Source organism: Burkholderia sp. YIM B11467, assembly GCF_052952715.1.
On record NZ_JBQVSQ010000016.1, the window covers coordinates 1 to 55,047 of the forward strand.

The following is a 55,047-nucleotide window of genomic DNA, read 5'->3' on the forward strand; positions in this document are numbered from 1 at the left end:
AGCCCCTCGGCCAGATGCTCTTGGACAATTTGTCGTCGAAGCTCATCGCTGTACTTCGTCATGAAAAACACCCCAAAGGTCGGATCAAAATCCAACTTTTGGGGTGCAGTTCACGATGCGGGGCTTTTTCATGCGCGTCGCGTGACGCGTGACGACGTGCGACGACGCTTACGCGTTGCCGGCCGTCACGTCGATGCGTCGCGGGCGCGTTTCCTCGCGGCGCGGAATCGTCAGCGTCAGCACGCCGTCGCGCAGGTTCGCGTCGATCCGCGACGTGTCGAGGTCGGGGCTCAGCACGAACGTGCGCACGTAGCGCAGCGCGCGGACTTCGGCGTGCCGCACGCGCAGGTCGGCGGACGTATCGATACGCGTGTCGGCTTCGATCGTCAGCGTGTTGTCGTGCACCTTCACGTCGAGGTTCTCGCGCGGCACGCCGGGCAGGTCGGCCCGCAGCGTCACGCCGAGCTGGTTCTCGACGATGTCGACGGCAGGCGTGATCGCGGGCCGGCGCGCGGCTTCGGCGGCGGCAGGGTGGACGGTGCTCGTGTGGCGCTCGGCCAGGGTCGGGTTCGTGTTCATGTCGGTATCCTGAATATTACTGAACAGTAATGGCACGCGGCTTCGATGCCTCGCGGCGGCCCACGCGAATCAGCAGGCAGCCGTTTTCGTAGCGGGCGCTGACTTGATCGGGATTCGCGTCCCGCGGCAGCTCGACGACGCGTCGGAACGTGCCGTGAAAGCGCTCCTGCGCATACGTACGCACATCGTCGCCTTCGCTGCGCGGCGCGGGCTTGCGCTCGCCGCTGATCGTCAGCAGGTCCTTGTCGATCGACACGTCGAAGTCGGTCGCGGCCATGCCGGGCGCGAACGCGACGATCTCGATCGCGTCGTCGGTGGCGCCGACGTCGAGCGCGGGAAATGAACCCGGCCGCACCGCGCGGATGCCGGACGGGCGCTCGCCGAACAGGTTCGCCACCTGCCGCTGCACGCGGGCGAATTCGTCGAACAGGTCGTTGCCGAAATGAATACCGCTCATGTTGGTCCTCCGGAACAGGAAACGCGGGAGACGTGACGACGCGACGCCTGCGGCGGGCGCGACGGGGTGCTCCACTGGGTCGAAACGGGGGCAGTGCGTTGCATGGAGCACTGCCCGGCAACGGGTAATTAGTGGCCACTGCCGCGCATTTCAAGAGGGAAATTGCAACTTGCGTCAACGCGTGCTCGCGCGATTCGATGCGACAATCGCCGCGCACTATCCGCAGACCAACGACACGGGACAACCATGGACATTCAACGCATCGCGATCGTCGGCGCCGGCGTGATCGGCGCGAGCTGGGCGGCTTTCTACCTGACGAAGGGCTTCGACGTCGTCGCGACCGATCCGGCGCCGCAAGCCGACGCGCGATTGCACGAGGCGCTTGCCGCGTTTCTCGGCGAGCGCGCCGGCGAGCTTGCCGCGCGGCTGACGTTCGACGCCGATCTCGTGCGCGCGCTCGACGGCGTCGATTTCGTGCAGGAGAGCGGCCCCGAACGGCTCGACCTGAAGCGTGCGCTGTACCGGCAGATGGACGACGTGCTGCCCGCGCACGTGCCGATCGCATCGAGCTCGTCGGGCCTGAAGATGTCCGACATCCAGAGCGCGTGCGCGAAGCATCCGGAACGCTGCCTGATCGCGCATCCGTTCAATCCGCCGCACCTGATTCCGCTCGTCGAGCTGGTCGGCGGCGACGCGACCGGCAAGGACGTGATCGCGCGCGTGAAGGACTTCTACGACGCGCTCGGCAAGCAGACGATCGTCCTCAACAAGGAGATGACCGGCCACGTCGCGAACCGGCTCGCGGCCGCGTTGTTCCGTGAGGTGTATCACCTCGTCGGCGAAGGTGTCGTGAGCGTGGCCGATGCGGACAAGGCGGTCGCGTGGGGCCCCGGCCTGCGCTGGGGGCTGATGGGGCAGTGCCTGACCTATCACCTCGGCGGCGGCGCGGGCGGGATCGCGCACTTTCTCGAACACCTGTCGGGGCCGATCACGAGCTGGTGGGACGACCTCGGCACGCCTTCGTTCGATCCGGACGTCGATCGCAAGCTGAACGACGAACTGCGCGCGATCCAGGGCGAGCATTCGATGCAGGAACTGGCGGCCGAGCGCGACCGGCTGCTCGTCGAGCTGATCGACGCGCGGCGCCGCAGCTTTCTGCCCTGATCGCGATGCTGCGCCGTGTGTCGGCGGGGCCGCGACCCGTTACTGCTGTGCCGCCGTTTGCGGGGCCTGCGGCGTCTGCGCGAGCCATGCGGGGCTCGCGGCCTGCACGAGTTCGCGGTTGCGCGCGCGTGTCGCGGCGCTCGGCGGATAGTTGCCGTCGTTCGTCGGCAGTTCGCCGTCGAGATAGGCCTGCTTCAACTGGGCGATGACTTCCGCGCGCGTCAGGCCCTGCTCGGGCGCCGCGGCGTCGGTCTGGGCAAAGGCGGGGGACAGCAGGGCGGCTGCGGCGGTCGCGACGGCGAATCGCAAGACGTTCATGGTGCGCTCCGATCAAGGGGACGGGACACCGGATGCGCGCGGCAACATGCCGTGCGTTCCGATGGGCCCCATTGTCGCGAGCGGGTGCTGCGCGGACGATGACGCGTTCCGGGCAAAGCTGCCAGTTGCGGGCGCGGCGCCCGCAACTGCGCGCGCCGCGCCCGGTGCGGTTACAACTCCGCCGCCGCCGTGATCAGCGTGGCTTCGAGCGCGAGCGTCGAGCGCGACGCGGCCGCCGGCCGGTCGATCACATATTCGAGTTCGCCGAGTTCGGGCAGCCCCGCGTCGAGCCGTGCGAGGCCGGCCGGAATCACGTAGCCGGCGAACGCGCTGACGCCGAGCCCCGCGCTCGCGGCCGCGCGCAGTACCGCGACGCTGCTGCTCACGACCGCGATCCGGTACGGCCGTCCGATGGCCTCGAGCGATTCGAGCACGCGGCGGCGCGACACGCTCGGTTCCGGATGCATCGCGAGCGGCAGCACGGTCTCGTGGCCGGTGATCCGCGAATCGGGGCCCGTGCACCAGTACAGCGGCTCGCTGCGGATCACGCGGCCGCGCCGGCTGCCCGCGATGCGCTTCGCGAACACGAGATCGTGCCGCCCCTCGTCGAGCGCGTCGAACAGGTCGCCCGACAGCCCGGTCGAGATCGCGAGCTCGACATCCGGATTGCGCTGCACGAAGCTCGCGAGCGCGGCCGTCAGGTGCGCCGACGCGAAATCCTCCGACATCGCGAGCCGCACCTTGCCCGACAGCGGCGGCCCGCACACCGACGTGACGGCTTCGTCCATCAGTTCGAGAATGCGCACCGCGTAGCGGAACAGCGCGTCGCCGTGCTGCGACAGGTGCACGTTGCGTGTGTCGCGCTCGAACAGCGGCCGGTCGAGCAGCTCCTCGAGCCGGCGGATGTGCTGGCTGACGGTCGACTGCGACAGGTTCACGCGTTCGGACGCGGCGGTGAAACTGCCGGACTGGGCGACGGCGACGAAGCTGCGCAGCAGCTCGGGCGGTAACGGACGCATTGCTAAATCCACTGAATCGGTTTCGACAACTTCATAAATGGCCGGATATTGCGGGGCTAGTATCGGATCACGCCCCGGTGCGGCCCGCGCAACGGGACGAACCGGACGCGCAACCCGCGTCGTGCCCCGGGGCTGTATCGGTCAGTCTACGGCATCCGGCGTCCGGCCCGAAACCGCATCATCCCATCGACCGCCCGAGAACGCGCCCGCACGACGGGCCGCCGGGCCGCGGCGCACCGCCGCAGGAGACAGTCCGCGCACGGGATCGACGTGCGGGCCTGCCTCCCGCACGCGTCAGGCGCCCGTCACGAAGAGACTGGAGACGACTCATGATCATCTACGGAACCGCGCTGCTGGCGTTCTGCCACCTGGCCGGACTGTTCCTCGGCGACCTGCTGGGCACCGCGATCGGCGTGAAGACCAACGTCGGCGGCGTCGGCATCGCGATGCTGCTGCTGATCTGCCTGCGGCTGTGGCTGCACCGGCGCGGCTGGCTGCCGAAGGAAACCGAGGCCGGCGTCGGTTTCTGGGGTGCGATGTACATCCCGGTCGTCGTCGCGATGGCCGCGAACCAGAACGTCGTCGCCGCGCTGAAGGGCGGCCCCGTCGCGCTGCTGGCCGCCGTCGGCGCGGTCGCGATCTGCGCATGCTGCATCGCGGTACTCGTGCGCACCGGGCGCGACGACACGGCCTTCGCGGGCGTGCCGCAATTCGAAGAACAGTAACGGAGGCCGCCATGCTGCAGATGCTCGAAAAAGTCGTCGCCCATAACGGGCTCGTCGCGTCGTTCGCATTGGTCGGCCTGATCATGTGGCTGTCGTCGATTGCGTCGCGCAAGCTCACGTTCGGCCGCGTGCACGGCTCCGCGATCGCGATCGTGATCGGTCTCGCGCTCGCGTATGTCGGCGGGGCGTTCACCGGCGGCGAGAAGGGGATCGCCGACGTGCCGCTGTTCGCGGGCGTCGGCCTGATGGGCGGTGCGATGCTGCGCGATTTCGCGATCGTCGCGACCGCGTTCGAAGTGCAACCGACCGAAGCGCGCAAGGCCGGGCTCGTCGGCGTCGTATCGCTGCTGCTCGGCACCGTGCTGCCGTTCATCGTCGGCGCGTGCATCGCGCGCGCGTTCGGTTATACCGACGCGGTCAGCATGACGACGATCGGCGCGGGCGCCGTCACCTACATCGTCGGGCCCGTCACGGGCGCGGCGATCGGGGCGAGTTCCGACGTGATCGCGCTCAGCATCGCGACGGGGCTGGTGAAGGCGATCATCGTGATGGTCGGCACGCCGGTCGCGGCGAATTTCATGGGCCTGAAGACGCCGCGTTCCGCGATGATCTTCGGCGGCCTCGCGGGCACCGTCAGCGGCGTGAGCGCGGGGCTCGCCGCGACCGACCGCCGGCTCGTCCCGTACGGCGCGCTGGTCGCGACGTTCCATACGGGCGTCGGCTGCCTGCTCGGCCCGTCGGTGCTGTTCTTCACGACGCGCGCGCTGGTCGGCGCGTAGGCCCTCGCGACGCGGCCCGCGCGAGGCGAATCGCGTGCGGGCCGCATCCATCGCGGCGTCCTCTGAGTCGCATTCGTCAACATCATCAATCGGCGGCGGCGCCAGGCTTAGAATGCCGCTGAACCATCGAAGCGGAGAACTGTTCATGACGGGATGGAATCACGCGCGGCAGGCGCGCGATGCACGCCTCGCGGCCGGCGCGGCTTACGCGCAGGGCAAGCGGGTCGATGCGCGCGACACCGTGGCGTTGCTCGAAGCGGTGCTGCGGCCCGGCGACCGCGTCTGCCTCGAAGGCGACAACCAGAAGCAGGCCGACCTGCTCGCGACGGCGCTCGCCGACGTCGACAGCACGAAGGTCCACGACCTGCACATGGTGCAGTCGGGCGTCGTGCTGCCCGAGCATCTCGACGTGTTCGAGCGCGGCATCGCGAAACGTCTCGATTTCGCCTATTCGGGCCCGCAGTCGCAGCGGATCGCGAAGCTGCTGTTCGGCGGCAAGATCGCGCTCGGCGCGGTGCACACCTATCTCGAGCTGTTCGCGCGCTACTTCATCGATCTCACGCCGCACGTCGCGCTGATCGCCGCGGTCAGCGCCGATCGCGACGGCAACCTGTACACCGGCCCGAACACCGAGGACACGCCGACCGTCGTCGAGGCCACCGCGTTCAAGGACGGCATCGTGATCGCGCAGGTCGACCGCATCGTCGACAAGGTGCCGCGCGTCGACATCCCCGGCGACCGCGTGCATTTCGTCGTCGAGGCCGGCCGGCCGTTCTACGTCGAGCCGCTGTTCACGCGCGATCCGGCCGCGATCACCGAAACGCAGATCCTCACCGCGATGCTCGCGATCAAGGGCATCTACGAGCCGTACGGCATCAAGCGTCTGAACCACGGGATCGGCTTCAACACGGCCGCGATCGAGCTGCTGCTGCCGACCTACGGCGAGAAGCTCGGGCTGAAGGGCAAGGTCTGCACGCACTGGGCGCTCAATCCGCACCCGACGCTGATTCCCGCGATCGAGTCGGGGTGGGTCGAGCAGGTCCATTGCTTCGGCTCCGAAGTCGGGATGGACGAATACATCCGCGCGCGTTCCGACGTCTGGTTCACGGGCCCCGACGGGTCGCTGCGCTCGAACCGCGCGTTCTGCCAGACGGCTGGCCTCTACGCGTGCGACATGTTCATCGGCTCGACGCTGCAGATCGACCTGTCGGGCCATTCGTCGACGGTCACGGCCGAGCGGATCGCCGGCTTCGGCGGCGCGCCGAACATGGGCAGCGACGCGCGTGGCCGGCGCCATCCGAGCGAGCCGTGGCTGAAGGCCGGCGCGGAAGCCGACCCCGACACGCCGGCGCCGCTCAGGCGCGGCCGCAAGCTCGTCGTGCAGATCGGCGAGACCTTCGGCGACAAGAACGTGCCGATGTTCGTCGAGAAGCTCGACGCGCTGAAGCTCGCCGACAAGCTGCAGCTCGACCTCGCGCCGATCATGGTCTACGGCGACGACGTCACGCACATCGTCACCGAGGAAGGGATCGCGAACCTGCTGATGTGCCGCGACAAGGACGAGCGCGAGCATGCGATCCGCGGCGTCGCCGGTTATACGGACATCGGACGCGGCCGCGACCGGAAGATGGTCGAGCGGCTGCGCGAGCGCGGCGTGATCCGCCGCCCGGAGGATCTCGGCATCGATCCGCTCGACGCCGACCGCCGCTGGCTCGCCGCGCGTTCGATCAAGGATCTCGTGCACTGGTCGGGCGGGCTTTATGCGCCGCCGGCCCGGTTCCGCAACTGGTGAGGAAGAGGGCATGGAACAGTTGAACTATCGCTTCACCGCGCGCGAGCGCGCGAAGGGCGAACTGGCCGCGGCGCTCGTCGGCGTGGTCGCATCCGGCAATCTCGAAGTGCTCGTCGAGCGCGTGTTGCCGGGCAACGAATGCGAGATCGACATCCGCACCGCGGCCGTCGGCTTCGGCGCGGTGTGGCAGGCCGTGGTGTCGGATTTCGTCGAGCGGCGCACGCCGGGCGGCCTGAAGCTGTCGATCAACGACGGCGGCGCGCGGCCCGACATGGTGTCGCTGCGGCTCGCGCAAGCCGTGCGCGCGATCGAGGGGGACGCATGACGACCGACGTGATCCACGACGCTCCCGCGTTCGTCGCGAATGGCGCGAGCTGGTACGAAGCGTCGGCGCGGCAGCGCATCGACGGGCTGCTCGATGCGGGCAGCTTCAGCGAATTCCTCGGGCCGGCCGAGCGCGTGACGAGCCCGCACTTGCCGCTGTTCGACCTGCCGCAGCAGTTCGACGACGGGATGGTGGTCGGCCACGGCCGGCTCGACGGCAAGCCGGTGTTCGTCGCCGCGCAGGAAGGCCGCTTCATGGGCGGCGCGTTCGGCGAAGTGCACGGCGCGAAGCTCACCGGGCTCCTGCGCGCCGCGCGCGAGCTCGGCAAGCCGGTGCTGATCCTGTTCGATACGGGCGGTGTGAGGTTGCAGGAAGCGAACGCGGGCGAGCTCGCGATTGCCGAGATCATGCGCGCGCTCGTCGACGCGCGTGCGGCCGGCGTGCCGGTGATCGGGCTGATCGGCGGGCGCGCGGGTTGTTATGGCGGCGGCGGGTTGCTCGCCGCGTGCTGTTCGGCGCTCGCGGTGTCGGAGCAGGGGCGCATCAGCGTGTCGGGCCCCGAGGTGATCGAGACCAATCGCGGGGTCGAGGAATTCGATGCGAAGGACCGTGCGCTGATCTGGCGCACGATGGGCGGCAAGCACCGCCGGCTGATCGGCGGCGCGGATCGTTACGTGGCCGATACGCCGGACGCGTTCCGCGCGGCGGCGCTCGACTTGATCGGCTGCGCGCCGACCTTCGATGCGGCGATGCTGCGTGCGGAACAGGCACGCCTCGAAGCGCGCGTCGAACGGTTCGGCGCGTGCAAGGATGCGCTCGACGTGTGGCGCACGCTCGGTGCGAGCACGCCGGAAGCGATTCCGGGCATGCCGGACGACACGTTCGCGACGCTCGCGGATCAATTGCAGGAGAGCCCGCATGACGCTCGATGAAGTACTGAACTCGCTGTTTCCCAACGGCCATTCGATCGCGCGCACCGGCGGCCTGCTGACCGGCCACGCGGAACTGGCCGGCACGCGCGTGGACGTGATCGGCGTCGCCGACCGGTTGCCGTTCGGCATCGACGAGGCGCTGGTGTTGGCGTCGCGCGTGCTCGACACGATCGCGCGCGGCGGCGCTACGCCGATCGTCGTGCTCGTCGACAGCGACAGCCAGCGGATGAGCAAGCGCGACGAACTGCTCGGCCTGAACGAAGGGCTGTCGCATCTCGCGAAATGCCTGATGCACGCGGATCTCGCCGGGCACCGGACGATCGGCGTACTGTACGGCCACACGGCCGCCGGCGCGTTCATCGCGACCGCGCTCGCGACGCGCACGCTGCTCGCGCTGCCGGGCGCCGAGCCGGAAGTGATGGACCTGCCGTCGATGTCGCGCGTGACCAAGCTGTCGATCGACGTGCTGAAGGAGATGTCGCAGTCGACGCCGGTGTTCGCGCCGGGGCTCGACAACCTCGTGAAGATGGGCGCCGTCGATGCCGTACTCGATCCGGCCCGCGCGCTCGACGCGCAGGTCGGCGAATGGCTCGTCAAGCCGCTCGATCGCATCGACCGGCGCGCGGCGCGCGGCCGGCCGGTCGCGGCCGACGTCGCGGGCCGCGTCGAGGCACTCGCGCGTGACGCACGCTGAGCTGCCGCTGCGCCGCCACACGCTCGTCACGCTGACGGCGGCGGGGTGGGGCGCGGCATGCGCGCGGGACCCCGCGCTCGCGGCCGATCCGCTCGTGCGCGCGTGGGCCGCGCACGGTTGGCCGCTCATCGTGCGCCGCGCGTCGCCCGACGAGGCCGATGCCGGCCGCGTGCCGCTCGGCCTGCCGCTGCCGCCTTCGACGGGCAAACGGCGCATTGCGCTGAACGTCGCTGCCGACGCGCTCGCGACGGTTGGCCCGCTGCCGACGTTGGGCGACGTGCTCGCGGCCGCGCCCGACGCATGGCACGCATCGTTGCGCGAACTCGATGCGCTCGGCGCGCGCTGCGGCGTCCAGGGTCGCGTGTTCGGCAGCCTCGCGTGGCAAGTGCTGACGGGCGAGCCGTACCTCGGCCCGTCGTCCGATCTCGACATCGTGTTTCCGCTGCCGGATGCCGCGTCGCTTGCGCCGTTGCTCGACGGCCTCGCGGAGATCGACGCGCGCGCGCCGATGCGCATCGACGGCGAATTGCTGCGCGCCGACGGCGCGGGCGTCAACTGGCGCGAACTGCATGCGCGGTTGCCTGAGGTCGCGGCCAAGACCGCGATCGCTGTCGAGCTGATGCCGGCCGACGCCTTCACCGGAGGCGCGCGATGAGCGCATGGGCTGCCTGCCGCGTGCCGGCGCCGTCCGACGCCGAGTGCATCGCCGGGCTGGCCGAGCGCAGCCTCGTGCTCGAGATCGAGACCTATCCGAAGCCGGGGCTCGTCAGTCACGTTGACACCGGCAGTCATTCGGACATGGATGCCGCGACGTTCGCGCACAGCGCCGCCGTGCTGCGGCCGTACTTCGCGGAGTTGGCCGACGCCGGCGCACACGACGTGGACATGGCCGTGCTGCGCAAGATCGGCCTGCGTGCCGAGCACGCGATGCTCGCCGCGACCGGCGGCGTCAATACGCATCGTGGCGCGATCTTCGGGCTCGGGCTGCTGTGCGCGGCCGCTGGCCGGCGCGCGATGCTCGATGCCACCGCAAGCGGGATGACGCTGGGCGCGTTGGTTTCCCGCCGCTGGGGCGCCGATATCCTCGGCGGTCCGCGTTTGCCGGACAGTCACGGCGAGCGCGCGACACGCCGCTACGGCGTTGGCGGGGCACGCCGCGAGGCGGCCGATGGCTTCACGACCGTGTATGCGGTCGGGCTGCCCGCGTTGCGCCGCGCACAGCGCGACCTGCCGGACGACCCGGAAGCCGCACGCGTCGATGCGTGCTTCGCGCTGATCGCCGCGCTCGACGACACGAACGTGCTGCACCGTGGCGGGCAGGCCGGCCTCGATTTCGCGCGGGCGACCGCACGCGCGTTCGTCGCCCGCGGCGGCGTGCGTGCGCGCGACTGGCGACTGCGTGCGGCCGCCGCGCATCGTGCGTTCGTTGCGCGCCGGCTGAGCCCGGGCGGCGCGGCCGACCTGCTTGCGATGAGCGTGTTCGTCGATGCGCTCGAAGCCGACGGGGAGGCGTGATGACGCTGGCCATCCTCTGTTCGGGGCAAGGCGCGCAGCGCGCCGACATGTTCGACCTGACCGGTACGGCGCCGCAGGCCGACGCGTTGTTCGCGCATGCTGGCCGGCTTCTCGGCGACGATCCGCGCGTATGGGTCCGGCAGGCCGGACCGGACGCGTTGCACGAAAACCGCGCCGCGCAGATCCTCTGCACGGTCCAGGCGCTCGCGGCCACCGCGCTGCTCGACGCAGTGTGGCCGCGCCGGCGCTGCGTCGCGGGCTACAGCGTCGGCGAGGTCGTATCGTGGAGCGTCGCGGGGATGATCGATCCGCTCGACGCGCTCGACCTGGCCGATGCACGCGCGCGCGCGATGGATGCCGCGAGCAGCGGCGACGAGCGGATGGCGTTCGTGCGCGGCCTGACGCGCGCGCAGCTTGCGCGGTTGTGCGACGGCCGCGACGCGGCGATCGCGATCGCAAACCCCGGCGACGCGTTCGTGGTCGCGGGGCGGCAGGCCGACGTCGATGCGGTGGCCGACGATGCGGCGCGCGACGGCGCGTTGCGCGTCGCGCCCGTCTGCGTGCAGATCGCGTCGCACACGCGCCTGCTCGCAGCGGCGGTCCCGGTGTTTCGTGCGTCGCTCGCCGCGACGGGCGTGCGCCGGCCGCTGCCTGGCACGCGGCTGTTTTCAGGCATCGACGGCGCGTCGGTGCTCGACGCTGACGCGGGCCTCGACAAGCTCGCGCGGCAGATCGCGGAGCCGGTCGAGTGGGCGGCGTGTCTTGCCGCCTGCGTGGAGGCCGGGGCGACCGCGTTTCTCGAACTCGGTCCCGGGCGCGCGCTGGCCGAGATGGCCGGTGGCGCGTATCCGGCGCTGCCGGCGCGCAGCCTCGCGGATTTTCGTTCCGTCGACGGTGTGACGAGCTGGCTTTCGCGCGTCGCGGCAGGCTGATCGACGGCCGGAACGACCGTCGCCGGGCGCGCATTTCCCACAGTGTGTTGCGCCGGCGCAGCAGCGCCGCAGCCGGCGCTTGCCACGCCGATTGGCGTCGCTACAATGGCGCCCGCCATGAGACCAGCCGCCTTCCTTCTCGTCGCGCTTTGCTGCGCGGCGAGCGCCCACGCCAGCCAGATTCCGTCCGACGCCGCATCGGTCGGCACGTACTTTTCGTATGACAACGCGGCGGCCGACGCGACCGTCGACCTGATCGAACAGGCGCAGCGCCGCGTGCTGCTGGCTGGTTATACGCACGTGCCGCCCGCGGTCGCGAGCGCACTGCGGGCGGCGCGCTCGCGCGGGATCGAGGTACGGGTCGTGCTGGTGCGCTCGGCGAGCGCGGGCAAGTACAGCGGAGCCGGTTATCTGAAATCCGCCGGCGTCGACGTGGCGATCGATTCCCGGCACGGCGATCCCGCGCCGCGCTTCGTGATCGTCGACGACAGCGTCGCGCTGACGACGCTGTCCGACGGCGCGGCCGCGCATGCGGAGACAGTGAACGTGTTCCAGCGCGCGCCCGAGCTTGCGCAATCCTATGCGCAGTCGTTCTGGCGGCTGTACCGGCAGGCCAGCGGCCTCTGATCCATTCGTTCGGCGTTGCTCACGCCGGTGTGACCCCGCTTGCATCGGCGCCGCCGATGAACCATGCTCGTTGGCAGGCGCCGGCGCGGGTTGCGCGCATCCGGCGCAACGGCAGGGAGCCGATCGTGACCGAGTGTTTTGCCGATCGCGCCGATGCCGGCCGCCAGCTGGCCGGTGCGTTGCGCGACTACGCCGGGCGTGGCAATGTCGTCGTGCTCGCGCTGCCGCGCGGCGGCGTGCCCGTCGCGTATCCGGTTGCCTGCGCGCTGGGCGCGCCGCTCGACGTGCTGGTCGTGCGCAAGCTCGGCGTGCCGTACGATCCCGAGCTGGCGATGGGCGCGATCGCAACCGGCGGCGCGATTCATCTGCAGCGTTCGGTGATCCGTTCGATGGGCGTGACCGACGCGCAGCTCGCCGACGTGATCGCGCGCGAGACGGTCGAGCTGCATCGCCGCGAAGCGCTGTATCGCGGCGATGCGCCGCCGCTACCGGTCGACGGGCGCATCGCGATCGTCGTCGACGACGGCATCGCGACCGGCGCGTCGATGCGCGTCGCGCTGCAGGCGCTGCGCGAGCGTCACCCCGCGCGCATCGTGGCGGCGGCGCCGGTCGCGCCGGCGGGCGTCCGGCATGCATTCGACGACCTGGCCGACGCATTCGTCACCGTGTTGCAGCCGCTGCCGTTCTTCGGGATCAGCCAATTCTATGCGCGCTTCGAGCAGACGAGCGACGACGAAGTGCGCACGTTGCTCGACGCGGCCCGTCCGTGACGGGGCGTCACGTCTGCGGGAACAGGCCCTAGTCCAGCGCGAACACGCGCTGCAGCGCCGGATGGACCTTGCCGCGCCAGAGTGGCCCCGTAAACAGCCCGTAGTGATCGCAATCGTCGATGTCGACGCGGTAGCGCTCGTCGGCTGCGAGGCCACTGCACATGTCGAGCGCCGCATGCGTCTGGCCGGCGCCCGTGACCCCGTCGCATGCGCCTTCGACGGTCAGCAGCGCGATGCCGCGCAGCGCGGCCGGCTCGACGCGCCGGCCGCCCACGTCCCAGGTGCCGTTCGCGAGGCTCATGCGCTGGAACACGATGTCGACCGTGTCGAGGAAATATTCGGCCGGCATGTCCAGCAGCGCCGTGTATTCGCGCAGCGCGCGCCGTGCACCGGCGAGCCCGGCCATGTCGAAGCGCGACGCGGCCAGCGCGTAGGCCTCGATCAGCGACAGGAAGTGCTGCGGGTACATGAGCGCGATCTCGCCCTGCTGGAGATAGGTCGGGAACACGTGGCGGCCATGCCCCGCGAAGCCGGGTGGCACGATGTCGATCAGGTGGCGGCGGCACCAGTCGAGCGAATGGTCGGCCGCGGCGGTGCCGAGCGCGCTCGGATTCAGGCGCGCGTCCAGCGGGCCGCCGATCAGCGTGACGCTCGCGGGCGGCGCGAGGCCGCGGGCGGCGCGCAGCGCGAGCGCGCCGAGCGCGGGCACGGTCGCCTGGCACACGGCGACGACGTGCAGCGGCCGATCGTCGAGCGCGAGCCCGTCGACGAAGCCGTCGAGCGTCGCGACATAGTCGTCGAGCCCGAAACGGCCCGACGAGAGCGGCACGTCGCGTGCATTGCGCCAGTCGGTCACGCAGACGTCGCCGTCGGCGAGCAGCGTCTCGACGGTTTCCCGCATCATCACGGCCGCGTGCCCGGCGAGCGGCGCGCACAGCAGCACCGTGCGTCGCGCATCGGCGCGCGTGAAGCGCCGCAGGTCGCAGAACGGCGTGCGCGCGACGACCCGCTCGGCGGCGGCGGCTCGCCCGATGTCGAAGCGCGCCGGCTCGCCCGGCGGCCCGAGCAGCGGCTCGAACAGGTCGTCGTAGCACGACGACGCGGCGTGCGGCAGCGTTGCCGACGGCCACGCGTCGAACGCGTGCCGCGTCGCCGCGCGCCAGGCACGCATCCATTCCCGTTGCTGCTCGACGAGGGCATACCACATGGCGAACCTTGGGGCGGAAGGGGCGTGAATCTGCATTATGGTCACTGTGGCCGCGCAGCGTGAGCCCGGTGTGCGGTCGGCCGACGCGCATCAAGCGCGCGAGCGCACGAGTGCGCTAGGCGATGCCGCGCGACGCTGCTACAGTCGTCGGTCCCATTCCCTGAAGCGGAGCGTTTGCGATGAAGCTGATCGGCATGCTGGATTCCCCGTTCGTGCGCCGTGTCGCCATTTCGGCGAAGCTGCTCGACCTGCCGTTCGAACACGAGTCGATCTCGGTGTTCCGTCATTTCGAGCAGTTCAGGGCGGTCACCCCGGTCGTCAAGGCGCCGACGCTCGTGACCGGCGATGGCGCGACGCTGATCGATTCGTCGCTGATCGTCGACTATCTCGATCACTTGGTGGCGCCCGAGCGGCGCCTGCTGCCCGCCGCCGCCGATGCGCGGCTGCGTGCGCTCGTGCCGATCGGATTCGCGCTGGCGGCGGCCGAGAAGACCGTGCAGGTCGTCTACGAGCAGGCGCTGCGCCCGGCCGACAAGCAGTACGCACCGTGGCTCGAGCGCGTGCTGAGCCAGCTCGAGGGCGCGTACGGCGAGCTGGAGCCGCTCGTCGCGGCCGCGAACGGCTGGTTCGGCGGCGCGCGCCTGCTGCAGTCCGACGTGACGGTCGCGGTGGCCTGGCGCTTCACGCAGTTCATGGCGGCCGATTACCCGGCGCTCGCGCGGATCGATCCGGCCCGCTATCCGGCGCTCGCCGCGCACTCGGCACGTGCGGAAGCGCTGCCGGCTTTCGTCGAAACGCCGCTCGCCTAGGCCTGCCGGCGGGGCGAATCGCCGCCCCGCGCCGTTGCTTGCGGCCCGCTCAGCCCCGTCCAGCAAGCCGCCACCGATTGTTCTCGGTGGCTGACAAGTGACTTCGCATTCGTGCGGTTTATCCGGACGCGGCCGGTCCCTAGAATCCACTCCATCGAATCACGCATTGCCTGATGGAGCCGATGATGAAAGCCTTGATCGAATCGAGCCTGTACCACCCGTCCGTCCTGTTGCCGCTTGCCGCGCTGACGCAGTTGATGGTCGAGCGCGATTTCAATCTCGGCCAGGTCGGGCTGATCGTCGCGGCACGCGGCGCGCAGGCGGCCGTGTCGCGTTCGCGCGCGCTGATCTTCTGCCGCCACTGCGAAGCGCAGGCGTGAGATTGTTCGTGCTGAATGGATGAAAAAAAGCCCGGCCGGCGCAAGCCGGTCGGGCGGATCGGGTTCGATCGGGCCCCGGCTTCGGCCGGGGCTTTTTCATGGGCGACGCTCAGGCGCGTGCGGTCGTCACCGCGCCATAGATCTGCGCGTCGTCGTCCTCGCGCAGCTGGCGCACGAGCTGGTGCGCTTCGCGGCGCGATGCGACGGCCGGCGGCGAGCCCTTGAGCGGCTGGCGCGCGGTTTCGGCGAGCGCGACGACCGAAACGATGCCGATCACGGCGGCGCCCATCATGTAGTACGCGGGCATCATCAGGTTGTGCGTCACGTCGACCAGCCACGCGGTCACCAGCGGCGTCGTGCCGCCGAACAGCGACACCGACACGTTGAAGCCGATCGCGAGCGCGCCGTAGCGGATCTCGGTCGGGAACAGCGCCGGCAGCGCCGACGGCATCACGCCGGTGAAGCACGACAGCAGCACGCCGAGGATCAGCAGGCCGCCGAACACCGACGCCGTGGTGCCCGCATGGATCAGCATCATCGACGGGATCGACAGCGCGAGCAGCCCGACGCAGCCGGCCAGCATCACGGGCTTGCGGCCGACCTTGTCGGACAGGCGGCCGGCGTAGAGCGTCATCGGCATCATCAGCACCATCACGATCAGCACGAGCACGAGGCTGTGCGATTCGTCGAAGTGCAGCGTCGACGACATGAAGCTCGGCAGGTACGACAGCACCATGTAGTCGGTCACGTTGAAGATCAGCACGAGGCCGACGCACAGCAGCAGCGCACGCCAGTTGCGCATCAGCGTTTCGCGGAAGCGCGCCTTCGGCACGGCCTTGTCCTGCGCTTCGCGCTCTTCGGCCTGGCGCTTGAACGCGGGCGTTTCCTCGAGCTTCATCCGGATGTAGAGACCGATCAGGCCGAGCGGGCCGGCGATCAGGAACGGCACGCGCCAGCCCCACGACAGCAGCGCTTCCTGCGACAGCGACGCGGTGAGCAGCGCGACAACGCCAGCACCCATCACATAACCGATCAGCGTGCCGAACTCGAGGAAGCTGCCCATGAAGCCGCGGCGCTTGTCGGTCGAGAATTCGGCGATGAAGGTGGCCGCGCCGCCGTATTCGCCGCCGGTCGAGAAGCCCTGCACGAGGCGGGCGACGAGCAGCAGCACGGGCGCCATGATGCCGATCGACGCGTAGCTGGGGATCAGGCCGATCGCGAAGGTGCCGACGGCCATCATGATCATCGTCGCGGCGAGCACGCGCTGGCGGCCGATGCGGTCGCCGAGCGGGCCGAACACCATGCCGCCGAGCGGGCGCACGAGGAACGCGGCCGCGAACGTGCCGAAGGTCGCGAGCAGCTGCGCGGACGGGCTGCTGGACGGGAAGAACACCTTGCCGAGCGTGACGGCGATGTAGCTGTAGACGCCGAAGTCGAACCATTCCATCGCGTTGCCGATGGCCATCGCGCTGACGGCGCGCTTGAGCAGGCTCTGGTCGACGACGGTAATGTCGTCCGCGGCGAGCGGGGCCTCGCCGGACGACGAAGCGGAGGAAGAAGCAGCGGTCGGGCTGACGTGTGTTGCGGTCAAGGTCATGCACTCCTTTGACAGCGCCGGAACGGGCGGGCCGTCCGACACGGTTTGCCGGCGAGCGCGGTGTCGCATGCGGCGCGTCGGGGCAGACCATTAAGCACTTACTGCGTAAAAGGCGGTAAAGGGCCGAAAGGGGCTGCTTCGACGCGGGCCCGACGGGCCGACGCGACAGTGCGCTCATGAAGAATGGGCCGCGTGATGCAGGCGGCAGATGCCGGTGCGGACCGAGGGTCCGGCGTTCCGGCAAGCGCCCCGGAAGGGGCCATGAAACGAGAAAAGCGGGCCTGTCGGGCGGGCTTTCCTGTGGGTGCAATTCCGCTCGAAGGGCCGGCCCGCAACGCGCGGACGGACTTCTTGCGAAATCGAATAGACAGAGATTGAATGTTGAAACAGGTGACATGATAGCACGATGACGGATGATCGCGCAAATTGCCGGGAGACGCCCGTCTGGCGGGGGATCCGGCGGGGCCTGCTCGGGTATGATCGGCGGCGCGCGGCGGGGCCGTGCAGCCCCCGGTGACGGGGCCGAATTCACGAGGAACCGGATGACCGAACTGATGAGGATCGCGGCGCTGTTCGCCGCCACCGCGCTGGCCGAAATCGTCGGCTGCTACCTGCCTTGGCTCGTGCTGAAGGACGGCCGGCCGGTCTGGCTGCTGGTACCGGCCGCGCTGTCGCTCGCGCTGTTTGCGTGGCTGCTGACACTGCACCCGAGCGCGGCAGGGCGCACCTATGCCGCGTACGGCGGTGTCTATATCGCGGTTGCGCTGATCTGGCTGCGGGTGGTCGACGGTGTGGCGCTGACCCGCTGGGATGTGGCCGGCGCGGTGCTCGCGCTGGGCGGGATGGCGGTCATCGCGCTGCAGCCGCGCGCGTGAGCGCAGCCGCAGCGCGAGCCGCGTGCGTCAGGCCGTTTCTGCGGCGTCCGCGTCCGCGGACTTGCGCCACACGCACGCGCCCTTGACCGACTTGTCGAGCTCGTCGAGCTGCGCCTGGTGCGCGGCGAGTTCGTCGTCGCTCGCGGCGACCACGGGCAGGTCGAGCGCGGCGAGCGACACGCGCTGGCCGTTCGCCGTGCCGCCGTCGGCGCCTGCGTCGTCGAGCATGTCGATCACGAGGCTGTCCTGGCCGCGCGTCATCGCGAGATACACCTCTGCCAGCAACTCCGAGTCGAGCAGTGCGCCGTGCAGCGTACGGTGCGCGTTGCTGATGCCGAAACGATCGCACAGCGCGTCGAGCGAGTTGCGCTTGCCCGGGAACATCTGCTTGGCCTGCACGAGCGTGTCGATCACGCCGCCGCAATGTTCGGTGAACGACGGCAGGTCGAGCCGCGCGAATTCGGCGTCGAGGAAGCCCAGGTCGAACGGCGCGTTGTGGATGATCAGCTCCGCGTCCTTCACGAAGTCGCGGATCTGGTTGGCGACTTCCGCGAATTTCGGCTTGTCGCTGAGGAATTCGGTCGTGAGGCCGTGCACCGCCAGTGCGCCCGGATCGCTGTCGCGCTCGGGGTTCACGTAGAAGTGCAGGTTGTTGCCGGTGAGCCGCCGGTTCAGCAGCTCGACGCAGCCGATTTCGATGAGGCGGTCGCCCGTGCGGGCGTTCAGGCCGGTGGTTTCGGTATCGAGAATGATCTGGCGCATGTCGGGAAAAACGAAGGAAACAGGGAAACGGCCGGTGTTCAGGCCGTCAGCGATTCGACGCCGCGATTCGCGAGCGCGTCCGCGCGCTCGTTTTCGGGATGGCCCGCGTGGCCCTTGACCCAGCGCCACTCGACCTCGTGCTGCGCGACCAGCGCGTCGAGCCGCTTCCACAGGTCGGCGTTCTTCACCGGCGTCTTCGCCGCGGTGACCCAGCCTTTTTTCTTCCAGCCGTGGATCCACTCGCTGATGCCTTTCTGCACGTATTGCGAGTCGGTATGCACGATCACCTGGCACGGCCGCTTCAGTGCCTCGAGCGCCGAGATCACGCCCATCAGCTCCATCCGGTTGTTGGTCGTGTTGGGCTCGCCGCCGAACAGCTCCTTCTCGCGGTCGCCGTAGCGCATCAGCGCGCCCCAGCCGCCCGGGCCGGGATTGCCCTTGCAGGCGCCGTCGGTATAGATGTCGATGGTATCGGTTGTCATGAATGTTCTTGATGGGTAGTCGGGGAGGCCGCCGGCGTCAGGCCCGGCGCAAGCACGGGCTTCTTCATCTTGATCTGGCCGACGAGGCGCATGCCGCGCACGCGCTTGACGGCCGTCACCATGTAGACGGCGCCGAAGATCGGCCACCAGCGGTCGCCCGCGGCTTCCATGAAGCCGTAGCGGGCCAGCCACTTGTCGGTGACGAGCGGCGGGCGGTAGCAGCCGAAGCGGCCGCGTTCGAGGTCGAAGCCGAGCAGCTTGATCCAGTCCTTGAGCCGGATGAACGCGATCTGGTCGCGCGTGGCCGGCACGAACGGGCGGTTCGCCATGCGCCCGAACGATTGCCGCATGCCCCACAGGCTGAGCGAATTGAAGCCGGTGATCACGAGCTGGCCTTCCGGCATCAGCACGCGTTCGGCCTCGCGCAGCAGGCGGTGCGGGTCGGACGTGAATTCCAGCGTGTGCGGCATCACGATCAGGTCGACGCTCTGCGACTCGAACGGCAGGTCGAGCAGGTCGCACCAGGTCGTGCTGCGATCGGCGGGCGCGTGCTCCGGCGAGTGCGCTTCGCGCGCCCACGGGTACTGGTACGGCGCGCTCGCGCCGCTGGCCGGATCGAGCACGAGGCCGCGGTACGGCATGCGGTTCTCGCGCAGTGCGTCGAGCTGCGGCAGGCCGAGCTGCAGCGCGTGGAACCCGAAGACGTCGGACACGATCCGGTCGAGCTGCGCCTGCTCCCAGCCCAGCACATAGCGGCCGGGAGGCGAGTCGGTCCAGGCGGGCCAGTCTATAATTTGTCGGTCAGACATAACGATGATTGCGCGCCCATGAACGAGCTGGAATACGTGCCGGTGCCGGCATTCGAAGACAACTATATCTGGCTCGTCTCGGACGGCCGCGATGCGATCGCCGTCGATCCGGGTGAAGCCGCGCCCATACGCCGGGTTCTTGCCGAACGAGGCTGGCGGTTGACCGCTATTTTACTCACGCACCATCACGCCGACCACGTCGGCGGTGTCGAGGCGCTGCGCAATAGCCAACCGGACGATGTTCCGCTGGCCGTTTACGGCCCCGCGGCCGAGTCGATCGGCGTGGTCACGCGGCCGCTCGCGGGCGGCGATCGGGTGACGCTCGACGCGCCGGCCATCGCGTTCGACGTGCTCGACGTGCCGGGTCATACGCGCGGCCACATCGCCTATTTCCAGGCGGCCGGGCAGGGCGCCGCCGCGCCGCACGTGTTCTGTGGCGACACGCTGTTCTCGTGCGGCTGCGGCCGCCTGTTCGAAGGCACGCCCGCGCAGATGCTTGCATCGCTCGACGCGCTCGCGGCGCTGCCGGGCGACACGCGCGTGCATTGCGCACACGAATACACGCTGTCGAACATCCGCTTCGCGCTCGCGTGCGAGCCCGGCAATGCGGCGCTCGCCGCGTGGCGCGACGACGCGCAGGCGCTGCGCGCGCGCGGCGTGCCGACGCTGCCCACTACGATCGCGCACGAGCGTGCCGTTAACCCGTTCATGCGGGCCGACAGCGACGCGATTCGCGCGACGCTCGAGGCCGAGCTTCACGAAACGGTTCCGGATCGACTGGCGGCGTTCACGCTGATGCGAGAGTGGAAAAATCGGTTCCGATGATCAATTCCGGAGGACTCCAAAGCTCAAGCGTTGTCTGTAAAAATTGCTCCAAATGTAGGATTTCGCTGAGTTTTCGGTGTTTTTATTGACGTGAAGCACGCACTTCCGTAGTATCGCCTGCAATTTCCAGCCGTCGGAAGCCGAGATTTTCATGCGACTTATATTGAGTGCGATGGTGGTCCTGCTACTCGCCGCTTGTGCGAGCCAGGCCCCTGTCGCCAACAACGCCGCCGATTCGCAGGCGACGTCCACCTACCTCCGTAAATCAGCCACCGCCAAAGAGACTGTCGACGTCGACAAGCAATCCGTCGGCGACCTGACCAGTGCAGACCCCGATCTCTGGGGGCGCATCCGCCGCGGTTTCCAGATGCCCGACCTGCAGAGCGACCTCGTCGACATGCAGACGACCTGGTACACGCAGCGGCCCGATTACGTGCAGCGCATGACCGAGCGCTCGCAGAAGTACCTGTATCACATCGTCGAGGAGCTCGAGGCGCGTCACATGCCGACCGAGCTCGCGCTGCTGCCGTTCATCGAGTCCGCTTACAACCCGCAGGCGCTGTCGGTCGCGAAGGCGGCCGGCATGTGGCAGTTCATGCCCGGCACGGGCCGCACGTACAACCTGAAGCGCAACATGTGGCAGGACGAGCGCCGCGACGTGCTCGCGTCGACGAGCGCCGCGCTCGACTACCTGTCGCGCCTGCATGACATGTTCGGCGACTGGTATCTGGCGCTTGCCGCGTACAACTGGGGCGAGGGCAACGTGCAGCGCGCGATCGCGCGCAACCAGGCGGCCGGCCTGCCGACCGACTACCAGAACCTGCGGATGCCGAACGAGACGCGCAACTACGTGCCGAAGCTGCAGGCGGTGAAGAACATCATCGCGAACCCGCAGCAGTACGGCCTCGCGCTGCCGGACATCCCGAACCACCCGTATTTCGTGACGGTCACGACGGCGCGCGACATCGACGTGGCGGTCGCCGCGAAGCTCGCGAACCTGTCGCTCGACGAATTCCGCTCGCTGAACCCGTCGTTCTCGAAGCCGGTGATCCTCGGTGCGACCGAGCCGCAGATCCTGCTGCCGTTCGACAACGCGGCGGCGTTCGAGAAGAACCTGAAGGCATACAACGGCCAGCTGTCGTCGTGGACCACCTATACGGTCAGCGAACGCGCGCGGCCGGCCGCGATCGCCGAGAAGATCGGCGTGGACGCCGATACGCTGATGTCGGTCAACAAGATTCCGGCCGGCATGCGCCTGAAGCCGGGCTCGACGATCGTCGTGCCGCGCGGTGACGACGACGACGAGGACATCAGCGCCGACGTCGCCGAGAACGGCGCGCTCGCGATGGAACCCGACGTGCCCGACACGCGCAAGATGCTGATCCGCGTGCGCCGCAAGCAGTCGATGGCGGCAATCGCCGGCCGCTACGGCGTGTCGGTCGGCCAGCTGAAGGCCTGGAACCGCACGCACCGCGATCTCGTGATGCCGGGCCAGGCGCTGGTGCTGCACGTGCCGGTCGGCCGTTCGGTGCCGGCAGAGCCGGGTCCGGAGCGGATCGCGACGTCGGTCGGCGGCGCCCACATCGAGCGCGCGAGCCTGGCGGTGGGCGGCAAGTCCCACGGCGCGAAGCGCGGCGCGGCCAAGTCGGCGGCCAAATCCGCCAAGGCGGCCCCCGCGAAAGCCGCGCCGGCCAAGGCCACCGCGCACAAGGGCAAGAAGAAGTAACGCGGCTGCGCAGCGCATCGCGCGGCCGGCCCCGGTCGCCCGATTGCGCTATCATCCGACGAATGCGACGAAACGCCGTCACCGAGGTGACGGCGTTTTCGTTTGTGCGCGGCGCGGGGGCGCTGCGTCGAAGGTCTTCAATAACAAGGGGAAGCGATGTCGTCGGTGCAGGTGAGAGTGCTCGCGCTGTTTTCGATCGGGTATTTCGTGTCGTATGTGTTTCGCGGCGTCAATCTGGGCTTCGCGCCGTTCGTTACGCATGAGCTCGGGTTGTCGGCCGCCGATCTCGGCCTGCTCACCAGTCTCTATTTCCTGGGCTTCGCGGGCGCGCAGATTCCGGCCGGCGTGATGCTCGACCATTTCGGCCCGCGCCGCGTGACGGCCGGCATGCTGCTGTTCGCGGCGGCCGGTGCGGCCGTGTTCGGCGCCGCGCACAGCATCGGCACGATGATGGCCGGCCGGCTGCTGATCGGCGTCGGCGTGTCGGTGTGTCTCGGCGCGGCGTTCAAGGCGCTTGCGCAGCATTTCCCGGTCGGCCGGCTGCCGCTCGTCAACGGGCTCGTGATGGCCGTTGGTGGCTTGGGCGGCGTCGTGGTCGGTTCGCCGCTGACCTGGCTGCTCGGCTGGACGAGCTGGCGTGAGATCTGTTTCGGCCTCGCGGTGCTGACGGTGCTCGTCGCGGCTTCGATCGGCTTCGGCGCGCCCGAAGCGAAGCAGGTTCGCCACCAGGGCGGGCTCGTCAGTCAGTTCAAGGGCACCTGGCACATCCTGAGCAGCCGCGCGTTCTGGAAAATCTCGTCGTTCTCCGTCGTCACGCAGGGCGTGTTCTACGCGATGCAGTCGCTGTGGGTCGGGCCGTACCTGCGCGACGTCGCGGGGTTCGATGCGCAGCACGCCGCGCGCCTCGTGTCGGTGCTCGGCTTCGCGATGATGGCCGGCTGCGTCGGCTTCGGCGCTGCGGCGCGCGTGCTCGAGCGGCGCGGCGTGTCCGTCTACGCGTTCTGCGGCGTCGGCATGGCGCTGTTCGTCGCGACGCAGGCCGCGATCGTCGCGCGCGTGCCGCTGCCGCCGGCCGTGCTGTGGGCCGCATACGGGATGTTCGGCGGCGTCGGCATCCTGACCTACGCGGTGATGGCCGGGCACTTTCCCGCCCATCTGATCGGCCGCGCGAACACGACGCTCACGCTCGTGATCTTCCTGCTGATCTTTGCGTTCCAGATCGGCGTCGGCGCGGTGCTGTCGCACTGGCCGGCGGTCGATGGCCGTTATCCGGCCGCCGCGCACTTCACCGCATGGGGCGTGCTGCTCGCGCTGCAGCTCGCGAGTGCGGTCTGGTACGTGTGGCCCGCGCGCGGCACTGGCCAAGCGCACTGATCCGGCGGTACGCTGGGGGTAGGGCGGCCGCGGAAACGGGGCCGCAGCACATTGCGCGCGCACGCCGGCCACGCTGCCGGTGGTGGCGCACGCATGATCGGACGGCCATATCGATTGAAGATAGGGCCATTTTCAGGCTATAATTTGAAAGTTTGTGCTGATCAACCTCGCACCCTAGCGCCTACCTCATTCATCCCGTTCATCCGCCGCACGCCGCCTGCCGGGCGATGCCGCGAAGCCTCGTGCGCCACGCGCCGGGTTCGCGTCTCGACAACGCAGGCCGCGTCCAGCAAGCGACCACGCGCGCCCACGCAGCGCGGCGCTCGCGCGGCAGGGTAAACAGGTCGGCAGCAGGGTGTTCCCCAAGGAGCCTCCCGTGTTGCCGTCTTTTTCTCCCGCCTTGCTTGCACTCGCCGACGGCACGGTCTTTCGTGGTTATTCGATCGGGGCCGAAGGCCATACGATCGGCGAAGTCGTGTTCAATACCGCGATTACCGGCTATCAGGAAATCCTCACTGATCCGAGCTACGCGCGCCAGATCGTTACGCTCACCTACCCGCATATCGGCAACGTCGGCGTCAATGCCGAAGACGTCGAAGCCACGAAAGTCCATGCCGCCGGCCTGATCATCCGTGATCTGCCGACGCTCGCATCGAACTTCCGCATGGACCGCACGCTCGGCGATTACCTGCGCGACGAAGGCGTCGTCGCGATCGCCGGCATCGACACCCGCAAGCTGACCCGTATCCTGCGCGACAAGGGCGCGCAGGGCGGCTGCATCCTGGCGGGTTCGGACGACGAGGCCAAGGCGATCGAGCTCGCGCGCTCGTTCCCGGGCCTGTCCGGCATGGATCTCGCGAAGGTCGTGTCGACCACGAAGCCGTTCGAGTGGAAGCAGACCGAATGGCGCCTCGAAGGCGGCTACGGCATGCAGGAAGCGCCGAAGTACCGCGTCGTCGCGTACGATTTCGGCGTCAAGTACAACATCCTGCGCATGCTCGCGGAGCGCGGCTGCCACGTGACGGTGCTGCCGGCACAGGCGAGCGCGGCCGATGCGCTCGCGCTGAATCCGGACGGCATCTTCCTGTCGAACGGCCCTGGCGATCCGGAGCCGTGCGATTACGCGATCGCGGCCACGAAGGAATTCATCGAGCGCGGCGTGCCGACCTTCGGCATCTGCCTCGGCCACCAGATCATGGGCCTCGCGGTCGGCGCGAAGACGCTGAAGATGAAGACGGGCCACCACGGCGCGAACCACCCGGTGAAGGATCTCGGCGACGGCCGTGTCGTGATCACGTCGCAGAACCACGGCTTCGCGGTCGACGCGGATTCGCTGCCGGCCAACGCGCGCGTGACGCACGTGTCGCTGTTCGACGGCACGCTGCAGGGCTTCGAGCTGACCGACAAGCCGGCATTCTGCTTCCAGGGTCACCCGGAAGCATCGCCGGGCCCGCACGACATCGGTTATCTGTTCGACCGTTTCACCGCGCTGATGGACGCGGCGAAGCAGCGCAACGCGTAACGCACCTGAAGAACGGGAGATTCGCATCATGTTCGGCCACGCACTCGGCATCACGGATATCTGGACCTACGTGTTCGGCGTGATCTTCATCATCCTGCTGCCGGGGCCGAACTCGATGTACGTGCTGTCGCTCGCGGCGCAGCGCGGCGTGAAGGCCGGCTATCGCGCGGCCTGCGGCGTGTTCGTCGGCGATACGGTGCTGATGGTGCTGTCCGCCGCGGGCGTCGCGTCGCTGCTGAAGGCGAATCCGCTGCTGTTCTCCGTCGTCAAGTACGGCGGCGCCGCGTATCTGCTCTACATCGGCACCGGCATGCTGCGCAGCGCGTGGCAAAAGCTGCGTGCGCCGGCCAATGCGCCGGCTGACGCGCCGCAGGCGGTCGACGGCGAGCGGCCGTTCCGCAAGGCGCTGATCGTGAGCCTGCTGAACCCGAAGGCGATCCTGTTCTTCATCTCGTTCTTCATCCAGTTCGTCGACCCGGCATTCCCGCATCCCGCGCTGTCGTTCGTCGTGCTCGGGGCGATCGCGCAATGCGCGAGCTTCCTGTACCTGAGCACGCTGATCTTCGCGGGTGCGCGGCTCGCCGAGCATTTCCGCCGCCGCCGCAAGCTTGCGGCCGGCGCGGCGAGCAGCGTGGGCGGCCTGTTCATCGGTTTCTCGGTGAAGCTCGCGCTCGCCACCATGAGTTGAGCGCCGCCGGCCGACCCACGACAACGATTACTTATTGAATTCACAAGCCATGCCAAAACGCACAGACATCAAGAGCATCCTCATCATCGGCGCCGGCCCGATCATCATCGGCCAGGCGTGCGAGTTCGACTATTCGGGCGCGCAGGCTTGCAAGGCGTTGCGTGAGGAGGGCTACAAGGTCGTTCTCGTCAACAGCAACCCGGCGACGATCATGACCGACCCGAACACGGCCGACGTGACCTACATCGAGCCGATCACGTGGGAAGTCGTCGCGCGCATCATCGAGAAGGAGCGCCCGGACGCGATCCTGCCGACGATGGGCGGCCAGACCGCGCTGAACTGCGCGCTCGACCTGCACCACCACGGCGTGCTCGAGAAGTTCGGCGTCGAACTGATCGGCGCGTCGCCGGAAGCGATCGACAAGGCGGAAGACCGCCAGAAGTTCAAGGAAGCGATGACCAAGATCGGTCTCGGCTCCGCGAAGTCGGGCATTGCGCACTCGATGGAAGAGGCGACCAAGGTGCACGGCGAGATCATGGCGGAGACGGGCGGCAGCGGTTACCCGGTCGTGATTCGTCCGTCGTTCACGCTCGGCGGCTCGGGCGGCGGCATCGCGTACAACCGCGAAGAGTTCGAGGAGATCTGCAAGCGCGGTCTCGATCTGTCGCCCACGCGCGAACTGCTGATCGAGGAATCGCTGCTCGGCTGGAAGGAATACGAGATGGAAGTCGTGCGCGACCGCGCCGACAACTGCATCATCGTCTGCTCGATCGAGAACCTCGACCCGATGGGCGTGCACACCGGCGACTCGATCACGGTCGCGCCGGCGCAGACGCTCACCGACAAGGAATACCAGATCCTGCGTAACGCCTCGCTCGCGGTGCTGCGCGAGATCGGCGTCGACACGGGTGGCTCGAACGTGCAGTTCTCGATCAACCCGAAGGACGGCCGGATGGTCGTCATCGAGATGAACCCGCGCGTGTCGCGTTCGTCGGCGCTCGCGTCGAAGGCGACGGGCTTCCCGATCGCGAAGGTCGCCGCGAAGCTGGCGGTCGGCTACACGCTCGACGAGCTGAAGAACGAAATCACCGGCGGCCAGACGCCCGCATCGTTCGAGCCGACGATCGACTACGTCGTCACGAAGATCCCGCGCTTCGCGTTCGAGAAGTTCCGTGAAGCCGATTCGCGCCTGACGACGCAGATGAAGTCGGTCGGCGAAGTGATGGCGATCGGCCGCACGTTCCAGGAATCGTTCCAGAAGGCGCTGCGCGGCCTCGAAGTCGGCGTCGACGGTCTCGACGAGAAGTCGACCAACCGCGACGAGATCGCGATCGAGATCCACGAGCCGGGCCCGGACCGCATCTGGTATGTCGGCGACGCGTTCCGCATCGGCATGACGGCCCAGGAAATCTTCGCGGAAACCGCGATCGACCCGTGGTTCCTCGAGCAGATCGAGCAGATCATCCTGAAGGAAAAGGCACTCTCGGGCCGCACGCTCGCGTCGCTGACGTTCGACGAGCTGCGCTACGTGAAGCAGAGCGGTTTCTCCGACCGCCGCCTCGCGAAGCTGCTCGGCGCGACGCCGGAAGACGTCCGCAAGCGTCGCGTCGAACTGAACGTGCGCCCGGTCTACAAGCGCGTCGACACCTGCGCGGCCGAGTTCGCGACGAAAACCGCCTACATGTACTCGACCTACGAGGAAGAGTGCGAGGCGCAGCCGACCACCAACAAGAAGATCATGGTGCTGGGCGGCGGCCCGAACCGGATCGGCCAGGGCATCGAGTTCGACTACTGCTGCGTGCACGCGGCGCTCGCGATGCGCGAGGACGGCTACGAAACGATCATGGTCAACTGCAACCCGGAAACGGTGTCGACCGACTATGACACGTCCGACCGCCTGTACTTCGAGCCGCTGACGCTCGAAGACGTGCTCGAGATCGTCGACAAGGAAAAGCCGGTCGGCGTGATCGTCCAGTACGGCGGCCAGACGCCGCTGAAGCTCGCGCTCGACCTCGAGGCGCACGGCGTGCCGATCGTCGGCACGTCGCCGGACATGATCGACGCGGCCGAAGACCGCGAACGCTTCCAGAAGCTGCTGCAGGACCTCGGCCTGCGCCAGCCGCCGAACCGCACCGCGCGCGCCGAAGACGAAGCGCTCAAGCTGGCCGAGGAAATCGGCTATCCGCTGGTCGTGCGCCCGTCGTACGTGCTCGGCGGCCGCGCGATGGAAATCGTCCACGAGCCGCGTGACCTCGAGCGCTACATGCGCGAGGCCGTGAAGGTGTCGAACGATTCGCCGGTGCTGCTCGACCGCTTCCTGAACGACGCGATCGAGTGCGACGTCGACTGCATCTGCGACGGCGAAGCCGTGTTCATCGGCGGCGTGATGGAGCACATCGAGCAGGCGGGTGTCCACTCGGGCGACTCGGCATGCTCGCTGCCGCCGTACTCGCTGTCGAAGGAAACCGTGGCCGAACTGAAGCGCCAGACGGGCGCGATGGCGCGGGCGCTGAACGTGGTCGGCCTGATGAACGTGCAGTTCGCGATCCAGCAGGTGCCGCAGGCGGACGGCTCGAAGCAGGACATCATCTACGTGCTGGAAGTGAACCCGCGCGCATCGCGCACGGTGCCGTACGTGTCGAAGGCGACCAGCCTGCCGCTCGCGAAGATCGCGGCGCGCGCGATGGTCGGCCAGAAGCTCGCGCAGCAGGGCGTGACGAAGGAAGTCGAGCCGCCGTACTTCAGCGTGAAGGAGGCCGTGTTCCCGTTCGTCAAGTTCCCGACCGTCGATCCGGTCCTCGGGCCTGAAATGCGTTCGACCGGCGAAGTGATGGGTGTCGGCCAGACGTTCGGCGAAGCGCTGTTCAAGTCGCAACTCGCGGCCGGTTCGCGCCTGCCGGAGTCGGGCACGGTGCTGCTGACCGTGATGGACGCCGACAAGCCGAAGGCGGTTGAAGTCGCGCGCATGCTGCACGACCTCGGCTACCCGATTGTCGCGACCAAGGGCACGGCTGCCGCGATCGAAGCGGCCGGTGTGCCGGTGAAGGTCGTGAACAAGGTGAAGGACGGCCGTCCGCACATCGTCGACATGATCAAGAACGGCGAGATCGCACTCGTGTTCACGACGGTCGACGAGACGCGCCAGGCGATCGCCGATTCGCGTTCGATCCGCATGAGCGCGCAGGCGCACAAGGTCACGTACTACACGACGATGTCGGGCGCGCGCGCGGCTGTCGAAGGTTTGCGCTACCTGAAGGATCTGGAAGTCTATGATTTACAAGGTCTTCACGCTCGCCTAAACTAAGCAGTCAGTTTCCTGTCGAAGCAATACGTGCCGCGGTTAAGCGGTGTTTCCGGTGCATCGGAAACGCGCTTAATCGCGGTGATTTTTTTTAAAGCCGTTTTTAGCGATTGAGCCGTTTATGAGCACCATTCCGTTGACAAAGCGTGGCGCAGAGCAACTGCGCGATGAATTGCAGCGCCTCAAGTCCGTCGAGCGGCCGGCCGTGATCAATTCGATCGCGGAGGCCCGCGCACAGGGTGATCTGTCCGAAAACGCCGAATACGATGCCGCGAAGGAAAAACAGGGCTTCATCGAGGGCCGCATCGCGGAACTCGAATCGAAGCTGTCTGCCGCGCAAATCATCGATCCGACGGTGCTCGACGCCGATGGCCGCGTGGTGTTCGCCGCGACGGTCGAACTCGAGGATCTCGAGTCGGGCGACACCGTCAAGTACCAGATCGTCGGCGACGACGAAGCCGATATCGATCACGGCCTGATCTCGGTCAGCTCGCCGATCGCGCGCGCACTGATCGGCAAGACCGAAGGCGACGTCGCGGCCGTGCAGGCGCCGAGCGGCGTGCGCGAATACGAAATCATCTCGGTCAGCTACATCTGAAGCGGGGCGACGTGATGCCGCATCGCGTGTTCCGTCTGCTGTCGGCCGTGTGGGTCGGCAGCCTGCTGACGATCGGGTATGCGGTCGCGCCCGTGTTGTTCAAGACGCTGGAGCGGATGACGGCCGGTTCGGTCGCCGCCCAGCTGTTCCGTATCGAGGCGATCCTCGGTGTCGTGTGCGGCGTGCTGCTGCTCGCGTTGTCGAACCAGCAGGTGCGGCACGGCAGCAGCGAATATCGCCGCGTGCGCTGGATCGTCGCCGCGATGGTCGTGTGCGTGCTGGTCGGGTATTTCGCGCTGCAGCCGTTCATGAACGCGCTGCGGGTGGCCGCGATGGACGCGGGCACCGATATCGCCAACTCGCCGTATGCGAGTCGCTTCGGGATGCTGCACGGCGTCTCGAGCGTGTTCTACCTCGTCGAGAGCGTGCTGGGGCTGATGCTGATCTGGCGTCTGCCGGCGCGCGACGCCTGAGCGCCGCGCGGGCAGGGCGGCACGGCGTGCGCCGTGCCGCGTCCACGATTTACTTGTCCTGGAACGGCCGCTTGGTGCTTGCCTGGCGCTTTTTCGCGCGCTTCACGTTGCCGCCCGCCGTCACGCGCTCGTTGCCGCGCACGACGACCTTCGTCGGCTTCGGGCGACGCACGGGGCTGGCGTTCGGCGACACCTTGACGACCTTGACGGTGCGCGGTGCGCGGCCCTTCTTGTCGTCGGCGGCTTCGGCCGCGCTCGGCAGCGTGCCGGCACGACGGCCGCGGGCCGGGGCCGCCGCGGCTTCGGGCTTCCAGATCACCAGCAGCTTGCCGATGTGCTGGATCGGCGCCGCGCTCAGGCGGTCGCAGATCTCGTCATAGATGGCGACGCGTTCGTCGCGTTCGTCGCCGAACACGCGAATCTTGATCAGCTGGTGCGCGCCGAGGTGCACCTTGATTTCCTTCAGCACGGCGTCGGTCAGCCCTTCGGCCCCGATCAGCACGACGGGCTTGAGCGCATGGGCCTGGGAGCGCAGCGCGGAGCGCTCGGCGGGAGAAAGCGAAAGGGCGGGCATGGGAATGTCGAAATCTAAATAAGGGCGCACTGCCTGAAAAGCGATCGCGGGAAGTTACCGCGTCAGCCGTGCGCCGAAACCACGTAAAATCGCGGCTTGGACCCGAAAAGGGGCCGCAGCCGCGCGAAGAAGACGCGTATTATCCGCTAAAAGCGCGGCTTCACGAAGCAAATGGCAGCAATCTCTCTCTCGAATGGCAAAAAACCGCTTTAACCAGAACTGGCTGCACGACCACATCAACGACCCGTACGTCAAAATGGCGCAGCGGGAGGGCTATCGCGCGCGTGCCGCGTACAAGCTGAAGGAAATCGACGAGCAGGACAAGCTGATCCGTCCGGGCCAGGTGATCGTCGATCTCGGCGCGACGCCGGGCAGCTGGAGCCAGTATGCCCGCAACAAGCTCTCGCAGGGCAAGAAGCGTGACGCCGAGCGCGAGGGCGGCATCGACGGCACGATCATCGCGCTCGACCTGCTGCCGATGGAGCCGATCGCCGACGTCCACTTCATCCAGGGCGACTTCCGCGAGGAAGACGTACTCCACCAGCTCGAGGAAGTGCTCGAAGGCCGTTCGGTGGACCTTGTTATTTCGGACATGGCCCCCAACCTCTCCGGCGTGGCCCTGGCGGACGCGGCGCGCATCGAGCATCTCTGCGATCTGGCGCTCGAATTCGCGCAGAATCATCTGAAGCCGGATGGTGCGCTGCTCGTGAAATGCTTTCACGGCAGCGGCTACAGCCAGATCGTCGAGAAGTTCAAGCAGCAATTTAAGACCGTCGCGCCGCGCAAGCCCAAGGCGTCCCGCGACAAATCGTCCGAAACGTTCATTTTGGGTCGGCATCTGAAGCAACCGCGCTGAGGCGGAGCGAGGTGCCGCAAACGGGCTCCGGCCCTTGCCAGACAAGCGAAGCGCTATCGCGGCGGTTGTCAATGCTTATGGCGAGGGTGGTCGGACTGGATTAGAATGACCGAGGGGCGCCGCAAGGAAAATGTAGGCGCTCGTCTACGAGTGAAGGAGTGGTGCTTTGAACAACAATATGTTTTCGAAGGCAGCGGTGTGGCTGGTGATCGCACTGGTGCTGTTTACGGTGTTCAAGCAGTTCGACAAGCCCCGCGTTCAGGAAGGCGTGTCCTATTCGCAGTTCATGGACGATGCCAAGAGCGGCAAGGTCAAGAACGTCATCGTTCAGGGGCGCAACCTCACCGTCACTCCGGCTGATGGCCAGAAATACCAGATCGTGTCGCCCGGCGACATCTGGATGGTCGGCGATCTGATGAAGTACGGCGTGCAGGTCAGCGGCAAGGCCGACGATGAGCCGAACGCGCTGATGTCCGCGCTGTACTACCTCGGGCCGACGATCCTGATCATCGTGTTCTGGTTCTACATGATGCGGCAGATGCAGGGTGGCGGGAAAGGCGGTGCCTTCTCGTTCGGCAAGTCGCGAGCGCGGCTGATCGACGAGAACAACAACGCGGTGAACTTCTCCGACGTCGCGGGCTGCGACGAAGCGAAGGAAGAAGTGTCCGAGCTCGTCGACTTCCTGCGCGATCCGCAGAAATTCCAGAAGCTGGGCGGTCGCATTCCGCGCGGCGTGCTGCTCGTCGGCCCGCCGGGTACCGGCAAGACGCTGCTGGCCCGCGCGATCGCGGGTGAAGCGAAGGTGCCGTTCTTCAGCATCTCGGGTTCGGACTTCGTCGAAATGTTCGTCGGCGTCGGCGCAGCTCGTGTGCGCGACATGTTCGAGCAGGCGAAGAAGCATGCGCCGTGCATCGTGTTCATCGACGAAATCGACGCGGTCGGCCGTCATCGCGGCGCCGGCATGGGCGGCGGCAACGACGAGCGCGAACAGACGCTGAACCAGATGCTCGTCGAGATGGACGGCTTCGAGGCGAACTCGGGCGTGATCGTGATCGCCGCGACCAACCGTTCCGACGTGCTCGACAAGGCGCTGCTGCGTCCGGGCCGTTTCGACCGCCAGGTCTACGTCGGTCTGCCGGATATCCGCGGCCGCGAACAGATCATGCGCGTGCACCTGCGCAAGGTACCGATCTCGAACGACGTCGATGCGGCAGTCATCGCGCGCGGCACGCCGGGCTTCTCGGGCGCCGATCTCGCGAACCTCGTGAACGAAGCTGCGCTGTTCGCCGCACGCCGTGGCAAGCGTATCGTCGAGATGCAGGATTTCGAGGACGCGAAGGACAAGATCTTCATGGGTCCGGAGCGCAAGTCGGCCGTGATCCGCGAGGAAGCGAAGCGTGCGACCGCGTACCACGAGTCGGGCCACGCGGTGGTGGCGAAGCTGCTGCCGAAGGCCGACCCCGTGCACAAGGTCACGATCATTCCGCGCGGCCGTGCGCTGGGTGTCACGTGGCAGTTGCCGGAGCATGACAACGAGACGTATTCGAAGGACTACCTGCTGGACCGTCTCGCGATCCTGTTCGGTGGCCGGGTGGCGGAAGAGCTGTTCATGAATCTCGTCAGCACCGGCGCATCGGACGACTTCAACAAGGCAACGCAGACGGCACGTGCGATGGTCGCCCGTTTCGGCATGACCGATGCGCTCGGACCGATGGTCTACGTCGACGACGAGAACGATGCATCGCCGTTCGGTCGTGGTTTCACGCGCACGATCTCGGAAGCGACGCAGCAGAAGGTCGACGCGGAAATCCGCCGCGTGCTGGACGATCAGTACAACCTCGCGCGGCGCCTGCTGGACGAAAACCGCGACAAGGTCGAAGCGATGACGGCCGCGCTGATGGAGTGGGAGACGATCGACGCCGATCAGATCAACGACATCATGGAAGGCCGTCCGCCGCGCTCGCCGAAGAGTTCGCCGGCTGTCGGCGGCGATTCGTCGGGCGGTGGCAGCAGCGCCGAGGTCAAGCCCGGCAACGCACCGGCGCCTGCTTCGCCGGCGGCATAGTCTCCGCTTTAGTACCGTTCACGGGCTGGTGTGGCTTCACACCGGCCCGTTTTGCATTCATCCACGCCAGTCGCTCGTGTCCGATTTCGCTGTTTCGCCGTTCATTCCCGCGCCGCTGCGCTGCGGCCGCTTCGAGCTGACGTTCGAACGCCCGCTCGTGATGGGCATCCTTAACGCAACGCCCGATTCGTTCTCCGACGGCGGCCGTTTCCTCGCGCGCGACGATGCGCTGCGCCAGGCCGAGCGGATGATTGCCGACGGTGCCGACCTCCTCGATATCGGTGGCGAATCGACGCGCCCCGGCGCGCCGCCCGTGCCGCTCGACGAGGAGCTCGCGCGCGTGATCCCGCTCGTCGAGGCGCTGCGGCCGCTGAACGTGCCGCTGTCGGTCGATACCTACAAGCCGGCCGTGATGCGCGCGGCGCTGGCTGCCGGCGCGGACCTGATCAACGATATCTGGGGGTTCCGCCAGCCGGGCGCGATCGACGCGGTGCGCGACGGCAACAGCGGGCTGTGCGCGATGCACATGCTCGGCGAGCCGCAGACGATGCAGGTCGGCGAGCCCGACTACGACGACGTCGTGACCGACGTGCGCGATTTTCTCGCCGCGCGCGCGCAGGCGCTGCGCGATGCGGGCATCGCGCCGGAGCGGATCTGCGTCGATCCCGGCTTCGGGTTCGGCAAGGCGGTCGTCGACGACAACTATGCGCTGCTGGCCGCGTTGCCGGACACGGCGCCCGCGCGCCCCGACGGGCGCGCTTATCCGATACTCGCGGGCATGTCGCGCAAGTCGATGCTCGGCGCGGTCATCGGCGGCAAGCCGCCGATGGAGCGCGTCGCGGCGAGCGTGGCGGCCGCATTGTGCGCGGTCGAACGCGGTGCGGCGATCGTGCGTGTGCACGACGTCGCGGCGACGGTCGATGCACTGAAAATCTGGAATGCCGTGCGCGCAGCCGCGCGGCAACGATAAGTCAGAAGACGAAGGAGGAAGGACCCCATGGGACGTCGATATTTCGGCACGGACGGCATTCGCGGCACGGTAGGTGACGCGCCTATCACACCGGATTTCGTATTGCGCCTCGGTTATGCGGCCGGCAAGGTACTGGCCGGCGCGGCCGATGTCACGGCAGGCTCGCGTCCGACCGTGCTGATCGGCAAGGACACGCGCGTGTCGGGCTACATGCTCGAGGCCGCGCTCGAGGCCGGATTCTCGGCGGCCGGCGTCGACGTGATGCTGGCCGGCCCGATGCCGACGCCGGGCGTCGCGTATCTGACGCGCGCACTGCGCCTGTCTGCCGGTGTCGTGATCAGCGCGTCGCACAACCCGTATCACGACAACGGGATCAAGTTTTTCTCCGCCGACGGCAACAAGCTGCCCGACGACACCGAAGCCGCGATCGAAGCGTGGCTCGACAAGCCGCTCGAATGCGCGCCGTCCGACGGCCTCGGCAAGGCGCGCCGCCTCGACGACGCGGCCGGCCGCTACATCGAGTTCTGCAAGAGCACGTTCCCGGCCGCGTTCGACCTGCGCGGGCTGAAGCTCGTGATCGATTGCGCGCACGGCGCCGCGTACCAGATCGCGCCGCACGTGTTCCACGAGCTCGGCGCGGACGTGATCCCGATCGGCGTCGCGCCGAACGGCTTCAACATCAACGACGGCGTCGGCGCGACCGCGCCGGACGCGCTGGTGCGCGCGGTGCGTGCGAACCACGCTGATCTCGGCATTGCGCTCGACGGCGATGCCGACCGCCTGCAGGTCGTCGACGCAACTGGCCGCCTGTACAACGGCGATGAGCTGCTCTACGTGCTCGTGAAGGACCGGATCGCAACCGACGGCAAGGTCGACGGCGCGGTCGGCACGCTGATGACGAACCTCGCCGTCGAAGTCGCGCTGCAGCGCGAGGGCGTGAAATTCGTCCGTGCGGCGGTCGGCGACCGCTACGTGCTCGAACAGTTGCGCGAGCACGGCTGGCAGCTCGGCGCGGAAGGCTCGGGCCACATCCTGTCGCTCGACCGGCATTCGACCGGCGACGGCATCGTGTCGGCGCTGCTGGTGCTGGCCGCGCTGAAGCGCAGCGGCCGAACGCTCTCGCAGATGCTCGATGGCGTCACGCTGTTCCCGCAGAAGCTGATCAACGTGCGGATGAAGCCGGGCGCCGACTGGAAGGGCAGCACGTCGATTCGCGCCGCGATCGATGCAGCCGAAGCCGCGCTCGCCGGCAGCGGCCGTGTGCTGATCCGCGCATCGGGCACGGAGCCCGTGCTGCGCGTGATGGTCGAAGCGCAGCAGGCAGCCGATGCGGTTCGCCATGCGGAGACGATCGCCGACGCGGTGCGCGCCGCGACAACTTGACGCACGGCAGTGGCACGGGGCGGTTCGGCCGCCCCGCGCCGGCTCCCCGGTGAGCCGGCATGCGGCGCCTTCAGGGCGCCGCAATTTCGTCAGACGCAAAGGTTTGCGCTATCTAATAGAGGGGTGTCTCGACAAACGCATTGCGTGACCGGGGAAATCTTCAGACCCCGTATATCGCGCTCGCCGCGGGCAGGGGCTTCCCGTGCCACCGACGCTGCGCTACGATCCATCCGCACATCCTTCAAACGGGTGTTCGAACCATCCCCGCCAGGCAGGCAATTCTTGCCGCCATCGCCGTACCGACGCCGCCCAGGCGCCGCCCGCGCCTTACCCGCTACTGCCTTTCAACCAGTCATGTTACTGTCACGCCAGTTTCATCGATTGTCACATTACCGTCATGAGGAGCCCCTAACCTTCGCGGTGCCGTAGTCATCCGCTCACACACTGGAGGTCTCATGAAATTGATGCAAACCGCGATTGCCGGCCTGGCTGGCGCGCTTTTCGCCGTTGCCGCGCAAGCCGCCGACATCACGGGCGCAGGCAGCACGTTCGCGATGCCGATCTATACGAAATGGGCTGCTGACTATCAGCAGACCGGCGGTGCAAAGGTCAACTATCAAGGTATCGGTTCGTCGGGCGGCCTGAAGCAGATCGTCGCGAAGACGGTCGATTTTGCCGGTTCGGACGCTCCGCTGAAGGATGAAGAGCTCGCGAAGGAAGGCCTGTTCCAGTTTCCGACGGTGGTGGGCGGCGTGGTGCCGGTCGTCAACGTGCCGGGCGTGAAGGCAGGCGAGCTGACGCTGTCGGGCCCGGTGCTCGGCGACATCTACCTCGGCAAGATCAAGAAGTGGAACGACCCGGCGATCGCCGCGCTGAACCCGAAGGTCAAGCTGCCGGATACGGACATCGCAGTCGTTCGCCGTGCTGACGGCTCGGGCACGAGCTTCATCTGGACGAACTACCTGTCGAAGGTCAACGAAGACTGGAAGTCGAAGATCGGCGAAGGCACGACGGTCAACTGGCCGACGGGCACGGGCGGCAAGGGCAACGACGGCGTCGCAGCCTTCGTGCAGCGCCTGCCGGGCGCGATCGGCTACGTCGAGTGGGCGTACGCGAAGAAGAACAACATGGTCTACACCGCGCTGAAGAACTCGACGGGCACGGTGGTCGAGCCGAAGACGGAAACGTTCAAGGCCGCTGCTGCCGGCGCGAACTGGTCGAAGTCGTTCTACCAGATCCTGACGAACCAGCCGGGCAAGGAAGCATGGCCGGTCGTCGGCGCGACGTTCGTGCTGCTGCACGCGAAGCAGGACAAGCCGGAGCAGGGCGCGGAAACGCTGAAGTTCTTCAGCTGGGCGTTCAAGAACGGCGAGAAGGCTGCTGACAGCCTCGACTACATCTCGCTGCCGCCGGCGGTCGAGACGGAAATCCGCAAGCAGTGGAAGGCGAAGGTGACGGACGCATCGGGCAAGTCGGTCGCCGCCGAGTAAGCAATGCAGCGGTTCGCTGCCCGACCGCGCCGGTCGGGCAGTGTGTGCGGTAAAGCCGGGCGTTACGGCGCCCGGCACTCAAAAGCAGGCACCCATGTCTGATATTTCCTATACGTCCTCACGGTCCGCCGGCGTTGCTCAGCAACACGCGCCGAGCCGTCTCGGGGATGTTGTGTTCGGCGGCCTTGCACGGCTCGCCGCGATCGTGACCCTGCTGCTGCTGGGCGGGATCATCGTTTCCCTGATCATTGCGTCGTTGCCGACCATCCAGAAGTTCGGCCTCGGCTTCCTGTGGCAATCCGAGTGGGATCCCAACTCGGACATCTACGGCGCACTCGTGCCGATCTACGGCACGATCGTGACGTCGGTCATTGCGCTCGTCATCGCGGTGCCCGTCAGTTTCGGTATCGCCCTGTTCCTCACCGAGCTGTCGCCCGTGTGGCTGCGCCGTCCGCTCGGCATCGCGATCGAGCTGCTCGCCGCGATCCCGTCGATCGTGTACGGCATGTGGGGGCTGCTGGTGTTCGCGCCGATCTTCGCCGAATACTTCCAGAAGCCGCTCGGCCGCCTGTTCAAGGACGTGTGGGTGCTCGGTCCGCTGACCGCCGGCCCGCCGATCGGCATCGGTATTCTCGCGGCCGGCGTGATCCTCGCGATCATGATCATCCCGTACATCGCGTCGGTGATGCGCGACGTGTTCGAGGTCACGCCCGTGCTGCTGAAGGAATCGGCCTACGGGATCGGCTGCACGACTTGGGAAGTGATGTGGAAGGTCGTGCTGCCCTATACGAAGACCGGCGTGATCGGCGGCGTGATGCTCGGCCTCGGCCGTGCACTCGGCGAAACGATGGCCGTGACGTTCGTGATCGGTAACACGAACCTGCTCGACAGCGTGTCGCTGTTCGCGCCGGGCAACAGCATCACGTCGGCGCTCGCGAACGAATTCGCGGAAGCGCAGCCGGGCCTGCATACGTCCGCGCTGATGGAACTCGGCCTGATCCTGTTCGTGATCACGTTCATCGTGCTGTCCATCTCCAAACTGCTGCTGCTTCGCCTCGAGAAGGGAGAGGGCAAGAAATGAGCGAGCCCATCATGAATTTCCCGGGGCCGAACGGCGCCGTGCTCGAAGCGATGCGCGAGCGCCTGCAGCGCAAGCGCAAGGTCGTCAACGCGATCGCGCTCGCCGCATCGCTCGGCGCAATGGCGTTCGGCCTGCTGTGGCTCGTGTGGATCCTGTACACGACGCTGCACCTCGGTATCGGCGGCCTGTCGCTGCAGCTGTTCACCGAATCGACGCCGGCACCGAACACCGAAGGCGGCGGTCTCGCGAACGCGATCGTCGGCAGCCTGCTGCTGTGCGGTTTCGGCACGCTGGTCGGCACACCGATCGGCATCCTCGCGGGCGTCTATCTCGCCGAGTACGGGCAGAAGAACCTGCTGGCGAGCACGATCCGCTTCATCAACGACATCCTGCTGTCGGCGCCGTCGATCGTCATCGGCCTGTTCGTGTACGCGCTCGTCGTCGCGAAGTCGGGACGCTTCTCGGGCTGGGCCGGCGTCATCGCGCTCGCGCTGCTGCAGATTCCGATCGTGATCCGCACGACCGAGAACATGCTGAAGCTCGTGCCGAACGCGCTGCGCGAAGCAGCGTTCGCGCTCGGCACGCCGAAGTGGCGGATGGTGCTGAAGATCACGCTGCGCGCATCGGTGGGCGGCATCATCACGGGCGTGCTGCTCGCGATCGCGCGGATCGCCGGCGAAACGGCGCCGCTGCTGTTCACCGCGCTGTCGAACCAGTTCTTCTCGTGGGACATGAGCCAGCCGATGGCGAACCTGCCCGTGACGATCTACAAGTTCGCGATGAGCCCGTTCGCGGAATGGCAGTCGCTCGCATGGGCGGGCGTGTTCCTGATTACGCTCGGGGTGCTCGGACTCAACATCCTGGCGCGCTCGGTCTTCTCGAAAAAGTAACGGCGGAGCAATCCGATGAATATGGCAGAGAGCCACCTGAATCCCGTCGAGCGCACCGCAGCGCCCGTCGGCACGCACGACGCGGCGAACGATCGCCCGCTCGAGCCGCTGAACGCGAAGATCGAGGTCAACAACCTCAACTTCTTCTACAACAAGTTCCATGCGCTGAAGAACATCAACCTGCGCATTCCCGAAGGGAAGGTGACGGCGTTCATCGGCCCGTCGGGCTGCGGCAAGTCGACGCTGCTGCGCACGTTCAACAAGATGTTCGCGCTCTATCCGGAGCAGCGCGCCGAAGGCGAAATCCTGATGGACGGCGAGAACCTGCTGACGACGAAGCGCGATATCTCGCTGCTGCGCGCGCGTATCGGCATGGTGTTCCAGAAGCCGACCCCGTTCCCGATGTCGATCTACGACAACATCGCGTTCGGCGTGAAGATGTTCGAGAAGCTCACGCGCTCGGAAATGGACGACCGGGTCGAGTGGGCGCTCACGAAGGCCGCGCTGTGGAACGAAGTGAAGGACAAGCTGGGCCAGAGCGGCTACGGCCTCTCGGGCGGCCAGCAGCAGCGTCTGTGCATCGCGCGCGGCATCGCGATCCGTCCGGAAGTGCTGCTGCTCGACGAGCCGTGCTCGGCGCTCGACCCGATCTCGACCGGCCGCATCGAGGAGCTGATCGCGGAGCTGAAGAGCGACTACACGGTCGTGATCGTCACGCACAACATGCAGCAGGCCGCGCGCTGCTCGGATTTCACGGCCTACATGTACCTGGGCGAGCTGATCGAGTTCGGCGAAACCGAAAAGATCTTCATCAAGCCGGTGCGCAAGGAAACGGAAGACTACATCACCGGCCGCTTCGGCTGATGACGGAGAACAACAGCCATGTCGGATAAACATCTGTCGAGCCAGTTCGACGCGGACCTGAATGCCGTGTCGTCGAAAGTGCTGGAAATGGGCGGCCTCGTCGAGTCGCAGATCGTCGGTGCGATGTACGCGCTGAACGAATTCGATCGCGATGCAGCCGAGAAGGTGATCGCGGCCGAGGAAACGCTGAACGCGATGGAAGTCGACATCGACCAGGAGTGCGGCAACATCATCGCGCGGAGGCAGCCTGCCGCGCGCGACCTGCGTCTTTTGATGTCGATTTCGAAAACGATTACGAACCTCGAGCGTGCCGGCGACGAAGCCGAGAAGATCGCGAAGCGCGTGCGCCGCCTGGTCGACGAGCCGGCCGCGCGCGCGGTCAACATCGCCGAGATCAAGGTGTCGGGCGAGATGGCCGTGACGATCCTGCGCCGCGCGCTCGACGCGTTCGCGCGCCTCGATACGGTCGCCGCCGCGCAGATCGTCAAGGACGACAAGGAAATCGACCTGGAATTCCGTGCGTTCGTGCGCAAGCTCGTGTCGTACATGCAGGAAGATCCGCGCACGATCTCGGTCGGCCTCGAATACCTGTTCATCGCGAAGGCGATCGAACGGATCGGCGACCACGCGAAGAACATCGCCGAATTCATCATCTACATCGTGAAGGGCACCGACGTGCGGCACCAGCCGCGCGACACGCTCGATCGTGAAGCCAACAGTTAACGCGACAACGTACAGGAAAAAAAGAGGTGCCGATGCCCAGCAACATTCTCGTCGTTGAAGATGAGCCCGCGATTTCCGAACTGATCTCGGTGAATCTCCAGCACGCCGGTCACTGCCCGATCCGTGCGTACAACGCCGAACAGGCGCAGAACCTGATCAGCGATGTGCTGCCCGATCTCGTGCTGCTCGACTGGATGCTGCCGGGCAAGTCCGGTATCGCGTTCGCGCGCGACCTGCGCAACAACGAACGGACCAAACACATCCCGATCATCATGTTGACCGCGCGCGGCGACGAGCAGGACAAGGTGCTCGGCCTCGAGATCGGCGCGGACGACTACGTGACGAAGCCGTTCTCGCCGAAGGAACTGATGGCGCGCATCAAGGCCGTGCTGCGCCGTCGTGCGCCGCAGCTGACCGAGGACGTCGTGTCGATCAACGGGCTGCGTCTCGACCCGGCCACGCATCGCGTCGCCGCGCATGCGGAAGGCAGCGAGATCAAGCTCGATCTCGGTCCGACCGAGTTCCGCCTGCTGCATTTCTTCATGACGCATCCGGAGCGCGTGCACAGCCGCACGCAACTGCTCGACCAGGTGTGGGGCGACCACGTGTTCGTCGAGGAGCGCACCGTCGACGTGCACATCAAACGATTGCGCGCGGCCTTGAAACCGGCCGGCTGCGATGCGATGATCGAGACCGTGCGCGGCAGCGGCTACCGGCTCGCCAAGCACGCGTAACGTATTCGAGCATGCCGTGTGCCACGGCATGCCGTTCATTCTTTCGGGCGCTGAATCATGAACATCATCTGGGCGCGCTTTCTGGTGTCGCTCGTGCTGCTCGTGCTGATCGGCGTATTGGTCGGCGTCTTTGCCGGCCCGACCGCGGGCCTCGTGTTCGTGGTCGTGATGCTGGTCGCGCAGGGTTTCTTCAGCACCTTCCATACGCAGCGTCTGTGGCGGCTGCTCGATGCGCCGGTCTACGGTGAGGTGCCGAGCGCGCCGGGCATCTGGGGCGAGATCTACTACCGTCTGCACAAGCTTGCGAAACAATGGCATGGACAGGTGCGGCAGGTTGAACAGCAGCACTCGCGCTTCATCCAGGCGATCCAGGCGTCGCCGAACGGCGTCGCGATGCTCGACGATCACGACCAGATCGAGTGGTGCAACGAGATCGCCGAGGTCCATTTCGGCCTCGATGCGAAACGCGACCTGCGCCAGCACATCACCAACCTGGTACGCCATCCCGAGTTCGTCCGTTACCTGAACGCGCAGCATTACGACGAGACGCTCGTGATGCGCGGCATGGGCGGCTCGCGGCAGAACGTGCTGGCCGTGCAGGTGTTTCCGTACGGCGAGAATCGCAAGCTGCTGCTCACGCAGGACATCACCGAGCTCGAGCGTACCGATGCGATGCGGCGCGACTTCGTCGCGAACGTGTCGCACGAGTTGAAGACGCCGCTGACCGTGCTGTCGGGTTTTCTCGAGACGATGCGCGAGCTGCCGCTGAACGAGGAAGACCGCGCTCGTTATCTCGAGATGATGGAGCAGCAGGCATCGCGGATGCGGCACATCGTCACCGACCTGCTGGTGCTCGCGAAGCTGGAGGGCGAGAGCAAGCCGCCGGTCGATCGCGCGATCGACATGCGCGCCGTGTTCGACCATCTGAAGGAGGATGCGCAGTCGTTGTCGAACGGGCATCACGACATCGCGTTCTCGATCGACGAGACGCTCGGCGTCACGGGCGCGCAGACGGAGTTGTTCAGCGCGTTCGCGAATCTCGTCACGAACGCGATCCGCTATACGCCGGACGGCGGCAAGATCGTCGTGTCGTGGCGGCGCGAGGGTGCGCAGGGCGTGTTTTCCGTCACGGACAGTGGCTTCGGCATTCCGGCCGCCGACCTGCCGCGGCTCACCGAGCGCTTCTACCGCGTCGACCGCAGCCGTTCGCGCGATACGGGCGGCACGGGGCTCGGGCTCGCGATCGTCAAGCACGTGCTGCAGCGGCACGACGCGCACCTGTACGTGCAGAGCGAAGAAGGGCGCGGCAGCACGTTCACCGCGCGGTTCCCGGGCTCGCGCATCATCGCGATCCGGCCGGCCGCGTACGAGGCCTGATCGCGTAACGGCCGCGCTCGTTCGGCGAGCGGCGGCATGGGTGGTCCGTAAAAAAGCGCAGCCCAGGCTGCGCTTTTTTATTGGCCGTGCGGCACGCGACCGGCGCCGCGCGGCCGGCTCACGAGCAGAACTTCGCGAGCAGCCCGAGTTGCGCGTTGCGGATCGTCTTGCCGGCGCGGCGGCGGCGGTAGTGACCGTCGCTGTGCATCTGCCAGGCCGACTGGTTGTCGCCGAGGCACACCGACAGGCCTTCGGCGATCACGCGCCGCTTGAGCTTGCGCTCGCGGATCGGGAACGCGACTTCGACGCGGCGGAACAGGTTGCGGTCCATCCAGTCGGCGCTCGACAGATAGACGTCCTCGGCGCCGCCCGCGTGGAAGTAGTAGATCCGGTGGTGCTCGAGGAAGCGGCCGACGATCGAACGCACCGTGATGTTTTCCGACAGCCCCGGCACGCCGGGTTTCAGCGCGCAGACGCCGCGCACGATCAGGTCGACCTTGACGCCGGCCTGCGACGCTTCATACAGCGCGGCGATCACCGACGGCTCCAGCAGCGCGTTCATTTTCGCGACGACGCGCGCGCGCTTGCCGGCACGCGCATTGTCGATCTCCACGCGGATCGCGTCGATGATGCGCGGATGCAGCGTGAACGGCGACTGCCACAGCTCGTGCAGCGTGAGTTCGCCGCCGATCCCGGTCAGTTGCTGGAATACGTGATGGACGTCCTCGCAGAGCTTCTGGTCGGCCGTCATCAGCCCGAAGTCGGTGTAGAGGCGCGCCGTGCGCGGGTGGTAGTTGCCGGTGCCGAGGTGCACGTAGCGGCGCAGCGACGCCTTGCCGGCCTGCACGACACGGCGCACGATCAGCATCATCTTCGCGTGGCACTTGTGGCCGACCACGCCGTACACGACGTGCGCGCCGACGGCTTCGAGCTGCGACGCCCAGTTGATGTTGGTTTCCTCGTCGAAGCGCGCGAGCAGCTCGACGACGACGGTCACTTCCTTGCCGTTGCGCGCGGCTTCCATCAGCGCGTCCATCAGCGGCGAAACGGTGCCGGTGCGGTAGATCGTCTGCTTGATCGCGACGACGCTCGGATCCTTCGCAGCCTGCTGCAGCAATTCGAGCACGGGCTGGAAGCTCTCGTACGGGTGGTGCAGCAGGATGTCGCCGTTGTCGATCGCGTCGAACATCGTCGGCGCGTTCGTGATCGCGGCCGGCGTCGATGCGGTGAACGGCGCGAATTTCAGGTCGGGGCGGTCGACGAGATCGGGAATCTGCATCAGGCGCACGAGGTTCACGGACCCGGCCACGCGATAGCAGTCCTTTTCGCCGAGTTCGCTTTCCTCGAGCAGGCGCCGCACGATGTGCGCCGGCGTGTCGGCCGACACCTCGAGCCGCACCGCGTTGCCGAGGTGGCGTGCGGGCAGTTCGCCCTGCAGCGCGACGCGCAGGTTCGTGATTTCGTCCTCGTCGACGAACAGTTCGCTGTTGCGCGTGATGCGGAACTGGTTGCAGCTCTTCACGACGAGTTGCGGGAAAAGCTCGCCGACGAAGCGCTGCATGAACGAGCTCAGCAGCACGAAGCCGTGCTCGAAACCGGACAGCGCGTGCGGCATGCGCACGACGCGCGGCAGCGCGCGCGGCGCCTGCACGATGCCCATCACGGCCTGGCGGCCGAACGCATCGCGGCCCTCGAGCTCGACGACGAAGTTCAGGCTCTTGTTCAGCACGCGCGGGAATGGGTGGGCCGGATCGAGGCCGATCGGCGTCAGCACGGGCAGCAGTTCGTCGAGGAAGTAGCGCCGCGCCCATTCGAGCTGCTCGTCGTTCCACGTGTCGCTCGCATGGAAGTAGATGCCTTCCTGTTCGAGCGCGGGCAGCACGGTTTCGTGCAGCATCGTGTACTGTCGATGGACGAGCCGCTGCGCGCGTTCGACGACCAGATCGTAAGCATGCTGTAACGACATGCCGTCGGGCGTCAGCGCGCCGGGGTTGTCGCGGATCTGTTCCTGCAGGCCGGCCATCCGGACTTCGAAGAATTCGTCGAGGTTGCTGCTGGTGATGCAGATGAAGCGAAGGCGCTCGAGCAACGGGACTTGCGGATCGGCGGCCTGGGCCAGCACGCGCTCGTTGAAACCGAGGATGCCGAGTTCACGATTGAGAAGCGGATAACGGACGGACATCGGCAGAGTAGGGGGTGATTCAGGCGATGATTCGAAAGGACGCTCGGAAGCTCTCACGGTACGATGACGTGCTGATGACGATAATGGTTTTATATCGGGAAATTCTACGCTGCAACCGTTTCGTCTCATAAATGTTTCGGCTATATACAATCGAGCAGTGTGCATGCCCGTGAAGCGTGGCAATGGCAAGCGTTCCACGCTTAAAATGTCGCCTTTGATTGATGATTGATTGACCTGGGTTGCCGGACGGCTGCCGCGGGTGAACGCGCACGGAGCCCCATTCTGATGGTTACAACCCCCCACTTGCTGGCTGCCGTGGATCTCGGCTCGAACAGCTTCCGGCTGATCGTCGGTCGCGTCGAGGAAACGCCGGCGGGCAGCCAGATCTATCCCGTCGACGCGTTGCGCGAGCCGGTCCGTCTGGCTGCCGGCCTGTCGAGCGACAAGATGCTCGATCGCGCGTCGCAGGAGCGTGGCTGGGAGGCGCTCAAGCGGTTCGGCGAGCGCCTGCGCGATTTCCATCCCGATCATGTGCGCGCGGTGGCGACCAACACGCTGCGCGTCGCGAAGAACGCGGGCGAATTTCTCGGCGAGGCCGAAGCGGCGCTCGGTTTCCCGATCGAAGTGATCGCGGGCCGCGAAGAAGCGCGGCTGATCTATGCGGGCGCCGCGCATTCGGTGCCGGCGAGCGCCGGCAAGCGGCTCGTCGTCGACATCGGCGGCGGCTCGACCGAATTCATCATCGGCTCGCACTACACGCCGATCGTGATGGAGAGTCTCTATATCGGCTGCGTGAGCCACAGCCGCACCTTTTTTCCGGCCGGCAACGTCGACGAATACACGATGCGGCAGGCCGAACTCGCGGCCAAGCGCGAGATCCAGATCATTTCCAGCGAATACAAGAAGGCCGGGTGGGACCAGGCGATCGGTTCGTCCGGCACCGCGCGTGCACTCGCGGAGCTCGTCGAGGCGAACGGCTTCAACGATCCGGGCATCACGCACGGCATTTCGCGCGGTGGTCTCGAGCGCCTGAAGCGCGCGCTGATCAAGTCGGAGAACGTCAACCGGCTGAAGCTGATCGCGCTGAAGCCCGACCGCGTGCCGGTGCTCGCGGGCGGCCTTGCGATCATGCTTGCAGTGTTCGAGGAGCTCGGTGTCGATTATGTCGATACGACCGACGGCGCGCTGCGTCTCGGCGTGCTGTACGACCTGCTCGGCCGGACGCAGCACGAGGACATGCGCGCGGTGACCGTCGAGGGCTTCACGCGCCGCTACGGCGTCGATCGTGCGCAGGCCGAGCGGATCGGCGCGCTCGCGGCGCGTTTCTACGACGAGCTCGAGGAAGCCGAAGACGAAGCGGCCGAGGAAGGGCGGATGTTCCTCGGCTGGGCGGCTGCGCTGCATGAAATCGGCCTGTCGATCTCGCACAGCGCGTATCACAAGCATTCGGCCTATATCACGAGCAATGCGGACATGCCGGGTTTTTCGCGCACCGACCAGGCGCGGCTCGCCGCGCTCGTGCTCGGTCACGCGGGCAAGCTCGGCAAGCTGTCGCAGGCGCGCGAGGTCGAATGGCCGCTGCTGTTCTGCCTGCGGCTCGCGGCGCTGCTGTGCCGGCGCCGGACCGATGCGGGGCTGCCCGACATTTCAGTGTCGCAGATGAAGAAGGGCGGGTATGAAGTGCGCCTGCCGAGCGCGTGGGTCGAGCAGAACCCGTTGACCGACTACAGCCTCAGCCAGGAGGCTGCCGAGTGGGAGAAGGTCGGTATTCCGTATCGCGTGGTGTACACCGGCGCGTAACGGGCCGATAGCGGGGTCCGGAAGGGCTCGGACGGGATGGTGCGGCGTTGCGGCCTTCAGGCGTGCCGCGTGACCGTCCTGATGCCCGCTCAGTCCGACGAGCAGACGATCGCGGTCAGGAACGGGAATGCCTGTTTGACGGTCGCGTCGCTGCCGGCCTTGCGCACGGCTTCCTCCACCGCGCTCTTCGTGCCGCGCACCACGACGCCGTAGGCCCAGTCGCCGATCGGCGTGCCGTCGCCCGGACGGAAGATCGGATCGTTCGCCTGGTAACCGAGCACGACATAGACACCGAAGCCGTAGGCCGTCAGCGAGCGACTCGTGCGGAATGCGTTGACCGAATTCGATTCGACGTGCATCGGCTCCGACTGGATGTCGCCGGCGGCGAGCAGCGGCGCGACGAACCGGTGGCCGTTCGAGTGGCAGTCGAGTGCGTCGTCGAGCGCCTTGGCCGACGCGGTGCCGGCGGTCGCGAGCGCGAGCAGCGATGCGCAGAGGATGGTCTTGAGAATGTTGTTTTTCATGCGCGGATGCGGGTTGTTCACGCGCATTATCGCGTGTTCCCGGAAGGGCCGTGCGCGGGCTGAGGGCGGGCCGCATGTGTCGTCGGCAAATCCCGCCAATTGACCGGATTGGCCGCGAGCCGGGAATCCGGGCGATCGACTCGACGATCCAGAAAAGGAAAAGGGGCTACGGTGTTTAACCGTAACCCCTTGATATCCTTGGTCGGAGCGATAGGATTCGAACCTACGACCCTCTGATCCCAAATCAGATGCGCTACCAGGCTGCGCTACGCTCCGACGAGCCAAAGATTCTATCGTCTAATTACTGATTTGGTCAATCGCGATCTGCGGATAAATGCCGCGGCGGCGAATCGGCCGCGATTTGCGACAATCCGCAGGTGACCGGCCGGTCCGGACGCAGGTGTCTGGCGCCGTTCGTCGAAGCAAGGAGAAAAATCATGATGAACCTGATCCTGTGGCGCCATGCGGAAGCCGAGGACTACGCGACGAGCGATCTCGCGCGCCAACTGACCGCCCGTGGCCGCAAGGACGCCCAGGCGATGGCCAAATGGCTGCGTGGCCGGCTCGAGACGAACACGCTGATCCTCGCGAGCCCGGCGGCCCGTACCGTGCAGACCGTCGAGGCGCTGACCGACCAGTACCGGACCGTCGACGCGCTCGCGCCGGGCGGCAGCGTCGACGACGTGCTGGAGGCGGCCGGATGGCCGGAAGGGATCGCGCCGACGGTCGTGATCGTCGGGCACCAGCCGACGCTCGGCAGTGTCGCCGCGCAACTGATCGCCGGCAGCGACGACAGCTGGAGCGTCAAGAAGGGCGGTGTGGTGTGGCTCGCGAGCCGCACACGTGACGGCAGCCGGCAGGCCGTGCTGCGGGCGGTATTGACGCCGGAACTGGTGTGAAGCAGGCCTGACGGGGGTTAAAGGGATTCATCAGACGGTTTCGCAAGCTTTCTGCTAAAGTCATTTCGGCGACACGTCATTGAAAGGACACGGTCGTGCCACATAACGGTCACGGCCGATTACTACATTGGCGGGCATGTCGTCCTATTCCTTACGACCAGGAAAGCCTAATGCGAGAACTGCCGACGCCTACGCTCCCATTTGCCTCGCTGCCTCTTGACACATCGCGGCGCCACCTGCCGCGCGCTGCCGAAACCGTCACATCCGAATACCGCCTGCGCGCCGCGTGGGCACGCACGGAAGACGAATTGCGCGAAGCCCAGCGCCTGCGCTACAGCGTGTTCGCCGAAGAGATGGGCGCGCAGGTCAGTGGCCCCTCCGGTCTCGACGTCGATCCGTTCGATGCGTACTGCGACCACCTGCTGGTTCGCGATCTCGATACGCTGAAGGTCGTTGGCACGTATCGCGTGCTTCCGCCGCACCAGGCGGCGCGTGTCGGCCGTCTGTACGCGGAAGGCGAATTCGACCTGTCGCGCCTCACGCACCTGCGCGGCAAGATGGTCGAGGTCGGCCGCTCGTGCGTGCACAGCGACTACCGCAGCGGCGCCGTCATCATGGCGCTGTGGGGCGGTCTTGGCGCGTACATGATGCAGAACGGCTACGAGACGATGCTCGGCTGCGCGAGCGTGTCGATGGCCGATGGCGGTCACTATGCGGCGAACCTGTACCAGTCGCTGGCGACGAGTTCGCTGACGGCGCCCGAGTACCGCGCATTCCCGCACACGGCACTGCCGGTCGACGAACTGCAGACGGGCACCGTCGTGGCGCCGCCGCCGCTGATCAAGGGCTACCTGCGTCTCGGTGCGAAGATCTGCGGCGCGCCGGCCTGGGATCCCGACTTCAACTGCGCGGATTTCCTGACGCTGTTCCGCCTGTCCGACATCAACGCGCGCTACGCCCGCCACTTCCTGGGCTGAGCCGTCCGAATCGCGTCGCGCCCGTTCCGGGCGCACGCAACCGAACGCCGTCGCGCGCCAACTGCCACGCGACGGCGTTTGTGTATCTGGACAATGTGCGCGTATCCGGCCCTGTTAATTCCAGCGCGACGCGATCACCACCGTGCCACGCGGTGGCACGTTCGCGAACGTCCCGGGGGACAGCCGGACGGCAGCGGGTCGCTCAGTGCTTGCGCCGCCAGTCGAGCAGGTGGTGTTCCGCCATCCAGTGGTGGATCATCCCTTCGCCGTCATGGCTGCGCTTGTATTCGCGCGACTCGAAGAACGACAGCGCGACGAGCACCATCAGACCGATGAACAGGCCGATCAGGCCCGCAATTTCTTCAGACGTCATGGCAGCCTCCTTTCCTCGGCACAGCGCCATGCGTACATAGTAGGACATGCGCAGCGCGACCTCGAAACAGGATTTCCGCTAGACTCGGCGCGGTCCCTGCGCGCAATGGGCGCGCCGTTTTCCGGAGCCATACCCGATGACCCGTTTCACGCTGGCCGTGCTGGCCGCATTCATCCTCGCCGGCTGTTCCAGCGATCCCCACCAGGCCCGCCGCGGCCACCCGCCGGAAGATCCGGCCGACTATCACGGTGTGCCGACCGACATGACGCCGCCGACGATGCTCGACGCGCCGCCGCCGAAACCCACGGAATAACGGCCGGCCGGGCCCGCGGTCAGGCGCGGGCGGCGGGTGCAGCGGGTGCGGCGTGCGCGTCGGCGCCGATGCGCCGCAGCAGCCCCGGCAGGTAGCGCGCGAGCGTCGCGCCGCGCGCGGCCATGAACAGCAGCAGCGCGAACCAGAGCCCGTGATTGCCGAACGTCCCGACGGCGGCGAGCGTGGCCACGATGAAGATCGAGAACGACGCGACCATCGCGCGCATCAGCGATTGCGTCTGCGTGGCGCCGATGAAGACGCCGTCGAGCAGGAAGCCCCAGACCGACACGATCGGCGAGATCGCGGCCCACGGCAGGTAGCGCAGCGCGACCGCGCGGATCTCGGGCTGGTCGGTCAGGCGCGCGACGATCCAACCGCCGGCAGCCCAGTAAACGAGCGCGAACAGCAGTGCACCGAGCGCCGACCAGAGCAGCGTGACGCGCACGGCCTGCCGGAATGCGTGGCGGTCGCGCGCGCCGGCCGCGGCACCGACGAGTGCCTCGGCCGCATGCGCGAAGCCGTCGAGGCCGTACGCCATGAAGGTCTGGAAATTCAGCAGCAGTGCGTTCGCCGCGAGCGTCGCGTCGCCCTGTTTCGCACCGAGGTGCGCGAACCAGCCGAATGCGCCGAGCAGGCACAGCGTGCGCAGGAAGATGTCGCGATTGAGTACGATCAGCCGCTTGAGCGCCACGCGGTCGGCGAGCGCGCGCACGACGATCGGCGCGAGGCCGCGCGGCCGCAGCCGCCACAGCATCCACGCGCCGAGCGCGAAGCCGCATGCGTCCGCCGTGGCGGTCGCGGCGCCGATGCCGGCGATGCCCCAGCCGAAGCCGTACACGTAGAGCAAGACGGCGCCGATGTTGACCGCATTGATGAACACCTGCGCGACCAGCGCGAGCCGGACGCGCTGCACGCCGAGCAGGTAGCCGAGCACGACGTAGTTCGCCAGCGCGAACGGTGCGCTCCAGATCCGCGCATGGCTGTACGCGAGCGCCGTCGCGCGGACGGCGTCGCTGCCGCCGAGCGCGGACAGCGCGAACGACAGCAGCGGCACCTGCAACGCAAGCACCGCGGCGCCGAGCGCGAACGCGACGATCAGCGCGCGCAGCAGGTTCAGCCGAATACCGGTGGCGTCGCCGGCGCCATGCGCCTGTGCGACGAGGCCAGTCGTTCCCATCCGCAGGAAGCCGAAGCCCCAGAACACGAAATTGAAGAACAGCCCGCCGAGCGCGACGCCGCCGAGATACTGCGCGCCGTCGAGGTGGCCGGCGACGGCCGTGTCGACGGCACCGAGGATCGGCTGGGTCAGGTTCGCCAGGACGATCGGGAAGGCGAGCGCGAGGACACGCCGGTGCGTGACGGTGGCCGAGCCGGAGCCGGCCCCGTGCGGTAACGCGGATTCGGACATGGCGGACGCGTCAGGCGCGTTCCTGCACGCAGACCCACGGCGAGACGACTACCGCCCACAGCTCGGGGTTGCGCGCCGCGTAGTCGGTGGCGGTCTCGGCCGGCATGCGCGCGACGAGGCCGGCCGACAGCCAGCGCGTGACTTGCTCGGCATCGTCGCTGGCGACCGCTTCCGCGACGCTGACGAGATCGAGGTCGCGCGCGACGGACAACAGCTTGCCCTGTGCAAAGAAGCGTTCGAGATCGCACCAGTCGATCTTGGCGGTTTCGCCGAGGAGTTTGGCGTAGAGCGGGCTGTGCGACGCGCCCGCGGCGGATGGGTGTTCAGAGGACATCGGTTTCTTGGAAAGACTGCGTGGCGCCACTATAAACCATCCGGCCGGGCGGGCGGCGAGGCGGTGGGCAGCTTACGCGTCGCGCAGCGCGCGGCGCACGATCTTGCCGGTCGCGGTCATCGGCAGGCTGTCGACGAACGCGATCGCGCGCGGATACTCGTGCGCGGCGAGCCGCGTGCGCACATGTTCCTGCAGCGCGCGGACGAGCGTTTCGTCGCCGACGTGGCCGGGGTTCAGCACGACGAACGCCTTGACGATCTCGGTGCGCGTCGCGTCGGGCACGCCGACGACGGCCGCCATTCGTACCGCCGGATGCGTGAGCAGGCAGTCCTCGATCGGGCCCGGGCCGATCCGGTAGCCGGCGCTGGTGATGACGTCGTCGTCGCGGCCGACGAAGCGCACGAAGCCGTCGGCGTCGATGACGCCCGTATCGCCGGTGAGCAGGTAGTCGCCCGCGAACTTGTCGCGCGTCGCGCCGGGGTTGCGCCAGTATTCGAGGAACATGACCGGGTCGGGGCGGCGCACCGCGATGCGTCCTTCGACGCCGGGCGGCAGCGGCGTGCCGTCCGCGTCGACGATCGCGACCGCATGACCGGGCACCGCCTTGCCGATCGCGCCCGGCTGCGCATCGAACAGCGCCGCGCACGACGACAGCACCATGTTGCACTCGGTTTGCCCGTAGAACTCGTTGATCGTCACGCCGAGCGCGTCGCGTCCCCAGGCCGTCAGCTCGGTGCCGAGCGATTCCCCGCCGCTCGCGACCGATTTCAGTGACAGCGCGTAGCGTTCGCGCGGTGCCGGGACGGCGCGCATCAGCTTCAGCGCGGTGGGCGGCAGGAACGCGTGGGTGACGCCGTGCCGTGCCATCAGCGCGAATGCCGCGTCGCCGTCGAACTTCTCGAAGCGGCGGGCGAGCACCGGCACGCCGTGATGCCATGACGGCAGCAGCACGTCGAGCAGGCCGCCGATCCATGCCCAGTCGGCGGGCGTCCAGAACAGGCGCGCGTCGCGCGGGAAGCACTGCTGCGACATCTCGACGCCCGGCAGGTGGCCGAGCAGCACGCGATGGGCGTGCAGCGCGCCTTTCGGTTTGCCCGTCGTGCCGGACGTATAGATGATCACCGCCGGATCGTCGGCGGCCGTGTCGGCCGGCACGAAATCGGGCGTTTCGGCGGCGAGCGCCGCGTCGTAGCGCAGCACGCCCGGTGCATCGGGCGCATCGTCGCCGATGCAGTAGACGGTATGCAGCGCCGGCAGTTGCGCGCGCAGCGGCGCGATTTTCGCGTAGCCGGCCGCGTCGGTCACGAGCGCGGCCGCTTCGCTGTTCGCGAGCCGGTATTCGAGCGCATCGACGCCGAACAGCGTGAAGAGCGGTACCGCGATCGCGCCGAGCTTGTACGCGGCGAGGTGCGCAACGGCCGTTTCGGGGCCCTGCGCGAGAAAGATGCCGATCCGGTCGCCGCGTCGCACGCCGGCGCGCGCAAAGCTGTTCGCGAGCCGGTTAGAAGCATTCCTCAGGTCGTCGAACGAGATGCGGAAAACCTCGCCTTGCGCCGTTTCGTGAATCAGCGCGAGGCGCCCGCTGCCGTCGGCCCATTTGTCGCAGACGTCCACGCCGATGTTGTAGCGCGCCGGAACGCCCCATGTGAAGCGGGAGAGCAGGTCGTCGTAGCGGTTTGCGGCGGGCAGCATCGCGTGTCTCCTGGGTGTTCGACGTGGGGTCGAGCGAACGGATTACATCAGGGTTTCACGCAGACGAATCCACAATGGTGTCTGCTGATAGGGAATATTCGGACTCGTCCAATGGCCACGGCTCAGTGCACGATTCCACAATGACGCATAAGATCACAACAAAACAGTGATGTGACCATGGATTTACTCCTGATAGCTGCGGGGTTCAGCCTGATCGGAATCGGTGTGCTGGTAGCGTTCGCTCGTCACGTCGATCCGTTGTCCGGCCGTTTCACCGGACGTCTGCGCAAGCGCTGACTCGACCTTTCCCGTTTTTCGCCGCGACGGCACGCGATGCGCGCCGGCATCGCGTGTCGCTTGTCGATTGCCGTGCGCTCAGCGCGCCGGCAGGTAGCGCGACGGATCGATCGACCGGCCGCCGTAACGCAACTCGAAATGCAGCGCGACGCGATCGCTGTCGCTGTTGCCCATCTCCGCGATCGACTGCCCCTGCGTGACCGACTGTCCTTCCTTCACCAGCAGCGCGCGGTTGTGCGCGTAGGCGGTCAGGTAGTCGGCGTTGTGCTTGAGGATGATCAGGTTGCCGTAGCCGCGCAGCCCGTTGCCCGCATAGACCACGACGCCCGGCGCAGCCGCAACCACCGGCGTGCCCGGCGAGTTCGCGATGTCGATGCCCTTCGATTTCGAGCCGTCGAACGTGCGGACCACATTACCGGCCGCCGGCCAGATCAGCGCGATGCTCGTGGCCGGCTTGACGGCCGATTCGACCGGCGCGGAAGGTGCAGGGCGGGCGCGGCCCGCGCTGCCGGTGCCGGTGGTCGACGGCGTCGACGCGGTCGATGTGCCGGGCGGCGGCGCGACGCGCAGCACCTGGCCGACTTCGATCGCATCGGGGTTCGCCATCTGGTTCCAGCGCACGACGTTCTGTACCGACGTGCGGTTGTCGCGCGCGATCTTGTAGAGCGTGTCGCCGCGCTCGACGCGATAGAACCCGGGGCCGACGGGGGCGGAGCCGCACGCGACGAGCAGAGCGGCGCAGGCGGCTGCGAAGAGTCGCTTCGTTGTTGTTCCGAACATTGAACCTCGCAAAACCCTGCCGCTCATGACGCGGCAGGCAACACAAAACGTCCGATTTTAACGGGTTCGACCCGCACACCGCAGTTTGGGCCGTTGTCGGCGCCGTCGCGCGCCGGTTCGGCGCGCTGCGTATCAGCCGGCGAGCGGGAGGACGCGAATCCGCAACGTGGCCGTTTCGGTCGCGCCCGGCGCGAGCATGCGCAGCCCGAGACCGTTGTGGATCGCATCCGGCAGGCCGAGCCACGGCTCGACGCAGTAGAAGTCTGAATCCGGTTTTTCGGTCCAGGTCGTGACCGCGTACCACGGGATCGAGCCCGGCACGTCGAGCGCGATCTCGATCGTGCGGCGGCGGCCCGGCATCACGATGCGCACCGGCGTGGACGGCTCGCCGTCGAGGCAGTGGAA

56 protein-coding genes and 1 tRNA gene (1 of these 57 only partly in view) are annotated in these 55,047 nt (G+C 67.3%); 38 read left to right on the plus strand and 19 right to left on the minus strand.

All coding sequences use genetic code 11. The annotated features are described in order from the left end of the window. Positions 1–168: 168 nt before the first annotated feature. Both ACTRWB_RS34675 and ACTRWB_RS34680 read right to left on the minus strand, forming a co-directional pair. Complete coding sequence (locus ACTRWB_RS34675) at positions 169–579, minus strand: Hsp20/alpha crystallin family protein (RefSeq protein WP_412022121.1); 411 nt, start codon at positions 577–579, stop codon at positions 169–171. A 16-nt stretch (positions 580–595) separates the two neighbouring features. Beyond that, on the minus strand, positions 596–1,036 hold the full coding sequence (locus ACTRWB_RS34680; RefSeq protein WP_446904520.1) for an Hsp20/alpha crystallin family protein: 441 nt from the start codon (positions 1,034–1,036) through the stop codon (positions 596–598). Between the two features lie 246 nt (positions 1,037–1,282). On the opposite strand from ACTRWB_RS34680, the gene ACTRWB_RS34685 reads away from it, so the two are divergent. Then, entirely contained in the window at positions 1,283–2,200 is a 918-nt protein-coding gene (locus ACTRWB_RS34685; protein ID WP_343491660.1) for a 3-hydroxyacyl-CoA dehydrogenase NAD-binding domain-containing protein, read from the plus strand. 39 nt (positions 2,201–2,239) lie between these two features. Here ACTRWB_RS34685 and ACTRWB_RS34690 read toward each other — a convergent pair whose 3' ends face one another. Then, a complete protein-coding gene (locus ACTRWB_RS34690) occupies positions 2,240–2,518 on the minus strand; it encodes a DUF4148 domain-containing protein (protein ID WP_129514200.1) in 279 nt (92 codons plus the stop codon). 170 nt (positions 2,519–2,688) lie between these two features. Continuing rightward, complete coding sequence (locus tag ACTRWB_RS34695; RefSeq protein WP_048242454.1) at positions 2,689–3,537, minus strand: LysR substrate-binding domain-containing protein; 849 nt, start codon at positions 3,535–3,537, stop codon at positions 2,689–2,691. 329 nt (positions 3,538–3,866) lie between these two features. On the opposite strand from ACTRWB_RS34695, the gene madL reads away from it, so the two are divergent. From madL to ACTRWB_RS34750, 11 genes are all read left to right on the plus strand, one after another. Further along, positions 3,867–4,262 carry a malonate transporter subunit MadL gene (gene madL / locus ACTRWB_RS34700; RefSeq protein ID WP_048242453.1) on the plus strand — a complete coding sequence of 132 codons (396 nt, stop codon included), beginning with the start codon at positions 3,867–3,869 and terminating at the stop codon, positions 4,260–4,262. A gap of 11 nt (positions 4,263–4,273) precedes the next feature. After that, positions 4,274–5,041 (plus strand): malonate transporter subunit MadM, encoded by a 768-nt coding sequence (gene madM / locus ACTRWB_RS34705; protein WP_060062037.1) that lies wholly within the window; start codon positions 4,274–4,276, stop codon positions 5,039–5,041. A gap of 145 nt (positions 5,042–5,186) precedes the next feature. Next, a complete protein-coding gene (mdcA, locus tag ACTRWB_RS34710) occupies positions 5,187–6,833 on the plus strand; it encodes a malonate decarboxylase subunit alpha (RefSeq protein ID WP_446904521.1) in 1,647 nt (548 codons plus the stop codon). A 10-nt stretch (positions 6,834–6,843) separates the two neighbouring features. After that, a complete protein-coding gene (gene mdcC / locus ACTRWB_RS34715) occupies positions 6,844–7,158 on the plus strand; it encodes a malonate decarboxylase acyl carrier protein (protein WP_034183256.1) in 315 nt (104 codons plus the stop codon). Then, positions 7,155–8,090, plus strand: coding sequence for a biotin-independent malonate decarboxylase subunit beta (locus ACTRWB_RS34720; RefSeq protein ID WP_446904522.1), 936 nt, complete (start codon positions 7,155–7,157; stop codon positions 8,088–8,090). Before mdcC ends, ACTRWB_RS34720 begins: the two co-directional genes overlap by 4 nt. Beyond that, on the plus strand, positions 8,077–8,784 hold the full coding sequence (gene mdcE, locus ACTRWB_RS34725) for a biotin-independent malonate decarboxylase subunit gamma (RefSeq protein ID WP_446904523.1): 708 nt from the start codon (positions 8,077–8,079) through the stop codon (positions 8,782–8,784). Before ACTRWB_RS34720 ends, mdcE begins: the two co-directional genes overlap by 14 nt. Continuing rightward, on the plus strand, positions 8,771–9,439 hold the full coding sequence (mdcG, locus tag ACTRWB_RS34730) for a malonate decarboxylase holo-[acyl-carrier-protein] synthase (RefSeq protein WP_446904524.1): 669 nt from the start codon (positions 8,771–8,773) through the stop codon (positions 9,437–9,439). Before mdcE ends, mdcG begins: the two co-directional genes overlap by 14 nt. After that, positions 9,436–10,299, plus strand: coding sequence for a triphosphoribosyl-dephospho-CoA synthase MdcB (gene mdcB / locus ACTRWB_RS34735; protein WP_446904525.1), 864 nt, complete (start codon positions 9,436–9,438; stop codon positions 10,297–10,299). The genes mdcG and mdcB overlap by 4 nt, the downstream gene beginning before the upstream one ends. Then, a complete protein-coding gene (locus tag ACTRWB_RS34740; protein WP_446904526.1) occupies positions 10,299–11,231 on the plus strand; it encodes an acyltransferase domain-containing protein in 933 nt (310 codons plus the stop codon). Before mdcB ends, ACTRWB_RS34740 begins: the two co-directional genes overlap by 1 nt. A 105-nt stretch (positions 11,232–11,336) precedes the next feature. Further along, the gene (locus ACTRWB_RS34745; protein ID WP_193098080.1) at positions 11,337–11,858 is read left to right on the plus strand and encodes a phospholipase D-like domain-containing protein; all 522 of its coding nucleotides are present in this window, start codon (positions 11,337–11,339) and stop codon (positions 11,856–11,858) included. A 125-nt stretch (positions 11,859–11,983) separates the two neighbouring features. Beyond that, a complete protein-coding gene (locus tag ACTRWB_RS34750) occupies positions 11,984–12,628 on the plus strand; it encodes a phosphoribosyltransferase (RefSeq protein ID WP_446904602.1) in 645 nt (214 codons plus the stop codon). A 28-nt stretch (positions 12,629–12,656) separates the two neighbouring features. Here the strand turns inward: ACTRWB_RS34750 and ACTRWB_RS34755 are convergent, their stop codons facing one another. Further along, positions 12,657–13,835, minus strand: a complete 1,179-nt coding sequence (locus ACTRWB_RS34755; RefSeq protein WP_446904527.1) for a polyhydroxyalkanoate depolymerase — start codon at positions 13,833–13,835, stop codon at positions 12,657–12,659. A gap of 179 nt (positions 13,836–14,014) precedes the next feature. On the opposite strand from ACTRWB_RS34755, the gene ACTRWB_RS34760 reads away from it, so the two are divergent. Next, on the plus strand, positions 14,015–14,644 hold the full coding sequence (locus ACTRWB_RS34760) for a glutathione S-transferase (RefSeq protein ID WP_446904528.1): 630 nt from the start codon (positions 14,015–14,017) through the stop codon (positions 14,642–14,644). A 173-nt stretch (positions 14,645–14,817) separates the two neighbouring features. After that, a complete protein-coding gene (locus ACTRWB_RS34765; RefSeq protein WP_129514212.1) occupies positions 14,818–15,024 on the plus strand; it encodes a hypothetical protein in 207 nt (68 codons plus the stop codon). A 109-nt stretch (positions 15,025–15,133) separates the two neighbouring features. Here ACTRWB_RS34765 and proP read toward each other — a convergent pair whose 3' ends face one another. Then, the gene (gene proP, locus ACTRWB_RS34770) at positions 15,134–16,621 is read right to left on the minus strand and encodes a glycine betaine/L-proline transporter ProP (protein ID WP_446904529.1); all 1,488 of its coding nucleotides are present in this window, start codon (positions 16,619–16,621) and stop codon (positions 15,134–15,136) included. 542 nt (positions 16,622–17,163) lie between these two features. Here proP and ACTRWB_RS34775 point away from each other — a divergent pair. After that, a complete protein-coding gene (locus ACTRWB_RS34775) occupies positions 17,164–17,496 on the plus strand; it encodes a YnfA family protein (RefSeq protein ID WP_193098084.1) in 333 nt (110 codons plus the stop codon). Between the two features lie 27 nt (positions 17,497–17,523). On the opposite strand, the gene dnaQ is transcribed toward ACTRWB_RS34775, so the two are convergent. Genes dnaQ through ACTRWB_RS34790 form a run of 3 tightly spaced genes read right to left on the minus strand, consistent with a single transcriptional unit; the run spans position 17,524 to position 19,549 of the window. Next, on the minus strand, positions 17,524–18,258 hold the full coding sequence (dnaQ, locus tag ACTRWB_RS34780) for a DNA polymerase III subunit epsilon (protein WP_446904530.1): 735 nt from the start codon (positions 18,256–18,258) through the stop codon (positions 17,524–17,526). A gap of 38 nt (positions 18,259–18,296) precedes the next feature. Next, positions 18,297–18,740 (minus strand): ribonuclease HI, encoded by a 444-nt coding sequence (rnhA, locus tag ACTRWB_RS34785; protein WP_048242439.1) that lies wholly within the window; start codon positions 18,738–18,740, stop codon positions 18,297–18,299. Beyond that, positions 18,737–19,549: a class I SAM-dependent methyltransferase gene (locus tag ACTRWB_RS34790; protein ID WP_048242438.1), complete on the minus strand. Its 813-nt coding sequence runs from the start codon at positions 19,547–19,549 to the stop codon at positions 18,737–18,739. Before ACTRWB_RS34790 ends, rnhA begins: the two co-directional genes overlap by 4 nt. An 18-nt stretch (positions 19,550–19,567) precedes the next feature. Here ACTRWB_RS34790 and gloB point away from each other — a divergent pair, with 18 nt between their 5' ends. The 8 genes from gloB (at position 19,568) to ACTRWB_RS34830 (ending at position 30,056) form a co-directional block, all read left to right on the plus strand. Next, positions 19,568–20,374 (plus strand): hydroxyacylglutathione hydrolase, encoded by an 807-nt coding sequence (gloB, locus tag ACTRWB_RS34795; RefSeq protein ID WP_446904531.1) that lies wholly within the window; start codon positions 19,568–19,570, stop codon positions 20,372–20,374. 151 nt (positions 20,375–20,525) lie between these two features. Continuing rightward, on the plus strand, positions 20,526–22,100 hold the full coding sequence (locus ACTRWB_RS34800; protein WP_446904532.1) for a transglycosylase SLT domain-containing protein: 1,575 nt from the start codon (positions 20,526–20,528) through the stop codon (positions 22,098–22,100). Positions 22,101–22,256: 156 nt separating this feature from the next. Next, positions 22,257–23,474: an MFS transporter gene (locus tag ACTRWB_RS34805; RefSeq protein WP_446904533.1), complete on the plus strand. Its 1,218-nt coding sequence runs from the start codon at positions 22,257–22,259 to the stop codon at positions 23,472–23,474. A gap of 376 nt (positions 23,475–23,850) precedes the next feature. After that, entirely contained in the window at positions 23,851–24,996 is a 1,146-nt protein-coding gene (carA, locus tag ACTRWB_RS34810) for a glutamine-hydrolyzing carbamoyl-phosphate synthase small subunit (RefSeq protein ID WP_048242434.1), read from the plus strand. A 28-nt stretch (positions 24,997–25,024) separates the two neighbouring features. Then, positions 25,025–25,684, plus strand: coding sequence for a leucine efflux protein LeuE (gene leuE / locus ACTRWB_RS34815; protein ID WP_047900343.1), 660 nt, complete (start codon positions 25,025–25,027; stop codon positions 25,682–25,684). Positions 25,685–25,733: 49 nt separating this feature from the next. Further along, a complete protein-coding gene (carB, locus tag ACTRWB_RS34820; RefSeq protein WP_129514220.1) occupies positions 25,734–28,988 on the plus strand; it encodes a carbamoyl-phosphate synthase large subunit in 3,255 nt (1,084 codons plus the stop codon). A 118-nt stretch (positions 28,989–29,106) separates the two neighbouring features. Then, positions 29,107–29,583, plus strand: coding sequence for a transcription elongation factor GreA (greA, locus tag ACTRWB_RS34825; protein WP_129514221.1), 477 nt, complete (start codon positions 29,107–29,109; stop codon positions 29,581–29,583). Positions 29,584–29,597: 14 nt separating this feature from the next. Next, entirely contained in the window at positions 29,598–30,056 is a 459-nt protein-coding gene (locus ACTRWB_RS34830) for a DUF4149 domain-containing protein (protein ID WP_129514757.1), read from the plus strand. Positions 30,057–30,105: 49 nt separating this feature from the next. On the opposite strand, the gene ACTRWB_RS34835 is transcribed toward ACTRWB_RS34830, so the two are convergent. After that, on the minus strand, positions 30,106–30,630 hold the full coding sequence (locus ACTRWB_RS34835; protein WP_446904534.1) for a YhbY family RNA-binding protein: 525 nt from the start codon (positions 30,628–30,630) through the stop codon (positions 30,106–30,108). 193 nt (positions 30,631–30,823) lie between these two features. On the opposite strand from ACTRWB_RS34835, the gene ACTRWB_RS34840 reads away from it, so the two are divergent. The 11 genes from ACTRWB_RS34840 (at position 30,824) to phoR (ending at position 43,063) form a co-directional block, all read left to right on the plus strand. Further along, entirely contained in the window at positions 30,824–31,486 is a 663-nt protein-coding gene (locus tag ACTRWB_RS34840; protein ID WP_446904535.1) for an RlmE family RNA methyltransferase, read from the plus strand. A gap of 166 nt (positions 31,487–31,652) precedes the next feature. Beyond that, positions 31,653–33,551, plus strand: a complete 1,899-nt coding sequence (ftsH, locus tag ACTRWB_RS34845) for an ATP-dependent zinc metalloprotease FtsH (protein ID WP_129514223.1) — start codon at positions 31,653–31,655, stop codon at positions 33,549–33,551. 76 nt (positions 33,552–33,627) lie between these two features. Further along, complete coding sequence (folP, locus tag ACTRWB_RS34850; RefSeq protein ID WP_446904536.1) at positions 33,628–34,521, plus strand: dihydropteroate synthase; 894 nt, start codon at positions 33,628–33,630, stop codon at positions 34,519–34,521. Between the two features lie 27 nt (positions 34,522–34,548). Continuing rightward, the gene (gene glmM, locus ACTRWB_RS34855; RefSeq protein ID WP_446904537.1) at positions 34,549–35,904 is read left to right on the plus strand and encodes a phosphoglucosamine mutase; all 1,356 of its coding nucleotides are present in this window, start codon (positions 34,549–34,551) and stop codon (positions 35,902–35,904) included. A 455-nt stretch (positions 35,905–36,359) separates the two neighbouring features. After that, on the plus strand, positions 36,360–37,394 hold the full coding sequence (gene pstS / locus ACTRWB_RS34860; RefSeq protein ID WP_446904538.1) for a phosphate ABC transporter substrate-binding protein PstS: 1,035 nt from the start codon (positions 36,360–36,362) through the stop codon (positions 37,392–37,394). A gap of 94 nt (positions 37,395–37,488) precedes the next feature. Beyond that, positions 37,489–38,475, plus strand: coding sequence for a phosphate ABC transporter permease PstC (gene pstC, locus ACTRWB_RS34865; RefSeq protein WP_446904539.1), 987 nt, complete (start codon positions 37,489–37,491; stop codon positions 38,473–38,475). After that, positions 38,472–39,365 carry a phosphate ABC transporter permease PstA gene (gene pstA / locus ACTRWB_RS34870; RefSeq protein WP_129514228.1) on the plus strand — a complete coding sequence of 298 codons (894 nt, stop codon included), beginning with the start codon at positions 38,472–38,474 and terminating at the stop codon, positions 39,363–39,365. The genes pstC and pstA overlap by 4 nt, the downstream gene beginning before the upstream one ends. Positions 39,366–39,380: 15 nt before the next feature. After that, positions 39,381–40,229 carry a phosphate ABC transporter ATP-binding protein PstB gene (gene pstB, locus ACTRWB_RS34875; protein ID WP_129514229.1) on the plus strand — a complete coding sequence of 283 codons (849 nt, stop codon included), beginning with the start codon at positions 39,381–39,383 and terminating at the stop codon, positions 40,227–40,229. An 18-nt stretch (positions 40,230–40,247) separates the two neighbouring features. Next, positions 40,248–40,952, plus strand: coding sequence for a phosphate signaling complex protein PhoU (phoU, locus tag ACTRWB_RS34880; RefSeq protein ID WP_129514230.1), 705 nt, complete (start codon positions 40,248–40,250; stop codon positions 40,950–40,952). 32 nt (positions 40,953–40,984) lie between these two features. Next, positions 40,985–41,686 (plus strand): phosphate regulon transcriptional regulator PhoB, encoded by a 702-nt coding sequence (gene phoB / locus ACTRWB_RS34885; protein WP_027787869.1) that lies wholly within the window; start codon positions 40,985–40,987, stop codon positions 41,684–41,686. Positions 41,687–41,743: 57 nt separating this feature from the next. After that, positions 41,744–43,063: a phosphate regulon sensor histidine kinase PhoR gene (gene phoR / locus ACTRWB_RS34890; protein WP_446904540.1), complete on the plus strand. Its 1,320-nt coding sequence runs from the start codon at positions 41,744–41,746 to the stop codon at positions 43,061–43,063. Positions 43,064–43,181: 118 nt separating this feature from the next. On the opposite strand, the gene ppk1 is transcribed toward phoR, so the two are convergent. Next, entirely contained in the window at positions 43,182–45,245 is a 2,064-nt protein-coding gene (ppk1, locus tag ACTRWB_RS34895; protein WP_412022098.1) for a polyphosphate kinase 1, read from the minus strand. Between the two features lie 285 nt (positions 45,246–45,530). Between ppk1 and ppx the strand changes: the two genes are divergently transcribed. Further along, positions 45,531–47,045, plus strand: coding sequence for an exopolyphosphatase (gene ppx / locus ACTRWB_RS34900; RefSeq protein WP_446904541.1), 1,515 nt, complete (start codon positions 45,531–45,533; stop codon positions 47,043–47,045). Positions 47,046–47,134: 89 nt separating this feature from the next. Here the strand turns inward: ppx and ACTRWB_RS34905 are convergent, their stop codons facing one another. Then, a complete protein-coding gene (locus ACTRWB_RS34905) occupies positions 47,135–47,569 on the minus strand; it encodes a hypothetical protein (protein ID WP_193098094.1) in 435 nt (144 codons plus the stop codon). Between the two features lie 199 nt (positions 47,570–47,768). Beyond that, positions 47,769–47,845: transfer RNA gene (locus ACTRWB_RS34910), tRNA-Pro, on the minus strand. Positions 47,846–48,006: 161 nt separating this feature from the next. On the opposite strand from ACTRWB_RS34910, the gene sixA reads away from it, so the two are divergent. Both sixA and ACTRWB_RS34920 read left to right on the plus strand, forming a co-directional pair. Next, positions 48,007–48,468, plus strand: a complete 462-nt coding sequence (gene sixA / locus ACTRWB_RS34915; protein ID WP_343491636.1) for a phosphohistidine phosphatase SixA — start codon at positions 48,007–48,009, stop codon at positions 48,466–48,468. A gap of 170 nt (positions 48,469–48,638) precedes the next feature. After that, on the plus strand, positions 48,639–49,445 hold the full coding sequence (locus ACTRWB_RS34920; RefSeq protein ID WP_193098095.1) for a GNAT family N-acetyltransferase: 807 nt from the start codon (positions 48,639–48,641) through the stop codon (positions 49,443–49,445). A 202-nt stretch (positions 49,446–49,647) separates the two neighbouring features. Here ACTRWB_RS34920 and ACTRWB_RS34925 read toward each other — a convergent pair whose 3' ends face one another. Then, positions 49,648–49,818 carry a hypothetical protein gene (locus ACTRWB_RS34925; protein WP_164992002.1) on the minus strand — a complete coding sequence of 57 codons (171 nt, stop codon included), beginning with the start codon at positions 49,816–49,818 and terminating at the stop codon, positions 49,648–49,650. A gap of 136 nt (positions 49,819–49,954) precedes the next feature. Between ACTRWB_RS34925 and ACTRWB_RS34930 the strand changes: the two genes are divergently transcribed. Continuing rightward, a complete protein-coding gene (locus ACTRWB_RS34930; RefSeq protein ID WP_164992003.1) occupies positions 49,955–50,131 on the plus strand; it encodes a hypothetical protein in 177 nt (58 codons plus the stop codon). Between the two features lie 19 nt (positions 50,132–50,150). Here the strand turns inward: ACTRWB_RS34930 and ACTRWB_RS34935 are convergent, their stop codons facing one another. The 5 genes from ACTRWB_RS34935 to ACTRWB_RS34955 form a co-directional block, all read right to left on the minus strand. Next, positions 50,151–51,539, minus strand: a complete 1,389-nt coding sequence (locus ACTRWB_RS34935) for an MATE family efflux transporter (protein ID WP_446904542.1) — start codon at positions 51,537–51,539, stop codon at positions 50,151–50,153. A 10-nt stretch (positions 51,540–51,549) separates the two neighbouring features. After that, complete coding sequence (locus tag ACTRWB_RS34940) at positions 51,550–51,873, minus strand: DUF2288 domain-containing protein (protein ID WP_446904543.1); 324 nt, start codon at positions 51,871–51,873, stop codon at positions 51,550–51,552. A gap of 72 nt (positions 51,874–51,945) precedes the next feature. After that, positions 51,946–53,565: an acyl-CoA synthetase gene (locus tag ACTRWB_RS34945; RefSeq protein WP_446904544.1), complete on the minus strand. Its 1,620-nt coding sequence runs from the start codon at positions 53,563–53,565 to the stop codon at positions 51,946–51,948. Positions 53,566–53,940: 375 nt separating this feature from the next. After that, positions 53,941–54,642, minus strand: coding sequence for a peptidoglycan DD-metalloendopeptidase family protein (locus ACTRWB_RS34950; protein WP_048244340.1), 702 nt, complete (start codon positions 54,640–54,642; stop codon positions 53,941–53,943). Between the two features lie 132 nt (positions 54,643–54,774). After that, positions 54,775–55,047, minus strand: partial view of an aldose epimerase family protein gene (locus ACTRWB_RS34955; RefSeq protein WP_446904545.1) — the 3' end only. The gene runs 639 nt beyond the window's last position; only the last 273 of its 912 coding nucleotides appear in the window; the start codon falls outside the window, past its right edge; it ends in the stop codon at positions 54,775–54,777.

What these genes read in the sequence shown, in the direction of transcription:
- phoR (WP_446904540.1), top strand. Translation starts at nt 41,744, where the DNA reads ATGAACATCATCTGGGCGCGCTTTCTGGTGTCGCTCGTGCTGCTCGTG.
- ACTRWB_RS34930 (WP_164992003.1), top strand. Translation starts at nt 49,955, where the DNA reads ATGACCCGTTTCACGCTGGCCGTGCTGGCCGCATTCATCCTCGCCGGC.
- ACTRWB_RS34830 (WP_129514757.1), top strand. Translation starts at nt 29,598, where the DNA reads ATGCCGCATCGCGTGTTCCGTCTGCTGTCGGCCGTGTGGGTCGGCAGC.
- ACTRWB_RS34775 (WP_193098084.1), top strand. Translation starts at nt 17,164, where the DNA reads ATGACCGAACTGATGAGGATCGCGGCGCTGTTCGCCGCCACCGCGCTG.
- ppk1 (WP_412022098.1), bottom strand. Translation starts at nt 45,245, where the DNA reads ATGTCCGTCCGTTATCCGCTTCTCAATCGTGAACTCGGCATCCTCGGT.
- rnhA (WP_048242439.1), bottom strand. Translation starts at nt 18,740, where the DNA reads ATGACAACCGATACCATCGACATCTATACCGACGGCGCCTGCAAGGGC.
- pstC (WP_446904539.1), top strand. Translation starts at nt 37,489, where the DNA reads ATGTCTGATATTTCCTATACGTCCTCACGGTCCGCCGGCGTTGCTCAG.
- glmM (WP_446904537.1), top strand. Translation starts at nt 34,549, where the DNA reads ATGGGACGTCGATATTTCGGCACGGACGGCATTCGCGGCACGGTAGGT.
- madM (WP_060062037.1), top strand. Translation starts at nt 4,274, where the DNA reads ATGCTGCAGATGCTCGAAAAAGTCGTCGCCCATAACGGGCTCGTCGCG.
- greA (WP_129514221.1), top strand. Translation starts at nt 29,107, where the DNA reads ATGAGCACCATTCCGTTGACAAAGCGTGGCGCAGAGCAACTGCGCGAT.
- ACTRWB_RS34925 (WP_164992002.1), bottom strand. Translation starts at nt 49,818, where the DNA reads ATGACGTCTGAAGAAATTGCGGGCCTGATCGGCCTGTTCATCGGTCTG.
- ACTRWB_RS34835 (WP_446904534.1), bottom strand. Translation starts at nt 30,630, where the DNA reads ATGCCCGCCCTTTCGCTTTCTCCCGCCGAGCGCTCCGCGCTGCGCTCC.
- ACTRWB_RS34805 (WP_446904533.1), top strand. Translation starts at nt 22,257, where the DNA reads ATGTCGTCGGTGCAGGTGAGAGTGCTCGCGCTGTTTTCGATCGGGTAT.
- ACTRWB_RS34720 (WP_446904522.1), top strand. Translation starts at nt 7,155, where the DNA reads ATGACGACCGACGTGATCCACGACGCTCCCGCGTTCGTCGCGAATGGC.
- leuE (WP_047900343.1), top strand. Translation starts at nt 25,025, where the DNA reads ATGTTCGGCCACGCACTCGGCATCACGGATATCTGGACCTACGTGTTC.
- ACTRWB_RS34935 (WP_446904542.1), bottom strand. Translation starts at nt 51,539, where the DNA reads ATGTCCGAATCCGCGTTACCGCACGGGGCCGGCTCCGGCTCGGCCACC.
- dnaQ (WP_446904530.1), bottom strand. Translation starts at nt 18,258, where the DNA reads ATGCGCCAGATCATTCTCGATACCGAAACCACCGGCCTGAACGCCCGC.
- ACTRWB_RS34695 (WP_048242454.1), bottom strand. Translation starts at nt 3,537, where the DNA reads ATGCGTCCGTTACCGCCCGAGCTGCTGCGCAGCTTCGTCGCCGTCGCC.
- sixA (WP_343491636.1), top strand. Translation starts at nt 48,007, where the DNA reads ATGATGAACCTGATCCTGTGGCGCCATGCGGAAGCCGAGGACTACGCG.
- proP (WP_446904529.1), bottom strand. Translation starts at nt 16,621, where the DNA reads ATGACCTTGACCGCAACACACGTCAGCCCGACCGCTGCTTCTTCCTCC.
- pstB (WP_129514229.1), top strand. Translation starts at nt 39,381, where the DNA reads ATGAATATGGCAGAGAGCCACCTGAATCCCGTCGAGCGCACCGCAGCG.
- ACTRWB_RS34840 (WP_446904535.1), top strand. Translation starts at nt 30,824, where the DNA reads ATGGCAAAAAACCGCTTTAACCAGAACTGGCTGCACGACCACATCAAC.
- ACTRWB_RS34950 (WP_048244340.1), bottom strand. Translation starts at nt 54,642, where the DNA reads ATGTTCGGAACAACAACGAAGCGACTCTTCGCAGCCGCCTGCGCCGCT.
- pstS (WP_446904538.1), top strand. Translation starts at nt 36,360, where the DNA reads ATGAAATTGATGCAAACCGCGATTGCCGGCCTGGCTGGCGCGCTTTTC.
- ACTRWB_RS34790 (WP_048242438.1), bottom strand. Translation starts at nt 19,549, where the DNA reads ATGTCTGACCGACAAATTATAGACTGGCCCGCCTGGACCGACTCGCCT.
- mdcA (WP_446904521.1), top strand. Translation starts at nt 5,187, where the DNA reads ATGACGGGATGGAATCACGCGCGGCAGGCGCGCGATGCACGCCTCGCG.
- phoB (WP_027787869.1), top strand. Translation starts at nt 40,985, where the DNA reads ATGCCCAGCAACATTCTCGTCGTTGAAGATGAGCCCGCGATTTCCGAA.
- mdcB (WP_446904525.1), top strand. Translation starts at nt 9,436, where the DNA reads ATGAGCGCATGGGCTGCCTGCCGCGTGCCGGCGCCGTCCGACGCCGAG.
- ACTRWB_RS34765 (WP_129514212.1), top strand. Translation starts at nt 14,818, where the DNA reads ATGGAGCCGATGATGAAAGCCTTGATCGAATCGAGCCTGTACCACCCG.
- ACTRWB_RS34690 (WP_129514200.1), bottom strand. Translation starts at nt 2,518, where the DNA reads ATGAACGTCTTGCGATTCGCCGTCGCGACCGCCGCAGCCGCCCTGCTG.
- mdcE (WP_446904523.1), top strand. Translation starts at nt 8,077, where the DNA reads ATGACGCTCGATGAAGTACTGAACTCGCTGTTTCCCAACGGCCATTCG.
- ACTRWB_RS34760 (WP_446904528.1), top strand. Translation starts at nt 14,015, where the DNA reads ATGAAGCTGATCGGCATGCTGGATTCCCCGTTCGTGCGCCGTGTCGCC.
- pstA (WP_129514228.1), top strand. Translation starts at nt 38,472, where the DNA reads ATGAGCGAGCCCATCATGAATTTCCCGGGGCCGAACGGCGCCGTGCTC.
- ACTRWB_RS34685 (WP_343491660.1), top strand. Translation starts at nt 1,283, where the DNA reads ATGGACATTCAACGCATCGCGATCGTCGGCGCCGGCGTGATCGGCGCG.
- ACTRWB_RS34940 (WP_446904543.1), bottom strand. Translation starts at nt 51,873, where the DNA reads ATGTCCTCTGAACACCCATCCGCCGCGGGCGCGTCGCACAGCCCGCTC.
- ACTRWB_RS34800 (WP_446904532.1), top strand. Translation starts at nt 20,526, where the DNA reads ATGCGACTTATATTGAGTGCGATGGTGGTCCTGCTACTCGCCGCTTGT.
- carB (WP_129514220.1), top strand. Translation starts at nt 25,734, where the DNA reads ATGCCAAAACGCACAGACATCAAGAGCATCCTCATCATCGGCGCCGGC.
- ppx (WP_446904541.1), top strand. Translation starts at nt 45,531, where the DNA reads ATGGTTACAACCCCCCACTTGCTGGCTGCCGTGGATCTCGGCTCGAAC.
- ACTRWB_RS34905 (WP_193098094.1), bottom strand. Translation starts at nt 47,569, where the DNA reads ATGAAAAACAACATTCTCAAGACCATCCTCTGCGCATCGCTGCTCGCG.
- ACTRWB_RS34675 (WP_412022121.1), bottom strand. Translation starts at nt 579, where the DNA reads ATGAACACGAACCCGACCCTGGCCGAGCGCCACACGAGCACCGTCCAC.
- ACTRWB_RS34755 (WP_446904527.1), bottom strand. Translation starts at nt 13,835, where the DNA reads ATGTGGTATGCCCTCGTCGAGCAGCAACGGGAATGGATGCGTGCCTGG.
- ACTRWB_RS34745 (WP_193098080.1), top strand. Translation starts at nt 11,337, where the DNA reads ATGGCGCCCGCCATGAGACCAGCCGCCTTCCTTCTCGTCGCGCTTTGC.
- ACTRWB_RS34920 (WP_193098095.1), top strand. Translation starts at nt 48,639, where the DNA reads ATGCGAGAACTGCCGACGCCTACGCTCCCATTTGCCTCGCTGCCTCTT.
- madL (WP_048242453.1), top strand. Translation starts at nt 3,867, where the DNA reads ATGATCATCTACGGAACCGCGCTGCTGGCGTTCTGCCACCTGGCCGGA.
- mdcC (WP_034183256.1), top strand. Translation starts at nt 6,844, where the DNA reads ATGGAACAGTTGAACTATCGCTTCACCGCGCGCGAGCGCGCGAAGGGC.
- gloB (WP_446904531.1), top strand. Translation starts at nt 19,568, where the DNA reads ATGAACGAGCTGGAATACGTGCCGGTGCCGGCATTCGAAGACAACTAT.
- phoU (WP_129514230.1), top strand. Translation starts at nt 40,248, where the DNA reads ATGTCGGATAAACATCTGTCGAGCCAGTTCGACGCGGACCTGAATGCC.
- ACTRWB_RS34945 (WP_446904544.1), bottom strand. Translation starts at nt 53,565, where the DNA reads ATGCTGCCCGCCGCAAACCGCTACGACGACCTGCTCTCCCGCTTCACA.
- ACTRWB_RS34680 (WP_446904520.1), bottom strand. Translation starts at nt 1,036, where the DNA reads ATGAGCGGTATTCATTTCGGCAACGACCTGTTCGACGAATTCGCCCGC.
- ACTRWB_RS34740 (WP_446904526.1), top strand. Translation starts at nt 10,299, where the DNA reads ATGACGCTGGCCATCCTCTGTTCGGGGCAAGGCGCGCAGCGCGCCGAC.